Source organism: Actinomyces oris, from assembly GCF_001929375.1.
Classification (GTDB): Bacteria; Actinomycetota; Actinomycetes; order Actinomycetales; family Actinomycetaceae; genus Actinomyces; species Actinomyces oris_B.
This window is the reverse complement of sequence record NZ_MSGO01000008.1, coordinates 6,436-63,547: the sequence shown is the minus strand read 5'-3', so window position 1 is coordinate 63,547 and position 57,112 is coordinate 6,436. Positions and strand designations below refer to the sequence as shown.

At 67.2% G+C, this 57,112-nt stretch carries 51 protein-coding genes and 2 pseudogenes (1 of these 53 cut by a window edge); 32 read left to right on the top strand and 21 right to left on the bottom strand.

Annotated elements, in window-relative coordinates; all coding sequences use genetic code 11:
* The 3 genes from BKH32_RS02365 to BKH32_RS02355 all read right to left on the bottom strand — a co-directional run.
* On the bottom strand, positions 1–299 hold the start of the coding sequence (locus BKH32_RS02365; protein ID WP_143222673.1) for an NADH-quinone oxidoreductase subunit B. It extends 316 nt beyond the left edge of the window; only the first 299 of its 615 coding nucleotides appear in the window; it begins with the start codon at positions 297–299; its stop codon lies beyond the left edge, outside the window.
* A gap of 62 nt (positions 300–361) precedes the next feature.
* Positions 362–721 (bottom strand): NADH-quinone oxidoreductase subunit A, encoded by a 360-nt coding sequence (gene ndhC, locus BKH32_RS02360; RefSeq protein WP_075248449.1) that lies wholly within the window; start codon positions 719–721, stop codon positions 362–364.
* Positions 718–2,019, bottom strand: coding sequence for a geranylgeranyl reductase family protein (locus BKH32_RS02355; RefSeq protein WP_075248448.1), 1,302 nt, complete (start codon positions 2,017–2,019; stop codon positions 718–720). Before BKH32_RS02355 ends, ndhC begins: the two co-directional genes overlap by 4 nt.
* A gap of 377 nt (positions 2,020–2,396) precedes the next feature.
* Here BKH32_RS02355 and BKH32_RS02350 point away from each other — a divergent pair, with 377 nt between their 5' ends.
* The 5 genes from BKH32_RS02350 to BKH32_RS13465 all read left to right on the top strand — a co-directional run bounded on the left by BKH32_RS02350 (position 2,397) and on the right by BKH32_RS13465 (position 6,093).
* On the top strand, positions 2,397–3,122 hold the full coding sequence (locus tag BKH32_RS02350; RefSeq protein ID WP_075248447.1) for a demethylmenaquinone methyltransferase: 726 nt from the start codon (positions 2,397–2,399) through the stop codon (positions 3,120–3,122).
* 48 nt (positions 3,123–3,170) lie between these two features.
* Positions 3,171–4,532, top strand: coding sequence for an isochorismate synthase (locus tag BKH32_RS02345; RefSeq protein WP_075248446.1), 1,362 nt, complete (start codon positions 3,171–3,173; stop codon positions 4,530–4,532).
* Positions 4,533–4,809: 277 nt separating this feature from the next.
* The gene (locus tag BKH32_RS14655) at positions 4,810–5,034 is read left to right on the top strand and encodes an SAV_915 family protein (RefSeq protein ID WP_343213281.1); all 225 of its coding nucleotides are present in this window, start codon (positions 4,810–4,812) and stop codon (positions 5,032–5,034) included.
* Entirely contained in the window at positions 5,031–5,333 is a 303-nt protein-coding gene (locus tag BKH32_RS13470; protein WP_143222669.1) for a hypothetical protein, read from the top strand. Before BKH32_RS14655 ends, BKH32_RS13470 begins: the two co-directional genes overlap by 4 nt.
* Positions 5,326–6,093, top strand: coding sequence for a hypothetical protein (locus BKH32_RS13465; protein WP_143222667.1), 768 nt, complete (start codon positions 5,326–5,328; stop codon positions 6,091–6,093). Before BKH32_RS13470 ends, BKH32_RS13465 begins: the two co-directional genes overlap by 8 nt.
* Positions 6,094–6,936: 843 nt before the next feature.
* Here the strand turns inward: BKH32_RS13465 and BKH32_RS02335 are convergent.
* Positions 6,937–7,566 carry a transposase gene (locus tag BKH32_RS02335; protein ID WP_256690501.1) on the bottom strand — a complete coding sequence of 210 codons (630 nt, stop codon included), beginning with the start codon at positions 7,564–7,566 and terminating at the stop codon, positions 6,937–6,939.
* A 798-nt stretch (positions 7,567–8,364) separates the two neighbouring features.
* On the opposite strand from BKH32_RS02335, the gene BKH32_RS02325 reads away from it, so the two are divergent.
* The 3 genes from BKH32_RS02325 to BKH32_RS14210 are packed head-to-tail and all read left to right on the top strand — an operon-like array spanning position 8,365 to position 10,286.
* Entirely contained in the window at positions 8,365–8,628 is a 264-nt protein-coding gene (locus BKH32_RS02325) for a hypothetical protein (RefSeq protein ID WP_256690500.1), read from the top strand.
* A 33-nt stretch (positions 8,629–8,661) separates the two neighbouring features.
* Entirely contained in the window at positions 8,662–9,450 is a 789-nt protein-coding gene (locus BKH32_RS14215; RefSeq protein WP_256690499.1) for a hypothetical protein, read from the top strand.
* Positions 9,451–9,482: 32 nt separating this feature from the next.
* Positions 9,483–10,286 (top strand): hypothetical protein, encoded by an 804-nt coding sequence (locus BKH32_RS14210; RefSeq protein ID WP_256690497.1) that lies wholly within the window; start codon positions 9,483–9,485, stop codon positions 10,284–10,286.
* Positions 10,287–10,307: 21 nt separating this feature from the next.
* Here BKH32_RS14210 and BKH32_RS02310 read toward each other — a convergent pair whose 3' ends face one another.
* From BKH32_RS02310 to BKH32_RS02300, 3 genes and pseudogenes are all read right to left on the bottom strand, one after another.
* Complete coding sequence (locus BKH32_RS02310) at positions 10,308–12,047, bottom strand: S1C family serine protease (protein ID WP_075248444.1); 1,740 nt, start codon at positions 12,045–12,047, stop codon at positions 10,308–10,310.
* Positions 12,048–12,258: 211 nt separating this feature from the next.
* Positions 12,259–14,009, bottom strand: a pseudogene (gene menD / locus BKH32_RS02305) (2-succinyl-5-enolpyruvyl-6-hydroxy-3-cyclohexene-1-carboxylic-acid synthase).
* Between the two features lie 124 nt (positions 14,010–14,133).
* Positions 14,134–15,234 (bottom strand): o-succinylbenzoate synthase, encoded by a 1,101-nt coding sequence (locus BKH32_RS02300; RefSeq protein WP_075248443.1) that lies wholly within the window; start codon positions 15,232–15,234, stop codon positions 14,134–14,136.
* Positions 15,235–15,505: 271 nt separating this feature from the next.
* On the opposite strand from BKH32_RS02300, the gene BKH32_RS02295 reads away from it, so the two are divergent.
* Positions 15,506–16,006 (top strand): hypothetical protein, encoded by a 501-nt coding sequence (locus BKH32_RS02295; protein WP_075248442.1) that lies wholly within the window; start codon positions 15,506–15,508, stop codon positions 16,004–16,006.
* Positions 16,007–16,032: 26 nt separating this feature from the next.
* On the opposite strand, the gene BKH32_RS02290 is transcribed toward BKH32_RS02295, so the two are convergent.
* The 4 genes from BKH32_RS02290 to BKH32_RS02270 all read right to left on the bottom strand — a co-directional run bounded on the left by BKH32_RS02290 (position 16,033) and on the right by BKH32_RS02270 (position 20,713).
* The gene (locus BKH32_RS02290) at positions 16,033–16,848 is read right to left on the bottom strand and encodes a DUF3800 domain-containing protein (RefSeq protein ID WP_430383780.1); all 816 of its coding nucleotides are present in this window, start codon (positions 16,846–16,848) and stop codon (positions 16,033–16,035) included.
* A gap of 767 nt (positions 16,849–17,615) precedes the next feature.
* Positions 17,616–18,491 carry a glycine betaine ABC transporter substrate-binding protein gene (locus BKH32_RS02280; RefSeq protein ID WP_075248440.1) on the bottom strand — a complete coding sequence of 292 codons (876 nt, stop codon included), beginning with the start codon at positions 18,489–18,491 and terminating at the stop codon, positions 17,616–17,618.
* A 66-nt stretch (positions 18,492–18,557) separates the two neighbouring features.
* Positions 18,558–19,436 (bottom strand): ABC transporter permease, encoded by an 879-nt coding sequence (locus BKH32_RS02275; protein WP_075248439.1) that lies wholly within the window; start codon positions 19,434–19,436, stop codon positions 18,558–18,560.
* Positions 19,436–20,713 carry a quaternary amine ABC transporter ATP-binding protein gene (locus tag BKH32_RS02270; protein ID WP_075248438.1) on the bottom strand — a complete coding sequence of 426 codons (1,278 nt, stop codon included), beginning with the start codon at positions 20,711–20,713 and terminating at the stop codon, positions 19,436–19,438. The genes BKH32_RS02275 and BKH32_RS02270 overlap by 1 nt, the downstream gene beginning before the upstream one ends.
* Positions 20,714–21,358: 645 nt before the next feature.
* On the opposite strand from BKH32_RS02270, the gene BKH32_RS02265 reads away from it, so the two are divergent.
* From BKH32_RS02265 to BKH32_RS02210, 12 genes are all read left to right on the top strand, one after another.
* Positions 21,359–22,570: an ROK family transcriptional regulator gene (locus tag BKH32_RS02265; RefSeq protein ID WP_256690477.1), complete on the top strand. Its 1,212-nt coding sequence runs from the start codon at positions 21,359–21,361 to the stop codon at positions 22,568–22,570.
* Positions 22,571–22,667: 97 nt separating this feature from the next.
* Entirely contained in the window at positions 22,668–24,878 is a 2,211-nt protein-coding gene (gene gnpA / locus BKH32_RS02260; RefSeq protein WP_075248437.1) for a 1,3-beta-galactosyl-N-acetylhexosamine phosphorylase, read from the top strand.
* A 145-nt stretch (positions 24,879–25,023) separates the two neighbouring features.
* Positions 25,024–26,316 (top strand): extracellular solute-binding protein, encoded by a 1,293-nt coding sequence (locus BKH32_RS02255; RefSeq protein ID WP_081376659.1) that lies wholly within the window; start codon positions 25,024–25,026, stop codon positions 26,314–26,316.
* Between the two features lie 56 nt (positions 26,317–26,372).
* A complete protein-coding gene (locus tag BKH32_RS02250) occupies positions 26,373–27,326 on the top strand; it encodes a carbohydrate ABC transporter permease (protein ID WP_075248435.1) in 954 nt (317 codons plus the stop codon).
* Positions 27,323–28,186 (top strand): carbohydrate ABC transporter permease, encoded by an 864-nt coding sequence (locus BKH32_RS02245; RefSeq protein WP_075248434.1) that lies wholly within the window; start codon positions 27,323–27,325, stop codon positions 28,184–28,186. The genes BKH32_RS02250 and BKH32_RS02245 overlap by 4 nt, the downstream gene beginning before the upstream one ends.
* A gap of 92 nt (positions 28,187–28,278) precedes the next feature.
* The gene (locus BKH32_RS02240) at positions 28,279–29,697 is read left to right on the top strand and encodes a phosphoglucomutase/phosphomannomutase family protein (RefSeq protein ID WP_075248433.1); all 1,419 of its coding nucleotides are present in this window, start codon (positions 28,279–28,281) and stop codon (positions 29,695–29,697) included.
* Between the two features lie 22 nt (positions 29,698–29,719).
* A complete protein-coding gene (locus BKH32_RS02235) occupies positions 29,720–30,562 on the top strand; it encodes a sugar phosphate nucleotidyltransferase (RefSeq protein WP_075248432.1) in 843 nt (280 codons plus the stop codon).
* A complete protein-coding gene (locus BKH32_RS02230) occupies positions 30,559–31,824 on the top strand; it encodes a galactokinase family protein (protein WP_075248431.1) in 1,266 nt (421 codons plus the stop codon). The genes BKH32_RS02235 and BKH32_RS02230 overlap by 4 nt, the downstream gene beginning before the upstream one ends.
* Before the next feature lie 130 nt (positions 31,825–31,954).
* Positions 31,955–32,149: a hypothetical protein gene (locus BKH32_RS02225; RefSeq protein ID WP_075248430.1), complete on the top strand. Its 195-nt coding sequence runs from the start codon at positions 31,955–31,957 to the stop codon at positions 32,147–32,149.
* A 521-nt stretch (positions 32,150–32,670) separates the two neighbouring features.
* A complete protein-coding gene (locus BKH32_RS02220; protein ID WP_256690471.1) occupies positions 32,671–33,474 on the top strand; it encodes a hypothetical protein in 804 nt (267 codons plus the stop codon).
* The gene (locus BKH32_RS02215) at positions 33,467–34,138 is read left to right on the top strand and encodes a response regulator (RefSeq protein WP_075248428.1); all 672 of its coding nucleotides are present in this window, start codon (positions 33,467–33,469) and stop codon (positions 34,136–34,138) included. The genes BKH32_RS02220 and BKH32_RS02215 overlap by 8 nt, the downstream gene beginning before the upstream one ends.
* A 63-nt stretch (positions 34,139–34,201) precedes the next feature.
* Positions 34,202–35,293, top strand: coding sequence for a 1,4-dihydroxy-2-naphthoyl-CoA synthase (locus BKH32_RS02210; RefSeq protein WP_075248427.1), 1,092 nt, complete (start codon positions 34,202–34,204; stop codon positions 35,291–35,293).
* A 365-nt stretch (positions 35,294–35,658) separates the two neighbouring features.
* On the opposite strand, the gene BKH32_RS02205 is transcribed toward BKH32_RS02210, so the two are convergent.
* The 3 genes from BKH32_RS02205 to BKH32_RS02195 are packed head-to-tail and all read right to left on the bottom strand — an operon-like array spanning position 35,659 to position 38,867.
* The gene (locus BKH32_RS02205) at positions 35,659–36,501 is read right to left on the bottom strand and encodes an anti-sigma factor (protein ID WP_081376658.1); all 843 of its coding nucleotides are present in this window, start codon (positions 36,499–36,501) and stop codon (positions 35,659–35,661) included.
* Positions 36,498–37,130 (bottom strand): sigma-70 family RNA polymerase sigma factor, encoded by a 633-nt coding sequence (locus BKH32_RS02200; protein ID WP_081376657.1) that lies wholly within the window; start codon positions 37,128–37,130, stop codon positions 36,498–36,500. Before BKH32_RS02200 ends, BKH32_RS02205 begins: the two co-directional genes overlap by 4 nt.
* 39 nt (positions 37,131–37,169) lie before the next feature.
* Positions 37,170–38,867: a cytochrome c biogenesis protein CcdA gene (locus BKH32_RS02195; protein WP_075248426.1), complete on the bottom strand. Its 1,698-nt coding sequence runs from the start codon at positions 38,865–38,867 to the stop codon at positions 37,170–37,172.
* A 225-nt stretch (positions 38,868–39,092) separates the two neighbouring features.
* Between BKH32_RS02195 and BKH32_RS02190 the strand changes: the two genes are divergently transcribed.
* Complete coding sequence (locus BKH32_RS02190; RefSeq protein WP_075248425.1) at positions 39,093–39,548, top strand: hypothetical protein; 456 nt, start codon at positions 39,093–39,095, stop codon at positions 39,546–39,548.
* Positions 39,549–40,513: 965 nt separating this feature from the next.
* Here the strand turns inward: BKH32_RS02190 and BKH32_RS02185 are convergent.
* The 3 genes from BKH32_RS02185 to BKH32_RS02175 form a co-directional block, all read right to left on the bottom strand.
* Entirely contained in the window at positions 40,514–41,035 is a 522-nt protein-coding gene (locus BKH32_RS02185) for a hypothetical protein (RefSeq protein ID WP_256690466.1), read from the bottom strand.
* 281 nt (positions 41,036–41,316) lie between these two features.
* Positions 41,317–42,297, bottom strand: coding sequence for a 1,4-dihydroxy-2-naphthoate polyprenyltransferase (locus BKH32_RS02180; RefSeq protein ID WP_075248424.1), 981 nt, complete (start codon positions 42,295–42,297; stop codon positions 41,317–41,319).
* Positions 42,294–43,652, bottom strand: a complete 1,359-nt coding sequence (locus BKH32_RS02175) for an AMP-binding protein (RefSeq protein WP_075248423.1) — start codon at positions 43,650–43,652, stop codon at positions 42,294–42,296. Before BKH32_RS02175 ends, BKH32_RS02180 begins: the two co-directional genes overlap by 4 nt.
* 110 nt (positions 43,653–43,762) lie before the next feature.
* Here BKH32_RS02175 and BKH32_RS02170 point away from each other — a divergent pair, with 110 nt between their 5' ends.
* The gene (locus tag BKH32_RS02170) at positions 43,763–44,236 is read left to right on the top strand and encodes a PLD nuclease N-terminal domain-containing protein (RefSeq protein WP_075248422.1); all 474 of its coding nucleotides are present in this window, start codon (positions 43,763–43,765) and stop codon (positions 44,234–44,236) included.
* A 35-nt stretch (positions 44,237–44,271) separates the two neighbouring features.
* Here the strand turns inward: BKH32_RS02170 and BKH32_RS02165 are convergent, their stop codons facing one another.
* Complete coding sequence (locus BKH32_RS02165; protein ID WP_081376656.1) at positions 44,272–45,042, bottom strand: hypothetical protein; 771 nt, start codon at positions 45,040–45,042, stop codon at positions 44,272–44,274.
* Complete coding sequence (locus BKH32_RS02160; RefSeq protein WP_075248421.1) at positions 45,039–45,743, bottom strand: histidine phosphatase family protein; 705 nt, start codon at positions 45,741–45,743, stop codon at positions 45,039–45,041. The genes BKH32_RS02165 and BKH32_RS02160 overlap by 4 nt, the downstream gene beginning before the upstream one ends.
* A gap of 60 nt (positions 45,744–45,803) precedes the next feature.
* Here BKH32_RS02160 and dapD point away from each other — a divergent pair, with 60 nt between their 5' ends.
* From dapD to BKH32_RS02140, 4 genes and pseudogenes are all read left to right on the top strand, one after another.
* Positions 45,804–46,787: a 2,3,4,5-tetrahydropyridine-2,6-dicarboxylate N-succinyltransferase gene (gene dapD / locus BKH32_RS02155; RefSeq protein WP_075248420.1), complete on the top strand. Its 984-nt coding sequence runs from the start codon at positions 45,804–45,806 to the stop codon at positions 46,785–46,787.
* 177 nt (positions 46,788–46,964) lie between these two features.
* Entirely contained in the window at positions 46,965–47,744 is a 780-nt protein-coding gene (locus BKH32_RS02150) for a succinate dehydrogenase cytochrome b subunit (protein WP_081376655.1), read from the top strand.
* Entirely contained in the window at positions 47,741–49,702 is a 1,962-nt protein-coding gene (locus tag BKH32_RS02145) for a fumarate reductase/succinate dehydrogenase flavoprotein subunit (protein ID WP_075248419.1), read from the top strand. Before BKH32_RS02150 ends, BKH32_RS02145 begins: the two co-directional genes overlap by 4 nt.
* Positions 49,699–50,453 (top strand): annotated as a pseudogene (locus tag BKH32_RS02140) (succinate dehydrogenase/fumarate reductase iron-sulfur subunit). Before BKH32_RS02145 ends, BKH32_RS02140 begins: the two are co-directional and overlap by 4 nt.
* A gap of 205 nt (positions 50,454–50,658) precedes the next feature.
* Here the strand turns inward: BKH32_RS02140 and BKH32_RS02135 are convergent.
* The gene (locus BKH32_RS02135; protein ID WP_075248418.1) at positions 50,659–51,486 is read right to left on the bottom strand and encodes a class I SAM-dependent methyltransferase; all 828 of its coding nucleotides are present in this window, start codon (positions 51,484–51,486) and stop codon (positions 50,659–50,661) included.
* Positions 51,487–52,541: 1,055 nt separating this feature from the next.
* Between BKH32_RS02135 and BKH32_RS13450 the strand changes: the two genes are divergently transcribed.
* From BKH32_RS13450 to BKH32_RS02120, 4 genes are all read left to right on the top strand, one after another.
* On the top strand, positions 52,542–53,105 hold the full coding sequence (locus tag BKH32_RS13450; protein ID WP_143222666.1) for a hypothetical protein: 564 nt from the start codon (positions 52,542–52,544) through the stop codon (positions 53,103–53,105).
* 15 nt (positions 53,106–53,120) lie between these two features.
* Complete coding sequence (locus BKH32_RS02130) at positions 53,121–55,373, top strand: VWA domain-containing protein (protein WP_075248417.1); 2,253 nt, start codon at positions 53,121–53,123, stop codon at positions 55,371–55,373.
* A gap of 97 nt (positions 55,374–55,470) precedes the next feature.
* Positions 55,471–56,319: a VOC family protein gene (locus BKH32_RS02125; protein WP_075248416.1), complete on the top strand. Its 849-nt coding sequence runs from the start codon at positions 55,471–55,473 to the stop codon at positions 56,317–56,319.
* 65 nt (positions 56,320–56,384) lie between these two features.
* Positions 56,385–56,633, top strand: coding sequence for a ribbon-helix-helix domain-containing protein (locus BKH32_RS02120; RefSeq protein WP_075248415.1), 249 nt, complete (start codon positions 56,385–56,387; stop codon positions 56,631–56,633).
* A gap of 11 nt (positions 56,634–56,644) precedes the next feature.
* Here BKH32_RS02120 and BKH32_RS13855 read toward each other — a convergent pair whose 3' ends face one another.
* Positions 56,645–56,812, bottom strand: a complete 168-nt coding sequence (locus BKH32_RS13855) for a hypothetical protein (RefSeq protein ID WP_178384530.1) — start codon at positions 56,810–56,812, stop codon at positions 56,645–56,647.
* A gap of 110 nt (positions 56,813–56,922) precedes the next feature.
* Here BKH32_RS13855 and BKH32_RS02110 point away from each other — a divergent pair, with 110 nt between their 5' ends.
* Positions 56,923–57,111, top strand: a complete 189-nt coding sequence (locus BKH32_RS02110) for a hypothetical protein (RefSeq protein WP_075248414.1) — start codon at positions 56,923–56,925, stop codon at positions 57,109–57,111.
* Position 57,112 lies beyond the last annotated feature (1 nt).

The window sequence follows — 57,112 nt, the reverse complement described above, 5'->3', positions numbered from 1 at the left end:
ATCTTGTGGGAGACGCGGCCCGAGACGATCATGACGTCGGCGTGGCGCGGGGAGGCGCGGAAGACCTCCCAGCCGAAGCGCGCCATGTCGAAGCGGGGGGTGCCGGCGGCCATCATCTCGATGGCGCAGCAGGCCAGGCCCATGGTGACGGGCCACATGGAGCGGGCCTGGGCCAGTCCCGCGAGCTTCTCGACGGTGGTCAGCAGGAAGCCCGGGCTGTCGACCTCGGCGGCCGCGGCGGCGTAGGGGTCGTGGCGCTTGGAGGGGATGGACGCCATGTAGGCGTTGTGCTTCTTCATGCTCTTCACTGCTGTGTACTCCTTGGGATCGTCGGGCTGGGTCCTGGCCGGTCAGGGCCGCCTCAGTCCCAGTCCAGTCCGCCGCGACGCCACTCGAGGATGTAGGGCACGGTGATGAGGCCGATGAACAGGACGGCCGCCCCCAGCCCGAAGAAGCCCAGGCGCCCGAAGGCCGTGGCCCAGGGGTAGAGGAAGACCACCTCGACGTCGAAGATGATGAAGGTCATGCCCACCAGGTAGAAGGAGACGGGGAAGCGCCCGTGCTCGGTGTTGGCGGGGGTGGGGTCGATGCCGCACTCGTAGTTGGCGACCTTGACCCGGTTGCGCCGGGCGGGACTGACGATGGCGCTCAGGGCCAGGCCGCCGACGGCCACCAGGAGGGCCAACGCGGCCATGATGAGCAGGGAGGCGTAGGGGTTCATGCTTCCGGCACCATCCTTGTCAGGAGCTGGATGAAGTGGTCGATTCCGTCGCCGCCGCGGCGCTCCCACCCGTCGGACAGGAGCTTGGTGACGAGCTTCATGAGGCGCTTGCGCGGCAGTCCGTAGCGGGTGCACAGGCGCATGACCTCGGGGTGCTCGATGAGGGCGACGAAGACACGGCCGAGCGTGTAGTAGCCGCCCATCTCGGAGCTGAGGGCCTTGGGGTACTGGGCCAGGACCTGCTCGCGACCGGAAGTGGTCGTGCGGGCGGCGGCCTGGGCGGCGGCCTGGGCGGCCAGGCGGCCGGACATGAGGGCCTGGGCGATGCCCTCGCCGTTGAAGGGCGAGACCATGCCGCCGGCGTCGCCCAGCAGCATGAGGCCGTCGGCGTAGTGCGGCTTGCGGTTGAAGGCCATGGGCAGGGCGGCGCTGACCAGACCGCCGACCTGGTTCTCCTTGGTGAAGCCCCAGGAGGCCGGGACGTTGTCCATCCAGCGGTTGAACACGGCGCGGTAGTCGATGGCGGTGGCCTGGGCGCGCGAGGAGACCGAGCCGAGCCCGACGTTGACCAGACCCTCCCCCACGGACCAGATCCACCCGTAGCCGGGCAGGAGGTCGGACTTGCCGGGTGTGCCGTCCCACAGCTCGAGGCGGGACTCCATCCAGGCGTCCTTGGCGCGCGGGGAGCGGAAGTAGGCGCGCACGGCCACGCCCATGGGGCGGCGCTCGTTCTTGGTGCGCCCCACGGCGGTGGCCAGGCGGGCCGAGACCCCTCCGGCGTCGACGACCAGTGGGGCGGTGAAGGTGGTGGGGCCCTCGATGCCGGGGTAGGTGACCCGGTTGGTGGGGCGGGCCTCGACACCGGTGACGCGGCCGGTGGGCGAGGTGACGGGGCCGGTGACGGTGACGCCGGTGAGCAGGCGGGCGCCGGCCGCGGCGGCGTGCTCGGCCAGGTCGCGGTCGAGCAGGGCGCGGGGGCGGGCCATCCCGTAGGAGGGGAAGGAGGCCTGCTCCGGCCAGGGGAAGTGGAGGAGGTGTCCGCCGCCAATGACGCGCAGGCCGCGGTTGCGCTGCCAGCCGGTGGTGTCCATGCCCATGGAGACCAGCTCGCGCACGGCCGAGGGGGTCAGGCCGTCTCCGCAGACCTTGTCCCGGCCGAGCTCCTGCTTCTCCAGGAGGATGACGTCGAGGCCGAGAGTGGCCATGTGGTAGGCCGCCGAGGAGCCGGCCGGGCCGGCCCCGACGACGATGACGTCGGCAGTGGCGGAGGCGCTGGACTGGGCGGCTGCCTGGGTCACTCGGGTTCCCCTCCTCGGCACTTCTGGTACTGCGGGTGTTGTCGTAGGCATCACAGTTGGCACCGTAATGCAGGCCCCGCACTGGGCGGAGCCTGTGCCGACTGTACCCAGGCGGCCGACACCTCCATGACGAGTGCGCCGAGGCAGGAGGCTGGCCGCGGTTTTCGTTGCCGTGACGGCAATCTCCAGGGACGTGCCCGTCTCAACGACAGATGACAGCGTCCCGGAATTACGCTGCAAGTGAGTGACGAATTTCAACACTGTCGGACGGGACCTGCGTCCTAGAGCGGCACCGGGGTGGTCGCAGGCCGGCTGGGAGCGGTCTGCGGCACGCCTCGGCGGCGAGACCGTGGTCGGGATTTGCGATGATGACCCCCATGAGCCAATCCCCTCTTCGAGCCAGCCTTGCCAAGGACCCGCGCGAGGTCGCTGGGATGTTCGACGCCGTCGCGCGCCGCTACGACCTGTCCAATGACGTGATGAGTCTGTTCCAGGTGCACATGTGGCGCCGGGTGACGCGCGCGGCCGTCGCCGCGAGGCCGGGGACGCGCGTCCTGGATCTGGCCGCGGGGACCGGTACCTCCTCGGTGGAGTACGCCGCCGACGGCGCCGAGGTCGTGGCCTGCGACTTCTCCACCGGCATGGTGGCCGAGGGCAAGCGCCGCCACCCCGAGATCGCCTTCGTGGCCGGGGACGCCACGGCACTGCCCTTCGCCGATGAGAGCTTCGACGTCGTCACCATCTCCTACGGGCTGCGCAACGTGCAGGACACGGCGCGGGCACTGTCGGAGATGCGCCGGGTGACGGTTCCGGGCGGGCGGATCGTCATCGCGGAGTTCTCCACCCCGGTCTGGCCGGCCTTCCGACGCCTGTACCGCTTCTACCTGGGCAGCGCCCTGCCGGCCGCCGCCCGCCTGGTCTCCTCGAACACCGAGGCCTACGACTACCTGGGCGAGTCGATCCTGGCCTGGCCGGACCAGCGGGAGCTGGCCGGCCTCATGCAGGAGGCCGGTTGGCGGGGCGTGGGCTACAAGAACCTCTCCGGCGGGATCGTCGCGGTCCACCGGGGCACTCGGCCCGCGCCCGCCCGGGGCGAGCAGTGAGAACCGGCCTGAGCAGCGACCCGGGGCCGACATCGTGAGGGCAGAGTCGTGAGGGCAGAGCACTGCCTGGCCGCGCCACCGCACCTGTCCTTCCACACCCGTGAGCTGCCCGAGGACGCGCTGGAGGGGCTGGCGCTCATCGACCTGCTGGCGGGCCGCGAGGATGTCAGCTCCTGGGTGCACGAGGGGCGCGGGCTCATCGGCCTGGGCCGCGTCCTGGAGATCGAGGCTCACGGGGCGGACCGCATCGAGGCGCTGCGGGCCGCGTGGCGGGCCGTCGTCGGCGCGGCCTGGTGGCGTGATGCGCTGGTCCGCCCCGGGACCGGGCCGGTGGCGCTGGGCGCGATCACCTTCTCCCCCGCCTCCGAGCAGTCCTCGGTCCTGGTTGTTCCCGAGGTCCTCGTCGGGTGCGACGGCTCCGGCGCCTGGCTGACGACCGTGGTGCCCGGTGCTGACGACGGGATGGAGCCGGAGCACCCGGATCCCGAGATGCTCCTGGGGGTGATGGTGGCGCAGGCACGCGCAGCGGTTGACCGGGAGCGAGCCGGCGACGCTGGGGACTCCGGTGGCGCTGCCGCTGTCGAGACCGGGGCGCTCAGCGAGGAGCAGTGGTGCCGGGCGGTCTCCGGCACGCAGGAGCGGATGCGTGCGGGGCGGGCCCGCAAGGTGGTTCTGGCCCGTGACGTGCTGGTTCGCCCGGGCAGGCCGCTGGCCACCGGTACGGTGCTGCGGCGCCTGGCCCGTGGCTACCCCTCCACCTGGGTCTTCGCCGTCGACCAGATGGTGGGGGCCAGCCCTGAGCTGCTGCTGCGTCTGCGGGATCGGCGCCTCATCAGCAGGGTGTTGGCCGGTACGGCACGCCGGCACGCCGGTGAGGACGCTCTGGCGACGGCGCGCCTGGCGTCCTGGTTGGAGGGGTCGGAGAAGAACAACCGGGAGCATGAGCTGGCCCGGGAGTCGGCGATCACGGCGCTGGAGCCGCTGTGCTCGGTGGTGGAGGCCCCGGCCCGCTTCGTCCTGACGCTGCCGAATGTGCTGCACCTGGCCAGTGATGTCACTGGGGTCGTCGCCGGGGACACCGGGGCGCTGGCACTGCTGGACGCGCTGCACCCGACGGCGGCCGTGTGCGGGACGCCGACTCAGGCGGCGGCGCGTCTCATCGAGGAGGCCGAGTCCATGGACCGGGGGCGTTACGCCGGGCCGGTGGGCTGGGTGGACTGGCACGGCGAGGGCGAGTGGTGCATTGCGCTGCGCAGCGCCCAGCTGCCCCCGGAGGGGCCTGGACCACAGTCCCCCGCGAGGGTGTTCGGGGGCGGCGGCATCATGCCGGACTCCGAGCCGGTCGACGAGCTGGCGGAGACGACCGCCAAGATGCGCCCCATGCTGGGGGCGCTGGGCGTACCCGGTTGAGCCCTGCCCGACACGCCGGCGAGCGAACGGATCCTGGAGACCAATATCCAGGACAAAGCCGCACAAGGAGGCTTATTCACAGGGCTAGCCGACGCTGGCATCTGCGCAGGTCACAGCACCTTTGACGGATGCCGTGAATAAGCCTCAAGCTCTGTTACCGTTCCTTTATGAATTCTTCCACTGAACAGTCAGTGCAGGCGAGCCTGAACGGCCCGTTGTTCCACCTGTGGTGTATCTACCGTGCCACACGCCGGGAGAGTGGGGCGCCGAAGTGGAGATGCGCCGCACGAAAGACGGGCGGACCGCTCTGCTGGCATATACCGCTCTGGACCGTCTTGCGGACTGCATGGGACCGCACCAACCGTGGATCCTATGTCATACGGACCGACTCCATGAGCTTGAAGCGGACCATCCATACGATGTCATCTACCTTGACATAGCCATGCCCAAGGAACTATGGCGCGGACCCGACGAAGAAGACGATGGGAGACTCAGCCGATGACCCAGAAACAACTGAAGGTAGACTACGATGCAGCCCAGAAAGTAAAAAACGCTTTCATCGACGCAGAATCCGACTTGACGGCCAACACTGAAAGCATACCCACCTCCGAAAAGTACGGAGAGGGAGAAACCTACATCACTTTCGCTCTAACAAGTTTCGGAGAAGCCTCAGGAACCTTCGGACAGGCGGCCGACTACGGAGCCACCGCAATCCGCGATGGAGTAAGTTCTCTTGGCGATGTCGACGCAGAAACCGCCGCTAACATCCGCAAACTTGCTGAGGAGACACCAAATGGCTGATACTAATACAACCGAAATTGACACACTAATTGACGCCAGTCCTGCAGACATACATGCAGCAGCAGAATGGCTAGGCAAACTCAAGACCGGATTCGAAGAGGCCAGCACTAGCCTCAAAAATACATCACTTGATCGCCTCGACTTAACCGGAGAGTTCGGAGTCGCACTTAACGACTACATCAACGACATCTGCACAGGCTGCGATGACGCCGCCGAAGAACTCACCCCCACTATTGACACCATCGAGTCTTGGCACGATCAAGTGGTTTGGCGAAAGCAAGATATGGCCGGACACCGAGACGACGCCAAAGCGGGAGAGTTAACCGTCCGAGATGATCGCTACATCCAAGCACCCGAATCAGTCTCAGACCCAGGAAACGCCCCGAAGAATGCCACAGCCACACAAAAGAACAGTTGGCAAACCGCTCACGACAATTACGAAAAATACCTGGAGAAGAAAAAGGTCTTCGACAGCCTACAAAATGATGTGAACGCGACTCGCAAACAACTTACCGACTGGGTCGCCCAGCACATGACAATCAGCGAAACTTCCCCTCTGTATGAACTTCAAGTGAAGGCAATGCAAGACGGGTCAATCAAGATAGGTGAACTTGTTATTGAGAACAAGTTCTACGGCACGCCTTTTGACAAACTTGTCAAAAGAGCCACTCCAGCGGCAGCTGCACGCGCAGCAGCCAAATCAGGAAACCCGCAAGTAAGGGCAGGTAAAAAAACCTCCAAATCCAGATTCGGTGGCTAGACGAGCCGAAGCATCAGCCCGAGCTAAAGGCGGCTCACCTACACTTACAGCCAAGGCAAAAAAAACTCGCACAGCGCACAGGTACCACTTTAACCTTGGCGCTTTCCGGATGGAAAATTTATAACGGAAAATCTCCAAGTCAAGTAGGATTAGAGACAGCTGCGGGTTTTGCCGCCGGAGCAGTAGTCACCGCGGCGGCCGCCGCCACACTTCCCGCTTGGGGTACTGCGGCAGTTGTTGTACTGGTCGGCGGAGCGGTCTCTTGGGGCGTAGGAAAAGCGTATGAAAGCTGGGTTCCACTCAGAACCCGAGAACGTATCGACGAGGGAATCAAGGACGCTTGGAATGCCACTGTAGGATCAGCTTGGAAAGCCGTGTTCGGGTGAGACCTTCGGCAATTCAGTTATAGTTTCGCATCTCGACCATATGTAGATGAAGATTGATAGTTGGGTCCCGATACCAACTTTATCCATATCACCACCCAAGGACAGCTCATTCATTAATCTCCACAGCTAGTTTGCAAACCACGATTCGCAAGGGACGGCTACAACAGCAACGTGTTTACGTACATTTTACGAGCAACAACCCCATAGTCACTGGCACTAAGGATACTCACCGTTATTTCTCCGAACACATCCTCATTAGTCACAGCAAACACTCTTCATACACAAAATACTCGAGGCTTATGGCAGTTCCAACTAGATTGGAAACAATGAAGGTTATTCAGGGGGTGGTGGTGTAGGTGTAGAGCATGAGGGTGGCTGTGATGGTTTGTGGGAATGTGTTCAGGGGGCGTCGGTAGTCCTCCTTGAGGATCTTCCAGGCCTTGATGTGGGCGTTGACCTACTCGACTATGTACCTGACCCGGTTGATGCTGCGGCTGACCTTCTTGGCGGTGTCGGAGAGCTGTTTGCCGGCCGGCTTCCTTGGTGGGGTGATCATCCCCCGTCCGATGTAGCCCTTGTCGGCGACCCACCCGCTGACGTCGAGGCCCTCGAGCAGGCCGGAGGCGTTCAGGGCGGCGACGTCATGGGTTGAGCCCGGGCAGGGGTCCGAGATCCACACCAGACGACCGGCGGGGGTGACCAGGACCTGGACGTTGAGCCCGGTGCGCTTGTGCTTGCCCGACCACAGCTCGGGGTGGGCCTTCCAGCTCCAGCAGGGCATCAGAGTGCCGTCCAGGACGTAGTCGCAGCCCGGGGCGACCTCCTCGGCGGTGATGAGGTAGCCGTCCAGGGCGCGGGTGACCAGCTCAGGGCGGGCCTTGACGGCCCGGGAGACGGTGGGCTGGGACACGCCGAGCAGCTCACCGATGGCGGCCTGAGGAAGGTTATGGCGAAGGTAGATCAGCGTCGCCTGCAGCGACCCGGCCACCCCGAGGATCGCCGGGATGGTGTGGAGCGGTTTGCTCTGGCTGATCCACTGGGTCAGCTCGGCGAGCTGATGGGCACTCAGCCCGGTGGTACACTTCACGGCGATGGCTCGTTTCCATAGAGGTTTTGTCTGGCGACAAGAATTCTCCCACAGGAACGAGCCATCACCCCTGCATAACACACCCACCCAAACCCCAACACCCTCCCCTGAATAACCTTCAATGGACGCAATATCCTCCCACTCCCTTGTATCACCTTTTGCATCATGAACCTCACTCAGCTCAGGTTCTCCTTGAGTCAGATCAGACAGGAATCAAGTTATGCGTAGCACGAAGATCGAAAACCACAAGACTAGCCAATGAGCAGCACAAGACTGCAGTCCACCAAAAAGGCTGACGAGGGCCGTTCCAAAGGGGTAAACCTATTCCTATTTTGTCTTTTTACCGCCATTGCTGCCGGCTGCGGCGCATTCTACTACAGCGAGTATGTCAATGGATTTTCATTTCTATATCTGTCCGCACCGATTGCATCACTATATCTTTCGCAGATTTATTTAAGGGAGAGTTCACATAGAATCTATCTTTTTTGGCGTCGCAGCGAACGCGGCGTGGTTCTGACGACTACAAGGACATTAGTCAATTGGGAACTTGGGACACTGCTGCTAGTGAGTCTCTCCTGCCCTCTTGGCATCGTAGCCTGGGTCCTACGACAACGCGGTGAGTGGATAGGGCCAGCCGTGCTTCTCATCATTGGATCGATAGGTATTCGATACTTGATGCCTATCGTTCGAGCGCGAGGGCTCACTCGACAGAGAATTTCACTTACTAAGAGTGGTATTAAACTCACTCAAATCGACGGACACACTGACGCTATCCCCTGGAAGGCCCATCCACATCTCATGGGCATCCACCAGGGTGATGCGGTCATCACCCTCAAGAACCGCCAGGAGATCCGTTACCCCGTCGGCTACCTCCCCATGGGCATGCGCCAGCTCGAACGCATCCTTAACACCTTCTCCACCGATCGCCAGTTACGCGCCAAGCTCTCAGGACCCGAGGCCGTCAGCACCGTCCTCACTGTCCTGGAACCCACCGAGGAAGAACGGAGCGGCGGCTCCTGGACCTGGTATTCCAGTGGAACTACCGCAAAGAACCTACAATAGATCAGTGGCACCGCTTCACGAAGACTTCAGCACATGAAACTGTTCTCGAAACGAACTAGTATCACCGTCTCACCGACAAGTGGAGACAGGGACAGAAAGTACGGCCCGCTCGTTACACTCGCCTTTGCCTGCATCGCCGGACTCTTTTGTTTCCTTACATATCGTTTCGATGACACAAGCACATCGATAGCGTTCCTGTACTTCACTTCAGTTTTTTTACACTACACGCTCTCTGCCTTTCACATGAAGGCATTCATGAGAAGGGGGCGCACGTACTGGAATTTCCAAGAACGCCAAGTAGCTATGCGCTGCCCTACATTGTTGGCAGCCTACGAGACCAGTTTCTCACTCTTGACCTCCCTCACCGGACCGTTAGCGGTATTCACCTGGTCAATCCACACTCGAGGAGATTGGATCGGCCCCGCCGCACTATTCATCCTCGCATTCAAGTATCCACCTAACCCAAGGAAGTTACGCCTCCACAACCTCTCTTTGAATCGAATCACTATAGACAGGAATGGCATCCAGTTCACTCAATTTGACGGTCATATTGACTCTATCCCCTGGCGGGCACACCCGAGGCTGGCGAGACTTCAACAGGGTATCGTTGTGATTTCCTTCAGGAAGAGACGAGAGCTGAAGTATCCGATCAGCTTCCTTCCGCTGACCTTCCGTCAATTCGAGCGCCTCCTGAACACCTTCACCACCGACGGCCAGCTCCGCGCCAAGCTCTCGGGACCCGAAGCACTCAACACCGTCCTCGCCGTCCTGGAACCCACCGAGGAAGAACGGACCGACGGCTCCTGGACCTGGAGCCACTAGACAGCACAAACGCTAACGCAAGGATGACCGCCATGAGCTTCCTGACGGGCAAGGCAGCCCAACTCACCATCACGCCGGAACGCATCGACAAGAACCGGTATCGGGCACCTCTGTTCTTCGGAGCGATCGCTGTGGCCGCAGCCATGTTCAGCATCCCCATGTTTCTCACCGGAAGCACCACCACAGCGCTGGCCATGATCTACCTCGCTGTCTTCATCGTCAGCTACGCAGTTGCAGCCTGGTGCCTCAAGTACTTCCTTTCAGCCGGCCGAACATACTGGAGTCACGACAGCCATCAAGTCGTCATGACGACCCCAACCGGCATGCTCCTGTTTGAAGTCAGTGTTCCACTGCTGGGTGTTCTGGGAGTACCGCTCGCGGCAGTCACCTGGTTACTGCACCGCCAGGGTGACTGGATCGGATCAGCAGCCTTAGCGGCACTGGGAGCACTGAGCCTCCCCTATCTCTTACAGGCCCTTCATGGTTTTCGCCCCGTGAGACGTCGTATCACGGTCAGCAAGAGCGGCATCGCGCTGACTCAGGCCAACGGACACAGCCTCGAGATTCCATGGAAGGAGCACCCGCGTCTCATCGGAGTCCGTCAGGCCGACGCCGTCATCGTTCTCAAGAACCATCTAGAGACTCGCTACCCCATCGGCTACCTTCCCCTGAGCATGCGCCAGCTGGAGCGTCTCCTGAGCACCTTCTCCACCGACGGCCGGCTGCGCGCCAAGCTCTCAGGACCCGAGGCCCTCAGCACCGTCCTCGCCGTCCTGGAACCCACCGAGGAAGAATTGACCGACGGCTCCTGGACCTGGAGCCGTCGGTCTCGGTAGGGCAGTCAGGAGCCTCCCCGGTCAGGAGTCCTTGCGCTCAGCCAGGGTCACGTCAACGTCCTGCTTCTTGGAGTTGCGGATGATCGTGAGCTTGACCTTGTCATTGGCGGAGTACTGGCGCACGTAACCGGTCAGTGCCGAGCCCTGGGCGGTGGTCTTCCCATCAATGGCGATGACGACGTCATCCTTCTTCAGCCCGGCCTTGTCAGCCGGCGAGCCGCCTTCGACCGAGGTGATCTTGGCGCCGGCGCGCTTCTCGCCGTCGGCCGTGGCGCCAGCGGTGTCGAGGGTGACTCCCAGGTAGGCGTGCGTGGCCGTGCCGGACTTGATGAGCTGCTTGGCGACCTTGTCCGCCAGCTTGACGGGAATGGCGAAACCGATGCCGATGCTTCCCGAGCCTCCCTCGCCGCCGGAGCGGCTCATAGTGGCGATGGAGCTGGTGATCCCGATGACCCGCCCCTTCTCGTCGAAGAGCGGCCCACCGGAGTTGCCGGGGTTGATGGCGGCGTCGATCTGGATCGCATTGGTGTAGACCGCCGAGGACGCAGAACCGCCCGAGCCGTCCTCATTCTGGGAGTTGACGACGGGCCGGTCGAGGGCCGAGATGATGCCGGTGGTGACGGTCGAGGACAAGCCCAGCGGGTTACCGATCGCCATAACGTCCTGACCGGTGGCCAGCTTGTCGGAGTCGCCGAGCTGGGCGACGGTCAGGTTGTCGGGGGCGTCCTTGAGCTGGATGACCGCCAGGTCGGTGGCGGGGTCGGTACCGGTGGTCTCAGCGTCATAGACGCGACCGTCGGCCAGCGTCACCTGGATCTCGGAGGCCCCCGCCACCACGTGGTTGTTCGTGATGATGTGCCCCTCCTTGTCGAAGATGACTCCGGAGCCCAGCGCATTGCCCTTGTCCGTGGCGATGGCGATGGAGACGACGGCGTTGGACACGGCGGCCGAGACGGCCTCCCAGTCGGGGGCCTGGCCAGTGCTGTTGACGGTCTGAGTCGTGCTCCCGGTGGCGATGGCCGTCGGGGCCCCTGAGGAACGCGAAGAGACGTCCCCACCACGAGCGTCCATGTACCTGACCGCACCGACAGCACCCCCGGCACCCAGCAGGGAGGCGACCACCACGGAGGCGACCAGGGCGAACCAACCCGGCCCGCGGCGCCTCGTGGTGCCGCTTTCAGTGGCTGCGGACTTGGAGACCGCGTAGAGGGACTCCCCGGCGGGGGCGCCGGCCGGCGCGTAATCACCGGACGTTGTCGGGACGCTCGTGTAGGGCGAGCCTAAGTGCGACTGCTGCCCCTGGTAGGGCTGCTGGGTGGACGAGTAGCTGGACGGCGCCGCCTGCGATTGAGGGGCGGAGTACTGGCCCTGAGGCTGCTGCTGCGGCTGGTAAGACATCTGCTGGGGCTGGTACTGCCCCTGGGCGGACTGCGCATAGAGCGACGCCGACTGGTCGGCGGGCAGCTGCGAGGTGGAAGGTTCGGAGGGCAGCTGCCGGGTCTCATTCCAGCGCTGCGCGCCTGCACCCTGAGGCAGGACCGGCTCGGAGTGAGAGGCGTCGGCGGCGTAGGCCTGTGAGAGATTCGCATAACCGCCCTGGTTCTCGGTCGCACTCGGACCCTCGCCGCCGGAGACCGCCGTTCCCGGGCCGACCTGGCTGCTGGCGGACCAGGAGTCGACACCGGAGTGACTGTCGCCAGCCGCTGCTCCTGGCTCAGCCGGCCAGTGGGCCTCCGGGCTCGTCTCGTCGTATCCGCTCATCTGTGCTCCTCCTCGGGCGTGTCGCCCTCTCAGATCCACGGGTAGACAACACCAGGGCTCTGTACCGTTTCCGATGATTCCCTGAGGCTGTGCTGTGGATCGTGTAACCGTTGTATCGCAGCGGGCTGGGAGTCCGGCAGTGGGCTCGGGGTGAGCCGGCCCCACTGCCGCGGGTCCTACTCCGCTGACTGCCGTTCATTCCTATCGTCGTTCATGTTGTCACGGTGTGAGGACCGTGTCTCGTGGCCTCCCAGACGACGACGCTCACACCATCGACCGGCTCAGCCAGGAGCCTACGGAGGGCCGCGGCATCATCGGGGACATGGACACGGGCCCCCAGGGCTGCCCCCAGCGCGGCGATATCCGCACGCTGGGGGGCGGAGAAGATCCGTTCGAACCGTCCCGATGGCGTGGTGTAGGCGTACTCGAGGTGGGAGAAGATCGCGCCCCCGCCGTCGTCGACGACGATCACCTGAGGTCGGCCTCCTCCTCACGCACGCCTCGACTCAAGGACATGGCGTCGTGGAGGAAGGCGAGGTCACCCATGACGGCGCGAACCGGTGCCCCCGAGGCCATCCACAGTCCGATTCCGGTGGCGATGGTGCCGTCGATGCCCGCCAGGCCGCGGTTCGCGACCGCCGTCGGGGTGGCGGCGCCGGGATGGGCGAGTCGGTCCAGGCGCCGTACCGTCATGGACGAGCCCAGCAGGAGGGCGGGGGCACCAGGGGCCAGGCTCGCCTCCCACACGACCCGGGCCAGGGCGTCGGCGCTGGAGATGCGGCCCGAATCAGGAAGATCCGCCACGGCCTGGCGCCAGGAGCCGGTCCAGGCCGCGTCGGCCCTCTCCAGGCCGAGGGAGGCGGCCAGGCGGGCTGAGCGGAGGGCGTCGTCGTCGGGCTCATGATCGGGGCCGTCGACTGGGAGGACTCGCCGGGCCCGCCCGGGAACATCGGTCCACCGGGCGCGCTCGGTCAGGACGGTGATATCGAGATCCTCGCGCCCCAGGAGCGCGGTGACGGAGCGACTGAGACTGGGGTGGCCCAGGACGAGGAGGTGCTCGACCTGCTCCGCGAGCGCGCGGCCCGCCGGGGTGCCCAGCAGCTCGGCGTAGCGGGTCAGGGCCTGGGGGCCGCTGCGGGCGTGGGAGGTGGGCTCGGCCAGGAGCGGCCAGTGAAGGTGCTCGGCCAGAGACCTGGCCAGGGAGCCGACGGCCGGGTGGGCGGTGTCACCGGCGACGACGAGTCCCAGGCCCTTCCCCTGCGAGGAGGAGCCGCGGCCGGGGCGCCGGCGATCATCGGCCGCCGGGGCGCCGGCAGGCGCTGCTGCCCGGGCTGCGGTGGCCGACGGTGGGGCGGGCAGCGCCGGGGCGGAGGGTACTGCGCCCTCCACTGTGTCCTCCGCCGTCAGGGGCGGGCGGAAGCGGGCGTTGATCTGGGCCGGCCCGGGATCCCGGCTGAGTGCCCCGGTGGCCGCGACGACGGCGCGGCGCACCTGCCCGGCGATGGCGGCGTCGGCCGCGCTGCCCCCGAGGTCGGCGGCCAGGTCGGCGGGCAGGTCCACGCCCAGGCGCAGGGCCGGTACGAAGAGCCCGGTCTGCTCGGTGGTCTGGCTGGCGCCGGTGCCGACCAGCTCGTGGGGCCGGTCGGCGCTGATGACGAGCAGGGGGATGCCGGCGGCGTCGGCCTCACTGACGGCCGGGTGGAGGTTGGAGACGGCCGTGCCCGAGGTGGTCACGACGGCGGCGCAGCGGCTGTGCCCGCTCAGGGCGTGGGCGCGGGCGGCCCCCAGGGCGATGAAACCGGCGCTGCGCTCATCCAGGACGACGCGCAGACGCACGTGCCCGGCGTCGGCGGCATCCGCCAGGGCGTCCGCCAGTGGGGCGCTGCGCGATCCCGGGCACAGGACGACCTCGCGCACGCCCTCGGCCAGGAGGGCCGCCACGAGGCTGCGGGCGTCGGCCATGGCGGGAGGGAGCTGCGGGCGCTCCGGGGAGTCGGTCACAGGGGCGAGGATACGAGAGCGCCCCGCCTGCACTGGGCTGCGATTGGTCACAGAACGGTGAGTCCTGCGCACGGCTGGGGCGGGGCTACAGCGGCAGGCCGGCCACGGCCCGGCTCGGGTCGCGGGCCTCGCGCTGGCGGCGGGCGTGGAGGGCGCCGGCCAGGTGCAGCAGGCGCGTCTGCCAGTGCTTAGTGAGGTAGGGCCCCGCCTTGACCTCACTCAGGAGGCGTTCGGAGACGGGGGCGGAGGCGTCCAGACGCAGGGTCCCGTTGCTGGGACGAACGCTGGGCTCGGCGACGTCCTGGGTCAGCAGGTGCGTGGTTCCCAGGCCGCAGGCGTGGTTGAGGGACGGCAGGCTGAAGGCGAGGGTGGCGCCGGCCATGATGCCCACGGAGGTGTCCAGGGCGGAGGAGACCACTGCGGGCAGTCCGAGGCGCTCGGCCATGTCCAGGGCCCTGTGCACCCCGCCCAGCGGGGCCACCTTGAGGATGGCGATGTCGGCGGCGCGCCGGTGGACGATCTCCAGGGGGTTGGCCGACAGCCGGATCGACTCGTCGGCGGCGATGGGCACGTCAACGGCGCGGCGCAGGTCGGCCAGGTCGTAGACGGTGGCGCAGGGCTGCTCGGCGTACTCCAGTCCTCCGGCGGCCCGGTCCATGAGGGGCAGGTTCTGGCGGGCGGCGTCCAGGTCCCAGGCGCCGTTGACATCGATGCGAACCTTCCCGGAACGCCCCAGGGCCGAGCGGACCGCCTCGAGCCTCTCCAGGTCCGCCGAGCGCTTGTCGCTGCTGCCGCTGACCTTGACCTTGGCGGTCCTGGCGCCGGAGGCCCGCACCAGCTCGGCGGCGTCCTGGGCGCCGACCTCGGGGACGGTCACGTTGACGGAGATGGTCTCCCGGTAGCGGGGAAGGAGGGAGTTGCCCAGGGCCTGACACAGCCCGGAGGCGAGCCAAGGAGCGCTGGCCTCCGACCCGTAGTCCCAGAAGGGCGCGACCTCGCCCCAGCCCCCGGGGCCGTGGAGCAGGACGCCGTCGCGGCGGGTGATGCCGCGAAACGGCGTCGTCAGAGGGATGTCCCAGACGACGGCGCGGTCGATGCGATCCAGCAGTCCGGTGGAGTCCTGAGCATGAAGAGAGGCGATGTCGATCTCGCCGCTGGCATGCTGATGGTCCGGACTCACGGGCACAGAATACGCACGATCTTCAATCAACACGACGAAACCGGGACAAGGGTGGCGGGCCCCACCTCGGTCAGCGTCCGCAGCAGACTGCCCGACGCCGCCACCCGCCCCGACGCCGACTGCGGCCACGGGCACAGGCCGCCATCCGCGAACCTTTGTAGAATGACTCGTGCGGTTGAATTCGCTATCACATCAGGGGGACGTCATGAACTGGGGCAGCACAGTGCAGGGTGAGACGGGAAGTCATCACTGGAGGCCCGTCACACCCGTCTCCGCGATGGTCGTGGGCCGCCTGGTCCTCGGACTGCCCGGCACCTTCGGTCTGACGATCATCGTGCTGGCCTGGTCCGCACTGGCCCACGCCGGGCTGGGATTCGGCAGGGCGTGCCTGTTCTCCCTGATGGCGGTGGCGATTCGCGAGCTCATCGACGCCTCGGCCCACCGGCTCATCATGCGGGCCAAACGGTCGAGGGACCCTCACGGCCTGCTGCTGACGATCATTGCCGTGACCTGCCCCGCGGTCGCAGGATTCCTGGCCGCGCGGCTCCTCGCCCCTGCGGCGACGACGGCGCTGACGGTTCTCACGTGGCTGCCGTTCATGGCCTTCGTCGCCCTCATTGAGAAACCGTGGGACACCTCGCTCGGATACGACGCCCTCCAGGAGCGCCTCCACCAGCCCCAACCGATCCCGCCGGAGTACGTCACCGCCGACTTCCGCGATGCCCGCAAGCACCTGCCCGAGCTCCGCCGCATCGCGCTGGCCCACGCGGCGCTGTAGCCGGTGAGTTTCAGTGGCGGACGAGGTCAGCGATCAGATGGTCGACGCTGCCGAGATTCCGCAATCCCCCTCATTTTGCGCGCAATATCAGGATCAACACTACTTCCTAGGAGTTGCCCCTCGGGCTGAGGATGGAGCGGCCTGCTCCGATCAAAAAGGCGAGAGTGGTGAATGTCGTTCAGGGAGCGGTTGTGGAGATGCAGTTTTGACTCAAAGGTAAAGGCTCCACCCAGGTTAGAAAAGAGCCTACCATCAGTAACCCACTGATGACGGGACGTCCTCACTAACTGATAATCGATAGCGCGAGTCACACACGCAGCAACCCAGTCCGCAAACTGAATATTTGCACTGAGCTTGGAATCGATATGCATGGGCGGTTCCACAATCCTACGCATCTCGGGATGATCAGCCGCACGACTGAAGATGTGACCGTACATGCTCGAAAGTCGTTCAATACGAGTCTTCTCGTTGATCTGATCGATCAGAACAAGAAGATGATCATCTCTCCCGTCTGCATAGCGCGCCAAACGATTGAGAGTCTCAGCCATCGCCTGAGACTCTCGGACAGCAGGGTCGAGCCTTGTTTGCTTCGGAGTACCAACAGGTTTCTCATCCGCATAATAGAAGAGCCTCCCACCTCTTCTTCTTAGATAGCCAACAAGCCCGTTGAATACGCGAAGCTGCTGCGGAAACGACTCCAATGTTTTCGGACGAAATATACTAGCACCCTTCCGCTCCCATCTCCCAGGATGCTCCAGGTCGCCGATTTCCGTACTGAAGAGAGTCAATTTTTCACACTGAAAGCGGCCCCCAACATCCCTGGCCGCAGCCTCGGGGACCACGAATCCCGCATAGCCAAATGCGGCACTGGTTTTATACCGCGAGTGATCGAGGCTTATTCACAGGGCTAGCCGACACTGGCATCTGCGCAGGTCACAGCACCTTCGACAGATGCTGTGAATAACCTTCATCAGGTCCAACATAAGCTCCCGGCTCTCCAGTTTCATCGATATACGCTAAAAGCACTACGCCACTCCTCGTCCACGAAAAAACCCCGCCCGTGGCGGGGTTCTTCGAATCGGCGCTCGGGGAACTGTCTCATCCCTAGCTACCTCTGATAAAGGTAGCGACTCTCCCACCGGCCGTCAAGACGACAGACACCCTCCGCCTCGACGGGCCTCAACTGCGGCGACGATCACAGCCTTGCCAGGGTGAGAGCGCGTCATCTGTGAGCTGGCTGGATCGGCCGCGGAAGACTTCGATGTCCTATGAGGAGATGAAGGAACGCGGACACCAGACCCGACTGATGACCCGGAAGCACTTCGCCGAGGAGATCGCCGACGGCCGGATGACCTTCCGCCCCATCGATGACGAGGGCTACTTGCTTCGACCAGGACGGCAACCGCATCGAGGACTGAGAGGCCCGCGGTCACTGCAACCGGCCTGCGAGTCGTGGTGGAGCCGATCCCGGCCGGGAACGTCCTGCGCGTGCAGGGACCGGATTACCGTCCCCGACGGCGTCGAATGCCACCGCCCGGGAGGAAAAAGTCCCCAGCCGCGCGGATGTCCCCGTCGGCGGGTCTCACCCAGGCCCTACGGCCGTCCGACGTCAGGACTTCTTGAAGTCGTACTGAGGGTGCTTCTTGGCCCAGGCGATGGCGGCCTCATCCTCCCGGCCCTCGCCGTAGGTGTTGACAACGAGGTCCTCGAGGCTGCCGTAGGTGGCCTCATCCATCGTGATGGAGCCGAGCCACGTCGCGATCTCCGGGTACTCCTGCGCAAATCCCTCTCGCCCCAGGAAGTGAAGCCCTTCCCCCTTGCCGAGCGCACCCTTGGGATCCTCCAGGTCCCGCATATTGAAGGTCGTGTTCGCCCAGAAGGGATGCCACAGGGTCACGACGATCTCTTGCTTGGCATCGACCGCCTTCTTGAGCTCGGCCAGCATCCCGGTGGTGGAGGAGGTCAGGAACTTCATGTCCCCCAAACCGTAGGCGGGGATCACGTCCTCCTGAGACACCTTGGTCAGTCCCGCGCCCGGCTCGATACCGATGATCTTGTTGCCGATCTGCGAGGCGTGGGACGTGATGTCCTCGATCGACTTCATTGAGGAGTAGTCCGGGACGGACCAGCACAGCTTGGCCGAGTCGTAATAGGTCCCCAGATCCTCGATATAGGTGCGGTACTTGTCCATGTACTCCTTGTGAGTGACGTCCGGCCACGCCGAGGGGTAGAGATCAACCGCCCCCTGGCTGAGGCCCGCGTAAAGCGGTCCGGCCTCGCTGAGGTCCATGAGCTTGATCTGGTAGCCCGCCTTCTCCAGCTGGGTCTTCACCAGATGCGTCATGGACAGGCCGTCACTCCAGGAGGGAATGAAGCCCAGGCGAAGCCGCTTGCCCCCACCGGAACCCCTACCGCAGGCGGACAGAGCACCCGCTGCCGTCAGAGAGGCGAGGGCGGTGATGAACGTGCGGCGGGAGGTCTGCATGGCGTTCCTTCGATACGTGCCCGGCGCCGGTGAGGGCGGAGCGGAAAAGCGTCGTCGAGTCATGGGTCACCGCTTCTTGACGAGTGAGAGCAGCGAGCCCTTCTCCCGCGGCGCCCCGAGGGCCGCAGTCACCCGGTCCAGGAAGATCGCCAGGAACACAATGGACAGGCCCGCCTCGGTGCCCTTGGCGATGTCGATGGTCGCGAGCGCCTTGACGACCTCCTTCCCCAGGCCGTCAGCACCCACCATGCCCGCGATGACGGCCATCGACAGCGCCAGCATGATGACCTGGTTGACACCCGCCATGATGGTGGGGACGGCCAGGGGCAGCTGGATGCCCCGCAGGATCTGCCAGTCGGTGGCGCCGAAGGAGCGGCCCGCCTCGACGGTCTCCTTGTCCACCTGCTTGATGCCCAGCTCGGTCATGCGCACCCCGGGAGGCATGGAGAAGACGAGCGTGGCGAACATCCCGGGCACCACCCCGATGGAGAAGAACAGGACCGAGGGGATGAGGTAGACGAAGGCCGGCATCGTCTGCATGAGGTCGAGGACCGGGCGGATGAGGACGCTGACGTACTTGTTGCGGGCGGCCCAGATCCCCAGGGGGATGGCGAAGACGAGGGCGGTCAGGGTCGCCAGGGTGACCAGGACCAGCGTCTCCATCGCATTGACCCACTGCCCCAGGGAGATGATGAGGAGGAAGGTGATGGCGGTCCCCAGCGCCAGTCGCCACGACTTGGCCATCCAGGCGATGAGGACGAAGACCACCACCAAGATCAACGGGGGCACGGCCAGGAGCAGGTCCACAAGAGTGTCGTTGACCAGGGTCCCGGCCCGGGAGATCGCGCTGAGGAAGCCATGGAGGTGAACCTGGATCCACTCAATGAGGACCTCGACCAGCTTGCCCAGAGGAATCGTGGGAAGAGGAGTCTGTACGGGAATCATCAGGCGTCGGCTCCTTCGGCCTCGGTGGTCTCGCTGGCCCGCTCGTCGGTCTGCTCCACGGCCGGATCGGCACTGAAAGCACTGGAGGCGCCGGCCTCCTTGCTCTGCTCACTGATGGCGGCCAGCAGGGTGACGCGCGGGATGACCCCGGAGATCCGCCCGTCGTCGTCGACGACGACGATGGGGGCCGCGTGCTGCGCGGCGTGGGCGAACAGCTCGTTGACGGGGGTCGAGTGCGATACGACCGGCATCTCGTGGATCGTGGACAGCGGGAGCGCGTCGGAGCCCTCCTTGACCGCCCGGGCGACGTCGTCCTCCCAGACGTAGCCGAAGGGCGTGCGGTCGCGGTTCTGGACGAGCAGCCACGGCGGCTGGTTCTCGCGCAGGAGCTTGTGGGCGGCGTGAGGGCTGCGGTCCGAGCCCAGGACCGCGTACGGGGGCTCCGCGATGGAGCCGGCCGTCAGGACCCGGGTACGGTCGACGTCGGCCACGAACCGTGAGACGTAGTCGGAGGCGGGATCTCGCAGGATCTCCTCGGCGGTGCCGACCTGCTCGACGCGCCCGTCGCGCATCATGGCGATGCGGTCCCCCAGGCGCATGGCCTCGTTGAGGTCGTGGGTGATGAACAGGATCGTCTTGCCGAGCTTGCCCTGCAGGTCGATGAGCTGGTCCTGCATCTCCCGGCGGATGAGCGGGTCGAGCGCGGAGAAGGCCTCGTCCATGAGAAGGATGTCGGTCTCGGCGGCCAGGGCGCGGGCCAGGCCGACCCGCTGACGCATTCCTCCCGAGAGCTCCCCTGGCTTGTAACCGCCCCACCCCTCCAGGCCGACCAGGGCCAGGGCCTCCGTGGCCCGGCGCTCGCGCTCGGAGCGACTCACACCCTGGATCTCCAGGCCGTAGGCGGCGTTCTCCCCCACCGTCCGGTGCGGCAGGAGGGCGAAGTTCTGGAAGACCATGGAGACGCGCTTGCGGCGCAGCTCGCGCAGCTTCGTCTTCGAGACGTGCGCCAAGTCCTCCCCGTAGAGGGTCATGCTGCCGGCCGTGATGGGCAGCAGGCCGTTGACCATGCGGATGAGTGTGGACTTCCCGGAGCCCGACAGGCCCATGACCACGAAGATCTCGCCCTTGTCGACGTCGAAGGAGGTGTCGATGACGGCCGCGGTCTGTCCTGACCTCCTCAGCTGGTCCCGCGTCCTGCCGGCCTTGAGCTTCTTGACGCCGTCGGACGGTCGGCGCCCGAAGACCTTGTAGACATGGTTGGCCTCAATGACTTTCACTGCACTCCTCGCGATCTAGCTCCTGGCCTGGCCGCGAGGGTCCGGAAGACGAGTTGTGAGAGCCGCGTCCGGACCCCGTGGCGGCTGCAGGCCCGTTTTATGGTGCTGCGGAGTGTTCAAACGGTCAATTTGAGTAGACGCAGAATCCCACAAACTCAGGGGACTTCAGGCCTTGACACGCCTACGAGCGTGTCCGGCGCCACGCCCGCAGGGCGGGCCTGGGCTCGCCTGTCGCGCACGGTCAGGCATGACCGCCCATCAGCACCGAGAATGCTTGAAATCACCACGATCATCGCGACTCCCCGCAGTCCCGCACCGCACGCGCATGAGCGCGGCGCATAACCAACAACGCCCGTACTCGCAACCGGAGCTCCCCAGGACCTCAGAATATGTTGATAGTCACATTTACTTCGCCGGCATACTCTGCCTCGCATCGGAACGAACATGGCGCGCCCCCCGAAACCCCTCCCCTCTCACCTGGAATCACTACGCTGAGGGGCACGCCCGCGGTCCGCGGGACCAACCGGGGCGCTGATGGAGGAGGAGGCTGTCGTGCCGGCTGCAGGATGGATCCCGGCGGACGGTCCGGACCTCTGGGGAACCCTTGGAGGCCCGGGCACGCACAGACCCAAGGCTCATGCCGACGTGCGCATCTCGAACATGTCACTCATCCTGCGTCACCTCCAGACGAGTCCCGCGCTGTCGCGCACGCGCCTGGCCCGAGAGACGGGGCTGTCCAAGGCAACGGTCTCGACCCTCGTGGCCGACCTGTGCTCCCGGGGGCTGCTCATCGAGGAGGAGCCGGACCTGTCGGGCAGCGTCGGCAGACCGAGCACGGGCCTGCGCACGGCTCCGCGCACAGCGGCCGGCATAGGCCTGGAGATCAGTGGCGCCTCGCTGCTTCTGTCCATCGCGGACCTGACCGGAGAGGTCGTCCTGCGTCGCTCCGAGCTCGTCGACGACGCCGCGCACCACCCCGAGACGATGATCGAGCACGTGGCGGCCATGCTGTCCCGGGCCCTGGAGCAGCTGACGCAGCAGGGGACGACGGTTCCGGGAATCGTCCTGGCCCAGCCCGGGATCATCGACTACACCAACAGCACCGTGCGCTACTCCTCCACCCTGGAGTGGCACGACGTCGCCGTGGCGGACAGGGTCCACCAGGCAGTCTCCCGCCGCATCGGCCCCGGCGGGAGCGTCCCCACCATCACGCTGGAGAACGACGCCAAGCTCGCCGCACTGGCCACCTATGAGCGCTACGCGCAGGACGGGGTGCGCAACCTGCTCTACCTGTCGGGCGGCGAGGGGATCGGCGCCGGCATCATCTCCGACGGCCACCTCCTGCGCGGCTGGCTGGGCCTGACCGGCGAGGTCGGCCACATGCCCGTGGAGCCCGAGGGCCTGGCGTGCCGGTGCGGGCGGCGCGGCTGCTGGGAGACCCGCTCCGGCCTGCAGGCCCTGACCTCGGCCTACCCGCCGGGCGACGCGGTGCGCGACGAGACCACCTCCCTGGACGAGCGCATCGAGATCCTGCGTCAGCGCTTCGACGCCGGGGACGCCGAGCTCACCCGGAGGCTGGAGACCTCCCAGCGGGCGCTGGCACGCGCCCTGGCGATCCTGGAGGACGTCCTCAACCCTCAGGTGATCGTGCTGTCGGGGTACCTGGCCGCCTTCGCCGACGTGTTCATCTCCCCCACCGTCTCCGTGCTGAAGGATCGACTGCTGGACCAGCGCGCCGCCGTGAGGCTGGAGACCTCCCACCTGGGCCAGTGGGCCTCGTCACACGGGGCGGCCCTGGTCGCGCTGGAATCCGTGCTCGACAACCCCACCCTGGTGGACATCAGGCCCGTCTCCTAGGCACCACCCGGCATATCAACCGCCTCATCAGTAGCAGACGGGCGGCATATGCTGTAGTTTGTTCGGAGTTCAGACTATTCAGCCCGAAGGAGTGCTGATGTCTCTCCAGACCCAGCCCGCGGCGCCGCTCCCCGCTCAGGCGAGGGGACGCCTCACCCTGCCGATCCAGACCGGCATGGATGAGGAGGTCCGCCACCTCATCGCCCGCCTGGGTGCCGACGCCGTGCGGAACTCCGACGGCACCGAGCTGCCCGACATCGTCTCGGAGCTGGCCACCAGGGTCTACTCCACCTACTTCGTGGGCCGCGGCGACAACGCCTGGGCCGACGCCCATCCGCAGGAGGCCACCCGGATCTTCCTCATGTCCGACCGGGTCGCCGCCACCGCTGACGGCCCCGTGAGCATCAACCTGCTGGCCTCCTGGTTCGCCGACCAGGTCCGCCCCGACACCGACTGCGACGTGACGCGCTGGTGGCAGGCCCACGACCGCACTACCGGTGAGGAGCTGCCCGCCTGCGCGTGGAGCATCGAGGCCGACGGGCGCACGGTCACCGTGCACGAGGCCCTCGCCGGGCACGTCTACACCGTCAGCTTCCTGGCGATCCAGACCTGGGACCCCACCCAGATGTACAACTACCTCACCAACGGCTGGGACGAGGACCCCACGCGCGTCAAGGAGAAGCCCTTCGACGTGCGCCACGAGGCCACGTGGTCCCACGTGCGCGCCCACCTGAGCGCTTGGCTCACTGAGCACCCCGAGGTGGACGTGGTCCGCTTCACCACCTTCTTCTACCACTTCACCCTCGTCTACGGCGCCGACGCCACCGAGCGCTTCGTCGACTGGTTCGGCTACTCCGCCTCGGTGAGCGTTCCCGCCCTGGAGGCCTTCGAGGAGGAGTACGGCTACCGCCTGACCGCTGAGGACTTCGTCGACGCCGGCTACTACAACTCTCCCTTCCGGGTCCCCACCCGCGCCTTCCGCGACTGGATCGACTTCCAGCAGCGCTTCGTGTGCTCCCGGGTGCGCGAGCTGACCGACGCCGTCCACGCCCAGGGCAAGGAGGCGATGATGTTCCTGGGCGACAACTGGATCGGCGCCGAGCCCTACGGCGAGCACTTCGCCACCACCGGCCTGGACGCCGTCGTCGGCTCGGTCGGATCGGGGGCGACCTGCCGGATGATCGCCGACATCCCGCACGTGCGCTACACCGAGGGCCGCTTCCTGCCGTACTTCTTCCCCGATGTCTTCCACCCGGGCGGCGACCCCGTCACCGAGGCCAACCGCAGCTGGCTGGAGGCCCGGCGCGCCATCGTGCGCTCCCCCCTGGACCGGATCGGCTACGGAGGCTACCTGTCCCTGGCCGTCGAGCACCCCGACTTCATCGACCGCGTCGAGCAGATCGTCGCGGAGTTCCGCGCCATCCACGAGCGCTCCGCGGGGCAGCGTCCGCGGACCCCCGGCTTCAAGGTCGCGGTCGTCAACTCCTGGGGCCGCCTGCGCTCCTGGATGACGCATATGGTCGCGCACGCCCTGTGGTACCGCCAGACCTACACCTACCTGGGGGTCCTCGAGGCGCTATCGGGCCTGCCGGTGGACGCGGAGTTCCTGTCCTTCGACGACGTGCGCGCCGGCCTGGCCCCGGACGTGAAGGTCCTCATCTGCGCCGGCGCCGAGGGCACCGCCTTCTCCGGGGGCGAGCAGTGGGCGGATGCGGAGCTGGTGGCCGCGGTCAGCTCCTTCGTGGCCGCCGGCGGCGGCCTCATCGGGGTGGGGGCGCCCAGCGCCCACCCCGCCCACGGGGTCACCTTCCAGCTCGCCGACGTCCTGGGCGTCGACCGGGAGATCGGCTGGGGCCTGAGCACGCGCCGTCGTCCGCCCGAGGTGGAGGAGCACTTCATCACCCGGGACCTGACCGGAGGCCTCGACGACGGCGAGGGCACCCCCGACATCGTCGTCACCAGTCCCGCCACCCGGGTGCTCGACGCCGCCGACGGCCAGGTCCGCCTCGCGGTCCACGAGCTGGGTCGGGGCCGGACGGTGTACGCCACGGGACTGCCCTACAGCGCCCAGAACTCCCGGCTGCTGCACCGGGCCATCTTCTGGGCCGCGGGGCGCCAGGAGGAGTTCTCCGCCTGGGCGGCCCTCGACCCCAGGGTGGAGGTGGCCGCCTACCCCGATGGCCGCACCACCCTCGTCATCAACAACTCCCTGGAGCCCGTCACCACGACGGTGCCGACGCCCCAGGGCCCCCGGACGGTCCACCTGGAGGAAGGAGGGCACCAGTGGCTCACCGCTGCCTCGCAGTGAGCACCCCCGTTCCATATCCACGCTCCACTCACGGGCGCGCACCGACGGCACCAGCAGCATCGACGGCTCCACGTCACCGCCCCGCCGCGTCCCCACTCCTTCCGGCAGACGCCGGGCCTTTTCAATGACGAAGAAGGAAACTCCCATGAAGAAACACGCACTGGCCGCCTCGCTGCTCGCCTTCGCGATGCTCACCGCGGGCTGCTCGGCCACGACCGGCTCATCCGGCTCGGCCTCCTCCGGCGGCGTCATCCGCTACCTGCACCGCCTGCCCGACGGCGAGGGGATGACGAAGGTCAACGACATCGTGGCCCGCTGGAACGCCGCTCACCCCGACATGAAGGTCGAGGCCACCAAGTTCGACGGCAAGGCCGCGGACATGAACGTCAAGCTGGAGAACGACGTCAAGGCCGGAACCGGCCCCTGCCTGGCGCAGGTCGGCTACGCCGAGATCCCCAAGCTCTACACCTCCGGACTGCTCACCGACGTCTCCGCCCAGGCCGAGAAGTACAAAGAGCACTTCTCCGAGGGGTCGATGTCGCTGATGACCGTGGGCAAGACCGTCGTCGGCCTGCCGCAGGACTCCGGCCCTCTGGTCTACTTCTACAACAAGGTCGCCTTCGACCAGCTCGGGCTGAAGGTGCCCACGACGAGCGCCGAGCTGGCCGAGGTCGCCAAGAAGGCGGCCGAGCAGGGCAAGTACGCCCTGGCCTTCGAGCCCGACGAGGCCCCCAACACCCTGGCGGGCCAGGCGGCCGCTGCCGGTGCCCAGTGGTTCAGCGCCGAGAACGACAAGTGGAAGGTCAACGTCTCCAGCCCGCAGACCGCCAAGGTCTCCTCCTTCTGGCAGGGGGTCCTGGACTCCAAGACGGCCCTCGTGGCCAACCGCTGGGACGACTCCTTCGGCAAGGCGCTGGTCGACCAGCAGCTCATCGGCACCATCGGGGCCGCCTGGGAGGGCGCGCTCCTGGCCGACACCATGAAGGACTCCCCCAATGCCGGGTCCTGGGCGGTCGCCCAGCTGCCCGCCTTCGGGGACAAGGCCATGTCCGGTCCCGACGGCGGCTCGGGAGTGGCCGTCCTCAAGGGCTGCTCCAACCCCGAGGGGGCCATGGCCTTCAACGACTGGTTCAACACCCAGGTCGATGACCTGGCCACCCAGGGACTGGTCCTGACCGCGAAGGCCCCGGTGAAGACCCCGCAGACCATCTCCACCTTCTTCGGTGGCCAGGACGTCTACACCGAGTTCACCAAGGCCAACGCGGCCGTGAACTCCACGTTCGGCTTCATGCCGACCTGGCCCTCCCTGGCCGACCCCATGACCAAGGCCGCCGAGGCGGCCGGGAAGGGGACCGGCAAGGTCGATGACATCTTCCAGGCGGCCCAGAAGACCTCCGTCAGCTCCCTGAAGGACGCCAACCTGCCCGTCGCCGAGTAGGCGCTCGAGCACGGCCCACGGGCAGCCACCGGCACCACGATCGAAGTGAGAGCATCATGAGCACGACGACAACGACCAAGGGCGCATCCGCCATCCGCACCACCTCACTGCGAAAGCGTAGGGAGGCCCGGGCGGGCATCGGGTTCGTGGCCCCGTTCCTGGCCATGTTCGCCGTCGTCTTCCTCATTCCGATCGTGGTGTCGGTCTACCGGTCCTTCTTCCGCGATGTCGCCTCGGGCTCGGACCTCTACGGCGGCGGGGAGAAGGTGAGCACCTTCGTGGGCCTGGACAACTACGTCCAGGCGGCGGGTCAGCCCGCCTTCTGGAAGGGACTGGGGCGGGTCCTGCTGTTCGGCGTGGTCCAGGTCCCGGTCATGATCCTGGCGGCCCTCGCCCTGGCGCTGGTGCTCGACTCCCTCCCGGTGAAGCGGGTGACGGTCTTCCGCCTGGGCTTCTTCCTGCCCTACGCGATCCCCGGCATCGTGGCCGCGATCATGTGGCTCTACATGTACAACCCCAGCTTCTCCCCCATCAATGAGCTGCTGGGACTGGTGGGCCTCAAGGTGGACTTCTTCGGCCGCAGCATCATCCTGTGGTCGATGGCCAACATCACGACGTGGACCTTCACCGGCTACAACATGCTCATCTTCCTGGCGGCGCTGCAGTCCGTGCCCCGTGAGCTCTACGAGGCCGCCCGCATCGACGGGGCCAGCGGGTGGCAGATCGTCCGGCGCATCAAGATCCCCATGGTTCGTTCCGCCTCGCTGCTGGCGGTCCTGCTCTCCATCATCGGGACGGTGCAGCTGTTCAACGAGCCCACCGTCCTGTACAGCCAGAACCAGTGGATGGGGCTGGACTACACGCCGATGATGATGGCCTACAACTCGATGACCGGTGCGCTCTCGCCCTCCGGCTCGGGCCCGGCCTCGGCAATCTCCGTCCTCATCGCCCTGGTGGCCGGCGCCCTGGCCGCCCTCTACGCCCTCGTGCAGAACAGGATCGACAAGTGAAGCCCACCGACACTCCTCGCTCGCTGCGCCCGTCGGTGCCCGCACGGGCCCTGACCATCGCGGTCCTGGTCATCGTCCTGGCCTACATGCTCGGCCCGGTCTACTGGCTCATCATCTCCTCCACCAAGTCCAACTCCGACCTGCTGACCACCTCCGGGTGGTGGTTCTCCGGCCGCAACGGCTTCTCCGCCAACTACAGCGCGCTCATGAGCTGGACCCAGGGGCTCTTCTGGCGCTGGATCCTCAACTCCCTGCTCTACTCGACCGTCGCCGGGGTGCTGGGCACGCTCCTGTCGGTGGCGGCCGGCTACGGTCTGGCGAAGTTCGACTTCGCGGGCCGGGGCGCCGTCCAGGTCGTCATCCTCTCCGGCCTGCTCATGCCCATCGCGCTGCTGACCATCCCGCTGTACCTGGTCCTCGACGCCGTTCACCTGACCAACACCGTCTGGTCGATCATCCTGCCGTGCTCGGTCAGCCCCTTCGGGGTCTTCCTGGGCCGCGTCTACGCCGACTCCTCGGTGCCCAACGAGATCATCGACTCCGCCCGCATTGACGGGGCCAGCGAGATCCGTATCTTCTTCACCATCGTGCTGCGGCTGCTCGCGCCGGCGATGGTGACCATCTTCCTGTTCATCTTCGTGGCGACCTGGAACAACTTCTTCCTGCCGCTGATGACCATCAACTCCGCCGAGCTCAAGCCCGTCACCCTGGGGCTCTACGGCATGTCGACCTACTTCAACCCCCAGTACGGGGCGCTCCTCCAGGGCGCTCTCCTGGGCGTCATCCCCTTGATCGTGCTGTTCCTGGGCCTGCAGCGCTTCTGGCAGTCCGGCCTGGCGGCCGGCGCCGTCAAGGGCTGAGCCCCTCCCGCCCCCAGCGCTCCTCCCTCACCACCCCCCTATCCATCTCGTCGCCCCGTCCCGGGCAGCGGCGCCTCAGCAGAGGAACCCCCATGATCCACTTCGGCACCGGCGGCTGGAGAGCCGTGATCGGCGATGAGTTCACCCGCGCCAACGTCAGGCTCCTGACCCAGGGGCTGGCCAACCGTATCCTTGAGGAGGGCACGGCCGAGCAGGGCGTCGTCATCGGCTATGACCGCCGCTTCCTGTCCGACACCGCCGCCTGGTGGGCCATTGAGGTGCTCGTCGGCAACGCCATCCGGGTCACCCTCATCGACCGTCCCTCCCCGACCCCCACCACCATGTGGACGGTGCGCCGCCTGGGGGCCGCGTACGGGATGGCCGTGACCGCCTCCCACAACCCAGCCCTGTACAACGGCATCAAGATCTTCCTGCCCGGTGGCCGCGACGCCGACCTGGCGGTCACCGACGAGCTCACCGCCTCCGTGCAGGGCCTGACGGACGCGGACGTGCGCAGCGTCGAGCCCCATGAGGCCCGCTCCAGCGAGCTCGTCACCGTCCAGCGCTCCATCAACTGGTACCTGGACGCCATCATCGACAAGCTCGACACCGAGACCATCCGCCACGCCCACATGCATATCGTGCTGGACCCGATGTTCGGGGTCTCCGAGACCAGCCTGCAGACGATCCTGCTGACCGCCCGCTGCCAGGTCGACGTCATCCACGACCGCCACGATCCCCTGTTCGGGGGCCGCATGCCCTCGCCCACCGAGGGGACCGTCGCCGCCCTGCGCAACGCCGTCGTCGAGTCCGGCGCGGACCTGGGCATCGCCACCGACGGGGACGCGGACCGCCTGGGCATCATCGACGACACCGGCGCCTACCTCACCCCCAACCAGGTCCTGGTCCTGCTCTACGACTACCTGCTGACCCGCAAGGGGTGGTCGGGGCCGGCCGTGCGCAACATGTCCACCACCCACCTGCTGGACCGGGTCGCGGCCGCCCATGGGCAGGTCTGCTACGAGGTGCCCGTGGGCTTCAAGTGGATCAGTGCCAAGATGGCCGAGACCGGGGCCGTCATCGGGGGCGAGTCCTCCGGGGGCCTGACCGTGCGCGGCCACATCCCCGGCAAGGACGGGGTCTACGCCGGCTCCCTGCTGGTCGAGGCGGTGGCGGCCTCGGGCAAGCGGCTCTCCGAGCTCTACGCCGACATCGTGGCCCGGTACGGTGAGCTCGTCATGGTGGAGAACGCCTACGGCTTCACCTCCGAGCGGCGCACCGAGCTGGAGGAGCGCATCTTCACCGCCCACGACCTGCCCGCCTTCACCCACGACGTCGAGCGCGTCTCCTGGGAGGACGGCTGCAAGGTCTACTTCACCTGCGGCGGCTGGGTGACGATCCGCTTCTCGGGCACCGAGCCGCTCCTGCGGGTCTTCGCCGAGATGCCCACCGGTGACGAGGCCCGGGCCACCGCGGCCGCCGTCGCGAGCCACTACGGCCTGGACGCCTGAGACGGGCAGGAGGAAGGAACCCATGACAGACGCGATCACTGAGACGGTGAGCGGAGCGGCGGAGCGCACCCGTGTCGCCGTCGTCCTGGCCCGGGGCCTGGGCACACGCATGCGGGCGAGCAGCCCGGCCGGCTCCGGCCTGACCTCTCAGCAGGCCACGGCCGCGGCCAGCGGCTACAAGGCCCTCATGCCCATCGGAGAGCACCGGCTCATCGACTACAGCCTCTCGGCCCTGGCCGACGCCGGGATCGAGCGGGCCGTCCTGGTCGTGGGGCCCGAGCACGAGGACTTCCGCCGTCACGTCGACTCCCTGGAGCTCACCCGGCTCACGATCGACCTGGCCGTCCAGGTCAACCCCTTGGGGACGGCCGACGCCGTCCTGTCCGCCGAGGCCGCCGTGGGCGGGGAGCCCCTCCTCATGGTCAACGGGGACAACTACTACCCCCGTCAGGTGCTGCGCGACCTGGCCCGCCACCGGGGCAACGCCCTGGCCGGTTTCGACCGTGCCGCCCTGGTGGCCGAGTCCAACATCCCCGCTGAGCGGATAGCCGCCTTCGCCCTCGTGCGCGCCCGTGACGGGGCGCTGGAGGAGATCGTGGAGAAGCCCTCGGCGGAGGTGATCCGGGCCGCCGGGCCCCACGCCCCGGTGTCGATGAACGCCTTCCGGTTCACCCCTGAGATCTTCGCCGCCTGCCGCCGCATCACCCCCTCGCCGCGCGGCGAGCTGGAGATCGTCGACGCCGTGCGCGCCCTGCCCGCTCCGGTCTCGGTCCTGGCGGCGACCGGCGGGGTCCTGGACCTGTCGCGGCGTGAGGACATCGCCGAGGTCGAGGCCCGTCTGTCCGGGACGGAGGTGGCGCTGTGAACCGGGAAACGCACGGGGCGACGAGTGAGGCGCCCGAGGAGACCGCCTGGCGGGTGCCCGGGCGCGTCGAGGTGCTGGGCAAGCACACCGACTACGCCGGCGGCTCGGTCCTGGTCGGCGCCGTCGACCGGGCGATCACGGCGCGGGCGCGTCGCGTGGCGGGGCCGCCCGCCACCCTGACCGCCACCACGGACTGCGGTGATCCGGTCACCCTGCGTGCCGGGGTGGACCCGGGTCTGGAGCCGGGTCACTGGGGCCGCTACCTTCAGACGGTGCTGGACCGCCTCACCCTCAACTTCGGGGCGGGCACCGCGGCCCACCTGTCCATCTCCTCGGACCTGCCGCCGGCCTCCGGGATGAGCTCGTCCTCCGCGCTGGTGTGCGCCACGGCCCTGGCCCTGGCCTCCCTCAACGGCTGGGACGAGGATCCCCGGTGGATCGAGTCGATGCCCGACCGGCTGTCCTTGGCCGGCTACCTCGCCGCCGTGGAGGGCGGACGGGCGTGGCGGGACCTGTCGGGGACCAGCGGGGTGGGCACCCGCGGTGGGAGCGAGGACCACACCGGTATGCTGTGCGGCGCCCAGGATCGGCTGCTCCTGGCCGGATTCGACCCGATGCGCATCGATCAGACCATCTCCTTCCCCGCTCAGTGGGCGCTCGTCGTCGGTGTGAGTGGGGTGCTGGCCCACAAGACCGGTGCGGCCCTGGAGGACTACAACCGCGGGCCGAGTACCGTCCAGGCGGTGCTGGCCAGGTGGAATGAGACCACCGGGCGCAGCGATGCCTCCCTGGCCGGTGCGGTCAGGCACCTGGTCGGGGAGGCCACCGGCGAGCAGGCGGCCGGCGACCCGGCCCTGAAGGACCTGCTGGGGCTGTGCGATCCCGGCTACGAGAGGCAGCGCATCGAGCAGTTCCTCATCGAGTCCCTCGTCCTGGTTCCCGCCGGCGCTCGGTTGATCGCCGCGGCCGACCCGGGCGTGGGTGAGGTCCTCCACCGCTCCCAGGAGCTGGCCGACCGCGGCCTGTGCAACCAGGTGCCGCGGACCCGGCTCATGGTGTCGCTGGCCCGCCAGGCGGGTGCCTTCGGCGCCTCCTCCTTCGGCGCCGGGTGGGGCGGGTCGGTGTACGCCCTGGTGCGGGCCGATGACGCTGAGGCCTTCGCCGCGCAGTGGATCGGGACCTACCGGGACCGTGAGCCGGGCGTCGAGCAGGCCGCGGTGATCGTCACCAGGCCGGGGCCGGGGGCCCGCCGGCTGCTCTGAGCACCCTGACCGTCAACAGGTTTTGTTGAGCGAAGAATCAACCGGGACGGCGAAGAACGCAGTTGGCGCGAACCCCTGGAATGGTAAGATAAATTGTTCGTAACATCCCCTTGAGACAGGAGTTCTCTCCATGAAATCTGTTGTCCGCATCTCCCTCGTCGCCCTGCTCCTGGCGGGCTTCGCCGCGCCGGCCAGCGCCGCACCGGCCACCGCCCCCGCGCGACACGACGACTCAGCAGGCGCCTTCCTGAGGCCCCGCCCCGACTGGTGCATCTTTCCCCCCAGTGCTTGGTGCGACAGGAAGATGAACCGCTGGTACTCCTGATAATTTCACGCGCTGTCACCCCTAAGCTCACCCCTTAGGGGTGACAGCATTTTTCCACCGTCAAGCACTCGAGATAAGCTCCAACCGCAGTTTCAGCACTCACCTCAAGGACTATGCAGAACGGCAGTTTTCTCTCACGACTCTGGATGCGACACCAGAGGTTTTTGCCGCGACTGAGGCGAGCCATCCTCATTTCAGTTATAGCCTCCCTCATCCTCCTAGACACCTACACCTACATCACTTTCAGAGCCAACATAAGCTCTATCATTCTTGGGGAAATCTTCCAGATACTCTCATTCCTTCCATATGTCTACGCAAAAGATCGACGACTCGGGATGTTCACTTTTTCCACCACGCTCCTCGTCGTCTTTTATGCATCGGAATCACAGCTATCATGGGCATGGATTCTTGTATACGTCATAGTTGCCGATCTCCTAGCAGCCAGGAAACCCAAACTCGCCCTTATTCAGCTCTCCGTGTTCTTTCTGGCGCAGCTCATTGCAGGGATCCCCATCCTTCCCGTGACAGTCTGGACAGTATTCTGGGGAACCCTGTTCGCCTCCCTCGGAGTCCTGATCCGCAATACCAAAGACCGCCTGGAGGAGATGCAGCGGGAGGCGGAGCGTTCCAAGGAGATCGCCGCCGAGCTCATTCAGCAGCTGCGCCGCGACATCGCCGACAGCCTCCATGACGACCTGGCCGCCGATCTCACCCGCATGCTCATCATCTCCCGCTCCATCAGGCTCCCCAACGGTGATGACCGCGACCGAGTCCTCGATCTGCAGGACCGGACCCAGCAGGCCCTCGCCCACCTGCGCCTGCTCATCCACAACCTCGCCGTCTCTCAGGGGCCGCCCAAGGAGGAGCCCACCCTTCAGGAGATCATCGACTCCAGCGTCTCCACGCTGGCTCAGCGCGAGATCGTTCTGGACGCCGACCTCGACGGCATCGAGAGGATTCCGGCACTGCACCGCTCCGAGCTCGGCCGGCTCCTGGTCGCCTTCATCCGCGAGAACACCCTCAACGCCCTCAAGTACAACTCCCCCCACGATCTTGCCTCCCTCATCGTGGAGCAGGAGCAGGACACCCTCTTCATCAGCTTCAGCTCACCCTGGCATGATCAGAAGGTGCCCGAGGAGATGCATGGGGGGTACGGTTTATGGGCTCTCCAGGACCGGTTCGAGAATGCCGGGGGCTCCTTGAGCTCGAACCGGATCGGAGCCTCCTGGACCGTTCTCGCCAGCCTCCCCTGGAACGAGATCGCCACACCAACCACTAATGCGAGATTCCTCATGTCGCCACCGGACGGAGCCGCTTATGCCTAGTCACACCCTGCGTTCCCTGCGAGTCCTCATCGTTGATGACGACCCGCTCATTCGCACCACCTTCGCCGAACAGCTCGACTCGCAGCGGGCCATTACCGTCGTCGCCGCCGCCTCCGGCGGGCGGCAGGCCATCAGCCTGCTCATGACCGGGCGGCAGCCCATCGACGTCGTCCTGCTGGACAGCGACATGCCGGAGATGGATGGTGCCCAGACCGCGAGAGCGATCTATGAGCGCTTCCCCAGGATGCCCATCGTCATGTTCACCGTCTTCAGTCGCGACGAGATGCTCGCCGAGGCCCTGGCCGAGGGCGTCAACGGCTTCATCACCAAGGACGAGAGCACGGAGAACGTCGCCGCGGCGCTGCTGCGCGCCAGCCGCGGCGAGCCCGTCATGTCCTCACGCCCCACGAAGATGCTCGTCAGCGCCTACCAGTCCGAGCAGAAACGCGCCACCGCGGAGGCCCGCATCCAGGCGCTGGTCAACGAGCTGCCGCCCCGCCTCCAGGACATCTACACCTGCCTCCTGGAGGGGCTGACCAACCGGCGCATCGCCCGCAAGCTCGGCATCTCTGAGAACACCGTGCGCATCTACGTCTCCGAGGTCCTCCACCGCCTCGGCCACACCTCGCGCACCGAGCTCATCGCCGCAGCCCTGGGGAACTGAGGGCCACGGCGACCGCACCGGCACCTGGGGCGGGACGAGCCCCGGCGGCCCTACGCTGAGGCCATGAACGCCACCACCGCCCACCCGCTGCCGCGCCGAGTCTCAGAGCTCTTCTCCCCCGCCCGCTGGCGGGAGGTGTCCGGTTTCCCCCACGCCGAGGCCGGTACGGACCCCTCCCGGCAGCGGGCGGGGGTCCTCACGGACATCACCTACCACAGGGGCTGCGTCCGGGGCGAGGACGGCGCCTGGCTCCGGGACCTGCCAGTGGTCCGGGTGGCTTTCAACCGGCCCGAGGTGCGTAACGCCTTCCGCCCCCGCACCGTTGACGAGCTCTACCGGGTCCTGGACCACGCGCGTATGAGCGGCGACGTCGGCGCCGTCATCCTCACCGGCAACGGCCCCTCCCCGCGCGACGACGGCTGGGCCTTCTCCTCCGGCGGCGACCAGCGCATCCGCGGCCGGGACGGCTACCGCTACGAGCGGGAGACGGCATCGGACACCTCGCCGGAGCCCCCGACTGCCGCAGGCGAGGCCGACGACCGCGCCTACAGCCACGAGGCCGACGTCGCCGCCGCCCAGGCCCGCCTCGACACCGCACGGGCCGGCCGACTACACATCCTGGAGGTTCAGCGCCTCATCCGCACCATGCCCAAGGCCGTCATCGCCGCCGTCCCGGGCTGGGCCGCCGGCGGCGGTCACAGCCTCAACGTCGTGTGCGACCTGTCGCTGGCCTCGATCGAGCACGCGCGCTTCAAGCAGACCGACGCCGATGTCGGCAGCTTCGACGCCGGCTACGGCTCCGCGCTCCTGGCCCGCCAGGTCGGGGACAAGCGGGCCCGCGAGATCTTCTTCCTGGCCCGCACCTACGACGCCGTCACCGCCGAGCGCTGGGGCGTCGTCAATGAGGCGGTCCCCCACGCCGAGCTCGAGCAGCGGGCCCTGGAGTACGCGGCCACCGTGGCGGGCAAGTCCCCGCAGGCCATCCGCATGCTCAAGCTCGCCTTCAACCTGGCCGACGACGGCCTGGCCGGCCAGCAGGTCTTCGCCGGCGAGGCCACCCGCCTGGCCTATATGACCGACGAGGCCGTTGAGGGGCGCGACGCATTCCTCCAGCGCCGCTCCCCCGACTGGTCGCCATTCCCGTACTACTTCTGACCCTGAGCCGTCATCGTGACCGTGTTTGAGGACTCACGGTCGACATATCGAAGGCATTCAAAATCGTGGCGGGAATCGACATGAAGAGAATGTTCTGAAAGGGAGTTCACGCCCTCGGAATTCTCCACTGATTCCCACCGGAGTCGGGAAAAGAAGTGCTCATTGTTTTCCGCTCATCGCGACGACGACCGCCCCGTCGCCCACCACTTCCGCCGGACCTCCAGAAACCGCGGAATGACGGGGAATCGCCTCAGAGGCACTGACGTCCGTCAGCGTCGAGACCATCCCCCTCACGGCGACTTTACTGTTATCTACATCACAACTCGGGTGCTTGTGATGCCTCGCCGCGCCCCCTCGGTCCGCCGCTAGGCGGAGTCCCCGGTGGGGTCGGCCGAGGGTGCGGGGCTCGGTGAGCCGGTCGCGGTGCCGGCATGGCCGGCGTCCTCACTCACTCGCAGGGTGACCAGGGGCGGCGTCGTCGGTTGGGCCGATCCGCCGGCCGGCTCCATGGTGATGACGATCTGCTGGCCGGGCTTGGGCATGATGTCCAGGAAGGAGAAGCCGGCCCCGTCCCGGGGGTCGTAGACGCCCAGCGAGGTGGTCGTCTCCCCCTCCTTGAGCCAGACCTGGAGGCTGCGCCCACCGGCGGAATCCTTCATGGCGGCCGGCAGGGTCAGCGCGGTCATGCTCATGTCCCGGGACCAGGTGAGGGTCGCGACGTGCCCGTCGGGCATCGTGTCGGTCACCCGTTGGACGTCCTGAGCCTGGTTGAGGTGGGCGTAGTGCTGGGTCGCCGCCATGGAGTCCATGGCCTCATCGACCGCGCCCCGCGCGCTCCAGCGTCCCACGCCGATGCCGACGCCGAGCAGGACCACGGCCGCGGCCGCCCGCAACAGGCCGGTGCGCCAGGTGGAGCGGCGACGGCGCGCATCGAGGCTGACGACCGAGGAGCCCGCCGAGTCGCCGTCACCGTCAGCCCGTTCCGTCTGAGGCTCGCGCGCGATGGCCTCCAGAAGGGAGGCGCGGGTCGCGGCCGGCGGGGCCACGGGCCGCAGCGAGGCCCCCAGCAGGGCGGCCGTCTCCGAGTCGAGCTCGTCGTCGAAGAGCTCGACGCCGCCTCCGCTCCGCGCGTCGTCGAGGCCCTCGGCGCCTCGCGCATCGGCGTCGCCGTTGATGGCGTCCTCGTGAGTCTTGTCGCGGTCGCTCATGACTGCACCCCCAGCTCTCGTCGTAACCGTGCCATTCCGTCCCTGATGCGGGTTTTGACTGTTCCCAGCGGCGTGCCCGTGCGACGGGCGATCTCGCGGTGGGTCAGGCCCGTGAAGTAGGCCAGCTCAATGGTGGAGCGGTAGGGCTCCCCCACCGCCTCGAGCGCCCGGTGCACCTGCTCGCCCACGAGCCTGTCCTCGACCTGCTGGACCGTCTGGTCGACGTCGGGCATGTAGTCATGCCACCGGCTCTCCCGGTCCCGGGAGGACTGGGAGGAGCGGACCCGGTCGATGGCCCGGCGCCTGGCCATGGTCACCAGCCAGGCCCGGACGCTGCCCCGCGCCGGGGAGTAGGAGCCGGCCGTGCGCCACACCTCGAGGAAGACCTCCTGGAGAACCTCCTCGCTCTGGGCACGATCGACGACGATCTGGAGGATCAGGGCGAACAGCCGGGAGGACCAGGCATCGTAGAGGCGGGCGAAGGCGTCGGCGTCGCCGTCGGCCACCTGCGCGATCCACTCCCCCTCAGAGCCTGCGGAACTGCTGCTTGTCACAGGGGAATGGTAGGCGAGACCGCGGGCGGAGACGGTGCGCGTCCCGGCCCGCGCCTCCAGCGTCGCCAGGCTCATCGCACCGTCCCCTGAGTCATCCCCGCCCTCACCGCCGAGTCACCCGAAGGTGAAGGAGTACAGCTGCAGCCCGGGCGAGACCTCCAGCTCGAGCTCACCCGAGCCCACCTCCTCGGTGCGGACCAGCTCCATCCCGTTGGGCACGCCGGAGACGTGGGCGGTGCGGGTCTTCCCGTTGACCGTCCAGGTCAGGTCCCCCTCGCCGGAGACGACGAGGTTGACCTGCTTGCCGCGGTAGGACAGGCGCAGGCGGCCCTTGCCCTCGGCCGGGGCGATGGACTGCGGCTCCACCTTCCACGTGCCGTCCAGGGCGAAGGTGTCGGCCTGGAGGCGGGAGGGGAAGGAGAAGGTGTGCCGCCCCTTCTGGAGGGTCCCCTGGGCGAAGCCGGAGGCCCGGTCCGAGCCCAGGTAGGTCTCGGGGCTGCGGGGGCTGTTCGTACCGGCGTCGTCGTTCGCCTCGGAGAAGACGGGGGCGGGGAGGGACACCTTCGGGTTGGCCTGCGTGAGCAGCTCGCGGACGAGCTTCTCCGTGGCCGCCTCCCCGCCCTCGCCGACATGGGTCTGGCGGACGTTGCCCTGGGCGTCGGCCAGGTAGTGGGCGGGCCAGTAGTGGTTGTCGAAGTTGGTCCAGGTGGTCAGGTTGGAGTCGACGGCCACGGGGTAGGTGATGCCGAGGCGCTTGACGCCGCCGCGCACGTTGTCCACCTCCTTCTCGAAGGCGTACTCCGGGGAGTGGACGCCGATCACCTGCAGTCCGGAGGCGGCGTAGGTCTCGTGCAGCTTCTCGATGCCGGGGACCGAGCGCTGGCAGTTGATGCACGAGTAGGCGAAGAAGTCGACCAGGGTGACCTTGCCGGCGCGACTCTGCTGGGTCAGGGGCTGGTCGCCGGGCGTGTTGATCCAGGCCACTGCGCCGTCGATGGCGGGAAGGGGGCCGCAGTCACCGAGAGTGGTGGCTCCGGGACGGCAGGCCCCGGAGGAGGAGTCACCGTGGAGGAGGTCGTCGGTGCGGGCCTGGAGGGAGGCGGTGTAGTCGGGCAGGCGGCGCTGGAGCGCGGCCGGGACGTCCAGGACCAGTGCCACGGCCAACCCGAGCATGACGACGCCTGCGGTGACGCGGATGGCGCGCTGGCGGGTGCGGAAGGCGCGAATCCTCTCCGTGATGCCGCGTCCGGCCAGGGCGAAGGCCAGCAGCGGGATCGCCGTGCCGACGGCGAAGGATACGGCCAGGGCGACGGTGTCTGCGCCGATCCGTCCAGTGGCGCCCGCGACGGCGACGGCCGCCAGGACCGGGCCTGCGCAGGGCACGTACGCGGCCCCCAGCACCAGGCCCAGGAGGAAGCCGTTGGAGGGGCTCTTCGAGCCGCCGAAGCGCTGGAAGCGCGCGAAGGGGCGCTCGAGGATCTCCATGACCTTCGGGACCATCATGCCCAGGCCGATCAGGGCGAGCATGACGATGCCGATCCAGCGGATGAGGTCCTGCGGCAGGTGGAGCAGGCTCAGCAGGGTCGATCCCAGGAGCGTGAAGACCGTGAAGCTGACCACAAGGCCGGTCACCACGAGGTAGGGGTGGAAGCGGGAGGCGAAACCGCCGTCGACCTCCTTGTCATCCCCGCGCGCGCCCTGCGCTCCTGCGGAGAGGAGGATGACGGGGAGCACAGGAAGAACGCACGGAGAGATACCCGTGATGAGCCCTCCCAGCAGCCCGATGGCCACCAGACTCGAGACGGTTGTCACGATAATTCACCCTTTCGGTCCGTTTCTTGTTGCTAGTCTCGAAAGAGGTTCGGAGCCATCGGCAACGGGGATTGTCGAACAACCACATAGCCGTCTATGACGATCATCACTCGTGACGGGCGTCGTCGGGTTCTTCCTCGAGCTCCATGGAGGACGGCGTCTCCGGACCCGCAAGAGCGGGCCATCCCGCACTGATACTGCACCAGCAACCGCATAGGAGATCTCATGCGATTCACCGCTACACGTGCCAAGACCCTCGCCACCTCGCTCCTCATCGTCACCGCCGGACTCGGTCTGGCAGCCTGCTCGGGCTCCGGTTCGAGCGACTCGACCACTCCCGCTACCAACCAGACCGCGGGCAAGACCAGCGACGGTGGTGCCGCCACGCCCAGCGCTGACAGCAAGATGACCGGTGGTACCAATGGCGGAAGCGCCCAGCCCACCGTCCCCCAGGGCCAGCAGCCCGGTGGTGACAACCAGCAGGGTGGCCAGCAGCCCGGCGGTGACAACCAGCCCGGAGAACAGCAGCAGGGCGGCTCCATTCAGGGTGACCACCAGCCCCGCGGCCAACAGCCCGGTGGTCAGCAGCAGGGTGGTCGGCAGCAGCCGGGCCAGCAGCAGGGCGGTGCGGACAGCAGCGCCGGCACCCAGCAGGGTGGCCAGCAGGGCGGCGGCAACTGAGCCGATAAACCTGCACTACCCGTCTGGCGAGGGCCTCGTGGCAGCACCGACTGCGGCGAGGCCCTCGCCGGCCTCAAGCTCACGGGTCCGGACGGCAGGCTCGCCACGTCGCAGCGGAGACGAGCGGAGAGGATGATGACAACGTTGCGGCCCGGCCACCTCCCATGCCAGGCTTCCGGGAGGCCGGGTCGGTGGACAACGGACGACTAAGACACCGTTCGATCTGCAAGCCGTCCACCGACCCGGTCCCCACGCATGCTCCCAACACCCGGAGACCCCCACGCCGTCCACCCCGCTGAAGCAGGGGACCGCCTTCGGTCTGCTCGTGCGCCGGGACGTGCGCAACGCATCACCCACCAGCCCGACCCGTGGGCTCCGCTCGACGCCGAACCGGCCCGCTGAGCCCTCAAGGCTTGGTACGTCTCTCATAGGTGCGGTGGTCGGCGTCCGCCAGTACTCCACGAGGGCAGGGCGCTACTGAGTGAGGCTCGGGTGTACTCCGCGGGGGCCGGGGGCTCGTGCAGTACGCACACCCCTCAGCCAGTACACCCCCGTCCTCGTGCAGTAGGCCGACTCGGGACGGGAGCGGGCTGGAGCCGGACGTCGAACCATGACCTCCGGGCCCCTGCACGGGAGCCGGAAGAGGTCCGCGCAAGGGAAAGTGCGGCCGGCCCCGGGTGAGGCGCTGGGCTCCGCCACTATGCCCCCCGCAGAGTCGGTCAGGTCCACGGTTCAGTGTCCACAGCGCTGACATCAACGGGTCCGGCGTCAGTGCACTCGGCGAGGATCGTTGGAATGCTGCGGTTTCTCCTCGGCGTGCAACGCCGGTGCGGAGTTGATGTCAGCACCGTGGACACCAGCGCCCCTCCAGACCTCTTCCCCTCAGCCAACCCTCGTGCAGTACCGGCCACGGGGCGAACGCCGCCTCCGGCCGCTTGGCCCACACGTAGGTCTCGAGCTTCGAGCTACCAGGGAAGAAAACCCGGGTAGGACTCGAAGGGGTAGAGGCGCCTGGGCAGGTACTGCTTCTGCTCCGCCCACTCGATAAGAGCGCGACAGTCGCGGGCGATGCGCTCCTGAGCCTCCTGACGCCGCCCATCGGGGTGAGACTGGCGCACAAATCCGGGAACGATCGTCGATGCTTCGTCAAGCGGCCAGGAGTAGTGCTGCTCTTCGAAGGCCTCGGCCAGCGCCAGACGGTCCGTGAGCGGGAGGCCCGCCACCGGAACAGAGCGATCACCCAGAACCACCCCGGCCTCGACGAACCCGGTCCACTCCTCCATGGTCGTCAGATGCAGCGCCGAGTTGTGGGTGTCGGGAGGCGTCAAGCCGTCACTCGTGTTGAGCCCCCTGTCAAGGTTCACACGCGCCGTCTCGCGAAAGGCCACCCAGGGGATGTCGGTGCGCCACCACCAGCATCCGATGAACCGGAAGATGTGCACGCCCGAGGCGTTGAACACGGTGAAGCTCAGCAGTCGGTAGGCCATGAGAGAGGCTGCGACCAGGCCACCGAGCACCAGAGGGCGCCCGTCATGGGCTCACTGGACGCCCCTGTCAGTACCAGAAGAACTCCGACGGCGAATCCTGCGGTTGCGGTCAGGGGTAGGAACAAGAAGAGATGGAGGAGGATGTATCCCGGGTTGCGCAGCGCGGTGAAGACGAGGAATCGTCGCTCGATCCAGCGTGCCGGAACCAGCACCTTGCCGATGTCCTTCGTTGACCGCTCGAGGTCTCGACTCGTGCGGTCCAAGTCCGCCGCACTCCGGGCTCACAGGGTGATGATGACGGTGGCTGCGGCGAAGACGATGCCGTAGGCCAGCTCCATCAGGCCGGCGTCACGCAGGGAGGCGATGAGATCGCGCCCCCGGGCGCCGGAGCGTACCGGCGCGGTGGCCCGCCGCACCAGTGGCAGAAGCAGGAGCGGCGCCGCCAGCGCAATGACCAGGGTCAGCAGCGGGCTGATGTGGCCCCCGCCGTCGACGGGGCTGGCCGATCCGGTCTCGCGCGCCCACACCAGGGCGACGGCCCCCAGCAGCAGGGGCGTATGAAGCATGAGGGAGAAGGCGCGCCGGGCGCCCCCCTCCCCCAGGCGGACCGCCAAGGTCATCTTGCCGTGGGCGGGGTCGGTGTCGATGTCGCGCAGGTTGTTGACCATGAGCAGGGAGCAGGCGAGCAGGCCGATCCCGCAGGCCGAGGGCCACAACCACCCCGGCACCGTGCCGGCCTGGACGTAGGTGGTGCCCACCGTGGCCACCAGGCCGAAGAAGACGAAGACGAAGACCTCCCCCAGGCCGGCGTAGCCGTAGGGGTGGGAGCCGCCGGTGTAGAACCAGGCGGCCGCGATCGCCGCGGCTCCGACGACCAGCAGCCACCACTGGCCGCTGAGGACCACGAGTGCCAGTCCCAGGAGGGCTCCGATCCCGAAGCAGCCGAAGGCGGCGAGCTTGACGGTGCGGGGGGCGACCTGCCCGGAGGCGGTCAGGCGCGGCGGCCCGGTGCGATCGTCGTCGGTGCCTCGCACGCCGTCGGAGTAGTCATTGGCCAGGTTGCAGCCGATCTGCAGCGCCAGGGCCACGCCCGCGGCCAGCAGGCTCCGCCCCACTGAGAGATCCCCCATCGCGGCGGCCGCCCCGGCGCCCAGGATGACGGGGGCGACGGCGGCCGGCAGGGTGCGCAGACGCACCACCTCCCCCCAGCTGGTGGCGCGGGGGCCGCTGTCCTGGGTGTGTTCGCCGTTCTCGCCGCTCACGGCTTCCTCCGATCCTCTGAAGTGGCCGGCAGTGACCCTACCAGCGCTGCGGCGAGGAGCCGGGCGACCTCGCGCCGGTCGACCTTCCCGCTGGGACGCAGCGGCAGGGCCTCCAGGACGACGACCCGTTTGGGGGCGTGGGCACCGTCCAGCCGGTCACGGACCGCCTCACGCAGGGCGGCGCCGTCCCACCGCTTCGGGCCGCCCGGCTGCCCGCCCGGCTCGAGCACGACGGCGGCGACGACACGGCTTCCCCACTGCTCGTCGGGCAGGCCGACGACGCAGGCCTCGGCAACGCCGTCGATACCGGTGAGGGCCTCCTCCACGTGGCGGGGCTCGACCTTGACGCCCCCGGTGATGATGACGTCGTCCAGGCGGCCCAGAACCTCCAGGCGCCCGTCGGGGTGCAGCCGGCCGCGGTCGGAGGTGGCCAGGACGCGCTTGCCGCCGCTGCAGTGAAAGCCCTCGCCGTCATCGGGGCTGCGACCGGGGGGTTGGAGGTAGTCCTCGGCCAGGACCGGACCGGAGATGAGGATGCGGCCGGCGCCCTCGGCGTCGGGGGCCTGGATGGTGATCTCGACCCTCTCCAGGGGGCGGCCGTCGTAGATGCAGCCCCCGCCGGTCTCGCTCATGCCGTAGGTGGTGACCACGGTGATGCCGCGGCTTCGGGCCCGGGCCAGCAGCGCCGGGTCGGCGGCGGCGCCGCCCAGGAGGACGGCGTCGGCATCCGACAGGGCCCGGCCGGCCTGCGGGTCCTGCAGGACGCGCACCAGCTGGGTGGGGACCAGGGAGACGTAGAGCCGGGAGGCGGCCGTCCCGGTGGACGGGCGCGCCGAGCTCAGGGCGTCCGCGAGCGCCGTCGGGCTGAAGCCTGCGCTCGTGTCGACCACGACGGGCTCGGCTCCGGCCTCCAGGGAGCGGATGAGGATCTGCAGGCCGGCGACGTGGTGGGCGGGCAGGGGCAGGAGCCAGGTTCCCGGGCCGCCGAGGCGCGCGTGGGTGGCGCGGGCGGAGGTCATCAGGGCGGCGGCGCTCATGGCGATGAGCCGACCGGTGCCGGTGGTGGAGCCGGAGGTGCGCAGGATGAGGTCGGTGCGCGCCGGGATGCAGGAGATGCGACGGGCCAGGTCGGCGCGGACCTGATCGGGGTCCTCCCCGGGGCCGATGGGGACGAGCAGCGGAGGACGCGCGTCGGTCCGGTCCTCTTCTTCCTCGGCGGCGGGGGCGGGGCTGCCATCGTGACGGGTGAGCAGGCCGCGCAGGGCCAGGCGCTCGGCGAGGGTTGCGCGCAGGGCGGCGACGTCGTCGGGGGCGGTTCCGCCGGTCAGGAGGCGGAGGGCGGGCGGGGCGGGCACGGCATGATCGTGCCACGGCCCCGGCCGGCTGGGGATGAGGCGGGTGGCGGCGGGAGGGTTCGGGCAGGTGAGGGGCCTGCGGGGGCCTCCGGCTCGGTTAGGGTTGGCCCATGCGTATCGTCCTCATCATCCTGGTGTTCGCTCTGACGCTGTACGCCCTGTTGGACTGCGCACGCACGCCGGAGGAGAGCATGCCGGCGCGGATGCCGAAGTACCTGTGGATCACCCTGGTCGTCCTGTTCCCGACCATCGGCCCGATCGCCTGGATCATCGTCTCGCGGGTCAAGGCCGCTGAGGAGCGCGGCGGCTACGTCGAGCCCACCGTGTGGTCCTCCCGGGAGGGCACGACCTTCCGTCGTCCGCGGCCCGCCCGCCCCATGGCGCCCGACGACGACCCGGAGTTCCTCAGGGACCTGGAGCAGGACATCCGCCGTCGCAAGCACCACCCGCAGGAGCCCGCCGGCGGTCATGACGCCAGCAGCGGCGATGAGGCCGAGGACGCGGGCCGGGCCGGCGGGACCGGAGAGGACACTGACGCCGGCGAGACGGGCGGGACCGACCGCTCCGGGACCGACTCGCACTGACCGGGGCGCGCCGGCCCGGTCGCGGCGCTCCGGCCTCAGGGCAGGGCGGGGCGGGCCTGGGGCCAGGGGGTGGTGTCGACGTCGTAACCGTGGGCGGCGGCGTGGATGAGCCAGTCGCCGGGGATCCAGGTGCGCCCGATGAGCTGGGGGTGCTCGGGCATGTAGCGCACCGACCACAGGATGAGGACGAGCTCGGCCCACTGGGCCCGGATCTTGAGGCGCACCGAGCCGGAGGCGTTGGCGGCGGCGACGACGATCTCGCCGGTGGCGGTGAGCCGGACCTCCTGGATGTCGGCGTAGGAGACGGGCATGACGCCCTCCCCCGTGCCCAGGTAGATGCCGTGGGTGGACACGGTCAGGCGGGCTCCGGCCAGGTGGCGCCACTTCTCGACGGCGTCGGCCTCGGCGGCGCGTCGGCGCCGGTGGTTGAGGTAGGCCTGGCCGCCGAAGAAGGCGGCCGTCAGGGCCAGGCCGACGGGGCCGCCGGCCAGGAAGAAGCCTCGGGAGGGGTTGTAGGTGGCGTCCCCGCGCCGCCACAGGAGCAGCTCGGCGTCGCAGGTGGCCAGCATGACCTCGCCCGATCCCAGGGCGGGGCGCACGGGGTCGATGGTCGGTGAGACCGGGTTGGGGCGGCGGCCCTGGCGGGTGGCGGTCAGGACGGCGGCGGTGTGCCACCACACGAAGTCCTGTCCGGTCCAGGGGCGGCGTGGGGCGGGGCGGGCACGGCCGGGACGGAGGACCTCACCGGGCGGGCCGGTGCGCACGACCTCGCCGCCGACTGGGCGCGAGGGCGGCTGCTGGGTCACCGGGCCGCCTCGGCGTGTCCGGCGGGGCTGGCGCTGCCCGCGGTCTTGGCGGAGGAGGTGCCGGGCACCATGTCGCGGGCCTGACGCAGCAGGTCACCGGCCGGCTCCCAGTAGGCCAGTCCCACCAGGGTGCGGTCCTCGAAGGTCAGGGAGGTCAGGGAGGCCAGGGCGCACTGGCGGCGGCGCGGGTCGTGGGCCAGGGGGCGGCCCTCCAGGAAGAGGCGCAGCGACCAGACGGGCAGCTGGTGGGAGACGAGGAGCGCCTCGTGGCCCTCGGCGAGGTCGAGCGCGGAGACGACGGCGCCGCGCATGCGCTCGACGATCTCCCGGTAGGGCTCACCCCAGGATGGGCGCAGCGGGTTGACGTAGCTGGACCAGTAGGTGGGGTGGGCCAGGATCCAGCGGTTGCGGTTGACGGCCACGCCCTCGAAGGAGTTGCCTGCCTCGATGAGTCGGGGATCGGTCGTCGGCGTCAGGCCGAAGGCCGCGGCGGTGGGGGCGCCGGTCTCCCGGGCCCGCTCCAGGGGTGAGGTGATGACCCGGGTGATGTCGTGCCCGGAGGCGGACAGGACGTCGGCGACCTGCTGAGCCATCCGGTGGCCCAGGGGCGACAGGTGGTACCCGGGCAGACGGCCGTAGAGAATGCCCTCGGGGTTGTGCACCTCGCCGTGCCGCATGAGGTGGATCGTCGTGCGCGCCATGCGGTGATTCTCGCACGCCCGTCGGCAACGGTCAGCCATCGGGGACCGTAGGGTGTTCCCATGACGACTCGCAGCGCATGGGGTCTCGGTCTGGCGACCGTGACCGACGACGGCAACACCCTCGACGTGTGGTACCCCCGCCCGATTCTCGGTGACGAGCCCGAGGACGGGCACGCCGACCTCCTGGCCTCGCTGAGCGCCATGGAGCGGCGCGATGAGGCCCGCGGCGTCCACACCACCGTGGTGCGCACCTGGGCCGACCTCGACGACACCCCCCAGACCGTGGCCGGCGCCTACCTGCGCCTGCACACGCTGTCCCACCGCCTGGTCAGGCCCAACACCGTCAACCTGGACGGGATCTTCTCCCGCCTGCCCAACGTGGTGTGGACCTCCGCGGGGCCCTGCCGCGCCGAGGACTTCGAGACCACCCGCATGCGCCTGCGTGCCGCCGTGGGGCGCCCCGTCCAGGTCCACTCGGTGGACAAGTTCCCCCGCATGACCGACTACGTGCTGCCCTCGGGGGTGCGCATCGGCAACGGCGCGAACGTGCGCCTGGGCGCCTACCTGTCCGAGGGCACCACGGTCATGCACGCCGGCTTCGTCAACTACAACGCCGGGACGCTGGGGCGCTCCATGGTCGAGGGCCGCATCTCCCAGGGGGTCGTCATCGGTGACGGCTCCGACGTCGGCGGCGGCGCCTCCACGATGGGCATGCTCTCGGGCGGCGGGCGCCAGCGCGTGGCCCTGGGCGAGCGCTGCCTGCTGGGGGCGAACTCGGGGCTCGGGATCCCGCTGGGTGACGACTGCGTCGTCGAGGCCGGCCTGTACCTGACGGCCGGCACGAAGGTCTCCCTCATGCCGCAGGGCGGTGTGGTGCCCGGCAACCTTGGCCTGTTCAAGGAGCCGCGCGTGGTCCCGGCCCGCGAGCTGGCCGGCGCCTCCAACGTCCTGTTCCGCCGCAACTCGCAGTCCGGCGCCGTTGAGGCCCTGGCCCGCGGCGGCAAGAGCATCGAGCTGGGCTCGCCCCAGCACGCCGGCCAGTAGGGCCCCTCTTCTCCGACGCCACCGCGCTTCTCATACCGGCCGCCCTCCGCCTCAGCCGCGGGAGGCGGCCGGTCGCCTTGGACGGCCCGCCGAAACACAGGGTTCACACTCTATGCCAGTATCACTGTGTTCGTTATCATAGTGATGGGTTGTTCTGCGCAAAGGAGGGTGGGTCAGATGGCTGCGACATCCACGGTCGCCCGCGCCCCTGAGGCTGCTCAGCCCATTGGTGACGCGCTTCCTGCCCGGCGTAGGCGCCGCACCCCCGTGTGGGCCTCGCAGCGCGTCCTCAAGGTGACGATGGCGGCCACCGGCACGATCATGGCCCTGTTCGTCGTGGTCCACATGGTCGGCAACCTCAAGGTTCTCGCGGGCCCGGAGGCGTTCAACGGCTACGCCGCCTGGCTGCGGCGGGTCGCCTACCCGCTCCTGCCGCACGAGGGGCTCCTGTGGGCGATGCGACTGGCCCTGGGGGCCTGCGTCGCGGCGCACGTGGCCGCGGGAATCACGTTGTGGCGACGTGCGAGGAGCACTCGCGGGGCCTTCCGGCGCCGGGCCCTGCCCGTCCGCACCATCGGTGCCCGCTCCATGCTGGTGACCGGCGTCCTCATCGGGGTCTTCGTCCTCGTCCACATCCTCGACCTGACCATCGGTCGTCTCATCGCCCCTGAGAGCTTTCAGGCGCCGACGACGTCGAACGGCGAGCTGCAGGTCAGCGCCTACCACAACCTCGTGGCGAGCCTGTCGCGCCCCGGCATGGCGGTCTTCTACAGCCTGGTCATGCTGGCACTCTCCCTCCATCTGGCGCAGGGCCTGTGGAACGTGGTCATTGACCTGGGCGGCACCGGCCCCAGGCTGCGCAAGGCGTGCCGTGCCCTCGCCCTGGCCGTGGCCCTGGCCATCGCCGTCGTCAACGGCCTGCTGCCCGTCCTCATCTGCACGGGGGTGATCGGATGAGCCCGAGTGCGCCGGGGGCCGTCGGTGGCCTGTACGACGTCGGCGAGGACCTTGATGCGCACCTTCCGGACTGCCCTCCCGAGCAGGCCTGGGAGCGACGGCGCGACGAGTACCGCCTGGTCAATCCCGCCAACCGCCGCAAGCTGACCGTCATCGTGGTGGGTGCCGGACTGGCCGGTGCCGGGGCGGCCGCGACCCTGGGGCGTCTGGGTTACCGGGTGGAGTGCTTCAGCCTGCACGACGCCCCGCGCCGCGCCCACTCGGTGGCCGCGCAGGGCGGGATCAACGCCGCCCGGGCCCGCAAGGTCGACGGCGACTCCCTGGCGCGCTTCGTCAAGGACACCGTCAAGGGCGGGGACTACCGGGGGCGGGAGGCCGACGTCGTGCGCCTGGGGCTGGAGTCCGGCCGGGTCATCGACCACATGGAGGCGATCGGGGCGCCCTTCGCCCGCGAGTACGGCGGACAGCTCGCCACCCGCTCCTTCGGCGGGGTGCAGGTCTCGCGCACCTACTACACGCGCGGCCAGACCGGGCAGCAGCTGGAGATCGCCTGCGCCCAGGCCCTCCAGGAGCAGATCGCCGCCGGGAGCGTCCGCATGCACACCCGCACCGAGATGCTCGACCTCATCGTGGCCGATTCCCGCGCGCAGGGCATCGTCACCCGGGACCTGCTCTCCGGCGAGGTGAGCGCCCACACCGCTCACGCCGTCGTGCTGGCCACCGGCGGCTACGGCAGCGTCTACCACTACTCGACCCTGGCCATGGCCTCCAACGCCACCGCCACCTGGCGCGCCCACCGGCGCGGGGCGGCCTTCGCCTCGGCCTGCATGGTGCAGTTCCACCCCACGGCGCTGCCGGTGAGCTCCCACTGGCAGTCCAAGACCACGCTCATGAGCGAGTCCCTGCGCAACGACGGGCGCATCTGGGTGCCCGCGAGCCCCGGGGACGAGCGGCCCCCGAACGAGATCCCCGAGGACGAGCGCGACTACTACCTGGAGCGCAAGTACCCGGCCTTCGGCAACCTCACCCCGCGCGACGTGGCCTCGCGCAACGCCCGCGAGCAGATCGAGTCCGGCCGCGGCGTCGGGCCGCTGCGCAACTCGGTCTACCTCGACTTCCGCGATGCGCTGGAGCGGCTGGGCAGGCAGACCATCGCCTCGCGCTACGGCAACCTGTTCGAGATGTACCTCGACGCCACCGGGGAGGACCCCTACGAGGTTCCTATGCGCATCGCCCCGGGCGCCCACTTCACGATGGGAGGGCTGTGGGTGGACTTCGACCAGATGTCCACCATCTCGGGACTGTTCGTGGGCGGGGAGGCCTCGAACAACTACCACGGCGCCAACCGCCTGGGGGCGAACTCGCTGCTGAGCGCCAGCGTGGACGGCTGGTTCGTGCTGCCGCTGGCCGTGCCGAGCTACCTGGCCGGGCTGGTGGGCAGTAGACCTCTGAGCCCCGACGCTCCGGAGGCGCTTGACGCCGTGGCCGATACCCGCGAGCGCATTGAGGCGCTCATGGCGGTGCGTGGGACCCACCGCCCCGTGTGGTTCCACCGCCGGCTGGGCGAGGTCCTCTACGCCGGCTGTGGGGTCAGCCGCTCCGAGGCGGGGCTGCTGCGCGCCCTGGAGGAGGTGCGCGCCCTGCGTGAGGAGTTCTGGGCCGACGTCACCGTGGTCGGCGGCCAGGCGCGACTCAACCAGGAGCTGGAACGGGCACTGAGGGTCGCCGACTTCCTGGAGCTGGCGGAGGTCATGATCCTCGACGCCCTGGACCGGCGCGAGTCCGCCGGCGCCCACTTCCGTGAGGAGTACGCGACGCAGGGCGGCGAGGCCCAGCGCAATGACGAGACCTGGTGCTCGGTGTCGGCCTGGCAGACGGGGGACGATGGCGGGCACACGCGCCGCTCCGAGCCGCTGAGCTTCTCGCTGGTGCCCATGCAGGTGAGGGATTACCGATGAGAGTCGAGCTGGAGATCTGGCGGCAGGACGGGCCGCGGGCGCAAGGCTTCTTCGAGAGCCACGTGGTGGAGGACGCCGAGCCGCAGATGAGTCTGCTCGAGCTGCTCGACCGCCTCAACGACCAGATCATCGAGGCCGGCGGCGAGCCGGTGGTCTTCGAGTCGGACTGCCGGGAGGGGGTGTGCGGAGCCTGCGGCTTCCTCGTCAACGGGGTGCCGCACGGGCCGCTGGACACGACCCCGGCCTGCCGTCAGCACCTGCGGGCCTTCCCGGGGGTGACGCGCTTCCGGCTGGAGCCGTGGAGGTCGGCGGCCTTCCCGGTCATCCGGGACCTGGTGGTGGACCGCACGGCGCTCGACGAGCTCATCCGGGCGGGCGGGACCGTGGACGTGGCCGCGGGGACCGCGCCGGACGCCGATGACGTCGCCCAGGGGCACCTGCAGGCGGAGCGGGCGCTGGACTTCGCCGCCTGCATCGGTTGCGGGGCCTGTGTGGCGGCCTGCCCGAACGGGGCGGCGGCGCTCTTCGCGGGGGCGAAGCTGGCGCACCTGTCGCTCATGCCGGCCGGGCGCCTCGAGCGGGGGCGGCGGGCCGGGCGATGACGCGGGAGCTCGATGAGCTCTTCGGGCCGTGCTCGGTGTACGGCGAGTGCGTGCCGGCGTGCCCGGCGGGGATCCCGATCGAGGCGATCGCGCTGCTCAACCGGGAGGTGCTGCGCGCCGGTCTGCGCGGGCCGACCCGCGATGACTAGGGCCCGTTGCACAAGTAGGGACGGCATCCGCGAGTTCGTACCTTTACCCCTCGAACGCGCGAGCTAAGGTACGACCGCGACGTCGACGACTGGCGAGAACCGGGCTCCACCCCGACATATGCAACACGGTCTAACGCCGGTCGCGCCTTCCGGATCGACTGCCGTCCCTCCTGCCCCTGCACTCACTCTGCCGGAGAAGCGGGGCTCAGGACTCGGGCTTGTGGGCGACGAGGGCGAAGCCGACCATGTCCTTCTCGTAGCGCTTGAAGGTGGCGGCCATCTCCTGGACGCGCCGGCGCAGCGCCTTGTCGGCGGCGACGTTGCGCGCGATCCGCAGGAAGCCGCCCAGGCCCTCGTCGCGGATGTTGCGGCCGACCTTGAGCAGGGCCATGGGGGCGGTGTCGACCCAGTCGACGACGAGTCCGGCGTCCTCCATGAGCTCCTTCCAGGCGGCCGCCGTCATGGGGCGGGCGTTGACGTGGATGGAGCGGGCCAGGTCGCGGCGCAGCTGGGTGTAGTAGTCCTCGTCGATGTCGTCGGGGGTGACGCCGAGCTCGTGGATGGCGTAGCGCCCGCCGGGGCGCAGGACGCGGGCGGCCTCGGCGACGATGGCGGCCTTGCCCTTGTCCCCCTGCATGGTGAGCATGGCCTCGCCGACGACGACGTCGGCGCTGGCCTCGTCCAGGCCGGTGTCGGCGGCCTCGCCCTGGCGGACGGTGCCGAGGTCCCCAACGACGGCGGCCACGCGCCGGGCGGCGTCGGGGTCGCGGTCGATGGCCGTGTAGGAGGCGGGGTGATCCTTGATGATCTCGGCGGCGGTGCGCCCCAGGCCCGGGGCGAGCTCGACGACGTCGGCGCCGGCGAGGCCGGCGTGGCTGAGCATGGCGGCGGACAGGGCGGCGCCGCCGGGGCGCAGGACGCGCTTGCCGGCGCGTGCCAGGACCCAGTGGCCGGGCGCGGAGGCGACGGGACGGTCGGCGTGAGGCAGCGGCAGGTCGGTCGAGCCGGCGGCGTCAGTGGACTTCTTACTCACAAGGCAAGCCTAACCACAACTGCTGTGGTGCGGCGAGGTTGAATCGGACTTCGACACACCCGCCTCGGCGCGAGAACTCATCACTCCAAGACACCCTCGGCAATACTGATTAACTTCAACGCACCACCCTACGCCGCCGTCTCACGGAGTTCTTAAAATCACAATATGACTACGGCAGTCCCAGAGCCCCATACCCCTGCATCAGAATCCACAACCCCACCCTCGCGCCTATCTCGCCGCAAGCTATTGACTCGCATCGGCTGCGGGACTCTTGTCGGAGGACTGGCCGTCGGAGGCGGACCTCCTGGGCCTTCGGCCCAGGAGGTCCCCTGTCATATGAGGCGAGAGCCCTAAGAGCCCTCAAAAACGACCCCATGAGACACGAGACCATTCTCGACATAAAAGCTGCCCGCACAGAAGAGTCGGAGCTTCCGGGTTGGACAACTTGAAAATATCCAGGAGTTCATCTCGAACGATGGTTTCGAGACCCAACAAAACCCTCAGAGCAGCTCAGAGACGAGTTCATAGACTACGCAAAGTCCCACGGACGGGAAGAAGAAACTCGCATCACCACCCCAACGGCATGGATCACCCAGCACGCACACCGAAAACCTGACGACTACATGGAGCCATATATTGGATTCGAAGGAAGAGAGCCATCCAAAAAAGGAAAGTTCTAGGCATCATCGACTACACCTTAGCCGTCGATCCAGACTCAGTTTCGTAACTATTTCCGCAACACTTCACAGCCAAGATGAAGGGTATTACCGCGCGCAACGGGGAACCGACACAGCGAGAGCACCTCCGCCCCTCGGATCGCCTGAAACCACCCGACCACACCTTATACGCCCCAGTTTCCCGCACTTCAGAAAATAATCCATCACAACAATAGATCCTTATAATGAGCGCGAACAACACCACAACTAAAATCGGCGAACCCCATTCCAAGCTGAGGAGGCACAGGAGCCCATCTTCAAATTTCAGCCAGGAACTACTGACAAACATCAGCACGCAAATCTGCCCACCCATCACATCAAACTATATACAATTGCGACATGACTACGGCAGTCCCGGAATCCCACGACCCTCCCCACACCCCCAGCCCACCCACAGGCTGCACGGAGCCTACCAGGCCGCCACGCTCGCGCTTGTCACGAAGGCTGGTTCTGCAGCAAATCGGCGGACTGGCGATTGCTGGTGGCATCATTGGCGGGGCTGGGCTCATCTGGGCCCACACCCCAGGCGCCCCGCTCTCCTACGAGGCGAAGCAGCTCAGAGCACTCAAGAACGACCCCATGGGAGCGACGACGATTCTGGGATATCGCGCCATTCACGCCGAAGAATCACCGCTCCCGAAGTGGTTTGAATCAAAATACTCAGGAGTACACCTCTACAGGTGGTTCTCGGACAAGAGCGTGGACTCAGAACAGTTAAGACTGAAGTTCATCGATTATGCCAGGCTACACGGATGGAGCGAAAAAACGAGCTACAAAAATTCATGGACCGGCAAACATAATCGGAGTCCAGACGACTACATGACGGTGTTCATCTCAATTAACGAGGACAGCGAGCATTCTTACCTAAATAACGCAGTCCATATAATTCTTACATACATCTAGAAGAGGTTCAAACCCATGCGTTTCACACATTCAGCAAAACACTCGCTCGCGAACAGAGAGCACGTAAACTCCTCCATTGTCACAGTCGCCCTATTGGCGCTCATTATGATGACAACTCATCTTACGTTGATCGGCAGTCCGGCATCTGCTGATGTTAACAGCAGTAATTTAATTCGCGCAACATTACTGGGCGATTCCTACTCGGCAGGGAATGGAGCTGGAAGTTACTATGGCCCCAAGGATACATACCGAAGCCATAAAAATTGGGCACACAACTATGTGAACTGGCTCAACGATCAAGGCGCACCTACAGTTCTCACCAACCTTGCACACAGTGGATACACCACTGATCAGGTTCTTAACGAGCAGGTCAACGCTATGGATCCTCACACAAATTTAGTGATGTTCACTATCGGAGGAAATGACGTAAACTTCTCAGAGATTGTTAAGCAGTGCTTTACTCCCGGAATGAGAGATGCTGCTTCTTGTAAGTCTAACGTTGACAACGCTAAATCATCACTTACGTCCGTAAAATCGCAAACATTAGAGATATTGCGAGCTATCGATGGTCGACTTCAGGGGGATTTTCAGGTGATACTTGTTGGATACCCTCGACTTTCAACAAATACGCCATTCATCCTCCGCTCCGCCGGCCTCTCTTACAAGGCCTCTACAGAAGTGCGCTCGTTGAGCGATTCAGCAAAGGATATCCAAGAATCTCTTGTTTCAGAATGGAATGCCTCCCACCCGAAATCAAAAGTGAACTACATTGAAGGCGTTGCCGACGGGTTCGAGGGGCATGAGCCCTCCCCCTGGGACGCGGCGGACAATGATCAAAGGTGGATTAACGAACTGTTTGAAACCGAAGGAAGACAAGGGGCGGACGGTATCACGAGATCCTCCGCCAGCCTCGATTCAAATAATTTCTACCACCCTAATATTACAGGTCACGAAAAAATCGCCGAACTTATCATCGAGAAAGTCGGAATTCCTAGTTTCAACAACCCAATGATGGGAGTGAAGGGAGATATAGACATAGCCTTCGCCATCGACTCCACTGGCTCCATGAAAGACAATGTTGGCGCCCTCAAGGCAAGAGTCAGAACAATCATTAAACAAACACAGAAAGGCGCCTCGTCGTATCGCTTCGCGCTCGTCGACTACAAGGATCACCCTAAATTCGGTGCCCAGAACTATCTAGCCCGAACAGATGTCGACTTCACCAGCGACGAATCCACTCTTAAAAAAGGACTAGATTCATTGACGTACGAGGGAGGGAATTTCGGTAACACTAACGCCAGCGTCTACAGCGGCGTCATGCAAGCCGTTAAGTTGAAGTGGCGCAACGGGGTGAAGAAGATCGTCGTCGTCATCGGTGATGCTCCTCCACGCGACCCAGAGCCGGACACCGGTTACACCGCTGCCTCCGTCGCCAAGGCCGCCTACGAAGTGGACCCGGTCAGTGTCTACGGCATTGACACCGGGCAGCTCAACTCCACCAGCTTCCAGACGCTGGTCACCTCCAGCACAGGCACCACCGCCAACGCTTCCTCTCCCGACCAGGTCAGCGACCTCGTCAACAAGGCCATCAGCAGCGAGCTCAACAAGCCCTTCGCCTGGATCCAAGGCCCCTATGTCGCCAAGGTCGGAGATCCTGTCGACATCGATGCCGCTGCCTCCCACGCAGTCTCAGGCTCCCTGACCTCCTACGAGTGGGACTTCAACGGTGACGGCGTCTACGACGAAACCGGGACCTCCCCACGCATCACCCATACCTTCACCGAGGAGTTCAGCGGCGTCATCGGCCTACGCGTCACTCAATCCGACGGACAGACCGCCGTAGCCACCACCCAGGTCGACATCACCGACGACGGCGACAACACACCACGGGACCAGGACAACTGCCCCGACGTCAGCAACTGGGGCCAGTCGGACTACGACAACGACGGAGTCGGAGACGAGTGCGACCCCGATCCCGGCTTCCCCACCCAGGACAAGCCAGGTGTCTGCGTCGTCGGCGAGAACTGCCCACCCGACAGCGGGACTCCCAGCACCCAGCCAACTCCTGCGCCCAGTGGAGGCTCGACCCCCACTCCTGCCGTCGCCACCGAGCCCACCAAGGCACCCACGGCCGCCCCAACCAGTGCCGCTTCAAAGCGACCCCTCCCCAGCACAGGGATCAACGCGAGCAGGTTGACGGCCCTGGCGATCCTCGGACTGCTCACCGGTGCAGCAGTTCTCCACTACCGGCGCAAGGCCACCTCATAGCCGGTAATACCCGGGCATGACCCGGCTCGCCGATCACAGTGTTGGGGCCGTTCCTCTCCCGGAGCGGCCCCAACGCACGTCACGATACGGTGGCCGTATGGACCAGCTCATCACTCCCGCCATCTGTTGCGACGGCAACGCCGATGAGGCAGCCCGGTTCTACGCCGACGTCTTCCGCGAGGCCTGCGTCGTCGAGCAGGTGCCCGGGTACGCGGCCACGGTCAGCATCCACGGCTTGCGCCTCTCGCTCATCAGTGGCGGCGACCAGGACGCCCCGAACCCGTCGATCAGCTGCATCCTGAACTTCGACCCGCTCCTGTTCGGCGGCGAGGACCAGGCCCGGACCTACCTCGACGAGCTCTACGAGCGGCTCTCCGCCGGCGGCGTGCTCATGGAGCTGGGCGAGTACCCCTTCTCGCCGCGCTACGCCTGGGTCCGCGACCGCTTCGGCATGACCTGGCAGCTCATGCTCACCGATCCGGCCGGCGAGCCGCGCCCCTTCATCCTGCCCTCCTTCATGTTCGGCGGTACCAACCACGCCAACGCCGAGGAGGCCACCGAGGACTGGATCGCCCTGTTCGACGACGCCCGCCGCGGGGCCCTGTACCGCTATGAGGAGGGCGGGCCGATGGAGGCGGGCACGGTGATGTTCACCGACTTCACGCTGCGCGGCACCTGGATGGCGGCCAGGGACTCGGGGGCCTCCCAGGACCTCGCCTTCACTCCCGGGGTCTCCTTGATCGTCTTCTGCCGGGATCAGGAGGAGATCGACCGCTACTGGGCGGGGCTGTCGGCCGTGCCCGAGGCCGAGCGCTGCGGCTGGTGCGTCGACCGCTGGGGTGTGTCCTGGCAGGTCGTCCCCCGCAACATCGCCGAGCTCATGGCCGACGCCGCCACGCGCGAGAAGATCCTGCACATGCGCAAGATCGACCTGGCCGGCCTGTAGGCCGACGGGCTCACCACGCCAGTTACGGTGATGCCCAGACAACTATTTCGTATTACACTTGTCGTATGGAGACCATTGATGGCGTGCCAGTCACCGACAAGACGATCCAGGAGTGGGCTGACGAAGCGGAACGTGGATACGACGTCGAAGTGCTGAAGAAGCGAGGACGCCGACCCATCGGGGATGGTGCGGCGCGGGTCGTCCCAGTCCGCATGGACGACAGTCTGGTAGCCGCGGTCGACCAGCGCGCTGAGAAGGACGGCACCAGCCGCTCCGAGATCATTCGCTCGGCCGTACGAGCCTTTGTCGCGTGAAAGTCCACAACTCAGCGCTCAAGCATGGCATCAGCGCTGCGGACGCACTCTAAGCCGCCAACCACCGGATCTACGAGAGCTGGCCGGACGACGATGTACCAGCCAAGCAGTTCGTCATGGGTTTCGACAGCCAAGGACGGCTTCTGGAACTCGTCATTCTCACCTTCGACAGTGGTCACCAGCTACTCATCCATGCGATGAAGGCGCGTCGCCATCTCCTGGATCTGATCGACTGATGCCCAGCAGACCAGGGGGCCCACCTCACCTCTGCAACAGGCACCCTGATTCGATGGAGAGCCAGGCAGCCCCTCGTGATGCGGTCGAGTACTGCCCGGTGGTGGCCTTCGTGTCGACCGGGGATCCCCTGTTCGCCCTCGGTTACAGCCGTTCGATCTACGAGCAACTGGTGGCACCCCGCAAGCGGATGATCGACGACGTATTTCTGCGTCGGCGACTTACTTCTCCCCCAAACCACTGAG

Bases quoted from the DNA above. Each gene is read 5' to 3' on its own strand.
- BKH32_RS13465 (WP_143222667.1), top strand. From the start codon at position 5,326: ATGGCTGATACTAATACAACCGAAATTGACACACTAATTGACGCCAGT.
- BKH32_RS02275 (WP_075248439.1), bottom strand. From the start codon at position 19,436: ATGATTCCCGTACAGACTCCTCTTCCCACGATTCCTCTGGGCAAGCTG.
- BKH32_RS02350 (WP_075248447.1), top strand. From the start codon at position 2,397: ATGAGCCAATCCCCTCTTCGAGCCAGCCTTGCCAAGGACCCGCGCGAG.
- BKH32_RS02205 (WP_081376658.1), bottom strand. From the start codon at position 36,501: ATGAGCGACCGCGACAAGACTCACGAGGACGCCATCAACGGCGACGCC.
- BKH32_RS02185 (WP_256690466.1), bottom strand. From the start codon at position 41,035: ATGGCCTACCGACTGCTGAGCTTCACCGTGTTCAACGCCTCGGGCGTG.
- BKH32_RS14215 (WP_256690499.1), top strand. From the start codon at position 8,662: ATGAAACTGTTCTCGAAACGAACTAGTATCACCGTCTCACCGACAAGT.
- gnpA (WP_075248437.1), top strand. From the start codon at position 22,668: ATGTCTCTCCAGACCCAGCCCGCGGCGCCGCTCCCCGCTCAGGCGAGG.
- BKH32_RS02160 (WP_075248421.1), bottom strand. From the start codon at position 45,743: ATGGCGCGCACGACGATCCACCTCATGCGGCACGGCGAGGTGCACAAC.
- BKH32_RS02110 (WP_075248414.1), top strand. From the start codon at position 56,923: ATGGAGAGCCAGGCAGCCCCTCGTGATGCGGTCGAGTACTGCCCGGTG.
- BKH32_RS02310 (WP_075248444.1), bottom strand. From the start codon at position 12,047: ATGAGCGGATACGACGAGACGAGCCCGGAGGCCCACTGGCCGGCTGAG.
- BKH32_RS14655 (WP_343213281.1), top strand. From the start codon at position 4,810: ATGCGCCGCACGAAAGACGGGCGGACCGCTCTGCTGGCATATACCGCT.
- BKH32_RS02255 (WP_081376659.1), top strand. From the start codon at position 25,024: ATGAAGAAACACGCACTGGCCGCCTCGCTGCTCGCCTTCGCGATGCTC.
- BKH32_RS02200 (WP_081376657.1), bottom strand. From the start codon at position 37,130: ATGAGCCTGGCGACGCTGGAGGCGCGGGCCGGGACGCGCACCGTCTCC.
- BKH32_RS02240 (WP_075248433.1), top strand. From the start codon at position 28,279: ATGATCCACTTCGGCACCGGCGGCTGGAGAGCCGTGATCGGCGATGAG.
- BKH32_RS02250 (WP_075248435.1), top strand. From the start codon at position 26,373: ATGAGCACGACGACAACGACCAAGGGCGCATCCGCCATCCGCACCACC.
- dapD (WP_075248420.1), top strand. From the start codon at position 45,804: ATGACGACTCGCAGCGCATGGGGTCTCGGTCTGGCGACCGTGACCGAC.
- BKH32_RS02295 (WP_075248442.1), top strand. From the start codon at position 15,506: ATGGTCGTGGGCCGCCTGGTCCTCGGACTGCCCGGCACCTTCGGTCTG.
- ndhC (WP_075248449.1), bottom strand. From the start codon at position 721: ATGAACCCCTACGCCTCCCTGCTCATCATGGCCGCGTTGGCCCTCCTG.
- BKH32_RS02215 (WP_075248428.1), top strand. From the start codon at position 33,467: ATGCCTAGTCACACCCTGCGTTCCCTGCGAGTCCTCATCGTTGATGAC.
- BKH32_RS02130 (WP_075248417.1), top strand. From the start codon at position 53,121: ATGCGTTTCACACATTCAGCAAAACACTCGCTCGCGAACAGAGAGCAC.
- BKH32_RS14210 (WP_256690497.1), top strand. From the start codon at position 9,483: ATGAGCTTCCTGACGGGCAAGGCAGCCCAACTCACCATCACGCCGGAA.
- BKH32_RS02145 (WP_075248419.1), top strand. From the start codon at position 47,741: ATGAGCCCGAGTGCGCCGGGGGCCGTCGGTGGCCTGTACGACGTCGGC.
- BKH32_RS02190 (WP_075248425.1), top strand. From the start codon at position 39,093: ATGCGATTCACCGCTACACGTGCCAAGACCCTCGCCACCTCGCTCCTC.
- BKH32_RS02120 (WP_075248415.1), top strand. From the start codon at position 56,385: ATGGAGACCATTGATGGCGTGCCAGTCACCGACAAGACGATCCAGGAG.
- BKH32_RS02170 (WP_075248422.1), top strand. From the start codon at position 43,763: ATGCGTATCGTCCTCATCATCCTGGTGTTCGCTCTGACGCTGTACGCC.
- BKH32_RS02225 (WP_075248430.1), top strand. From the start codon at position 31,955: ATGAAATCTGTTGTCCGCATCTCCCTCGTCGCCCTGCTCCTGGCGGGC.
- BKH32_RS02210 (WP_075248427.1), top strand. From the start codon at position 34,202: ATGAACGCCACCACCGCCCACCCGCTGCCGCGCCGAGTCTCAGAGCTC.
- BKH32_RS02235 (WP_075248432.1), top strand. From the start codon at position 29,720: ATGACAGACGCGATCACTGAGACGGTGAGCGGAGCGGCGGAGCGCACC.
- BKH32_RS02280 (WP_075248440.1), bottom strand. From the start codon at position 18,491: ATGCAGACCTCCCGCCGCACGTTCATCACCGCCCTCGCCTCTCTGACG.
- BKH32_RS02325 (WP_256690500.1), top strand. From the start codon at position 8,365: ATGGGCATCCACCAGGGTGATGCGGTCATCACCCTCAAGAACCGCCAG.
- BKH32_RS13450 (WP_143222666.1), top strand. From the start codon at position 52,542: ATGACTACGGCAGTCCCGGAATCCCACGACCCTCCCCACACCCCCAGC.
- BKH32_RS02150 (WP_081376655.1), top strand. From the start codon at position 46,965: ATGGCTGCGACATCCACGGTCGCCCGCGCCCCTGAGGCTGCTCAGCCC.
- BKH32_RS02125 (WP_075248416.1), top strand. From the start codon at position 55,471: ATGGACCAGCTCATCACTCCCGCCATCTGTTGCGACGGCAACGCCGAT.
- BKH32_RS13470 (WP_143222669.1), top strand. From the start codon at position 5,031: ATGACCCAGAAACAACTGAAGGTAGACTACGATGCAGCCCAGAAAGTA.